This window comes from Bacillus sp. MHSD_36 (genome assembly GCF_030757775.1).
Lineage (GTDB): Bacteria > Bacillota > Bacilli > Bacillales > Bacillaceae_G > Bacillus_A.
Genome location: NZ_JAVBIS010000004.1, coordinates 1 through 57,671 on the forward strand (window position 1 = coordinate 1; position 57,671 = coordinate 57,671).

General features: G+C 35.3%; 53 protein-coding genes and 4 tRNA genes (1 of these 57 running past the window's edge). 41 read left to right on the forward strand and 16 right to left on the reverse strand.

Going from position 1 to position 57,671, the window contains the following annotated elements; genetic code table 11:
* Nucleotides 1-140: 140 nt before the first annotated feature.
* The 6 genes from gyrA to dnaA form a co-directional block, all read right to left on the reverse strand.
* A complete protein-coding gene (gyrA, locus tag Q9B79_RS17240) occupies nucleotides 141-2,612 on the reverse strand; it encodes a DNA gyrase subunit A (RefSeq protein WP_098668525.1) in 2,472 nt (823 codons plus the stop codon).
* Between the two features lie 88 nt (nucleotides 2,613-2,700).
* Nucleotides 2,701-4,623, reverse strand: coding sequence for a DNA topoisomerase (ATP-hydrolyzing) subunit B (gene gyrB / locus Q9B79_RS17245; RefSeq protein WP_306186210.1), 1,923 nt, complete (start codon nucleotides 4,621-4,623; stop codon nucleotides 2,701-2,703).
* A 38-nt stretch (nucleotides 4,624-4,661) separates the two neighbouring features.
* Nucleotides 4,662-5,789: a DNA replication/repair protein RecF gene (recF, locus tag Q9B79_RS17250; protein ID WP_306186212.1), complete on the reverse strand. Its 1,128-nt coding sequence runs from the start codon at nucleotides 5,787-5,789 to the stop codon at nucleotides 4,662-4,664.
* A 12-nt stretch (nucleotides 5,790-5,801) separates the two neighbouring features.
* A complete protein-coding gene (gene yaaA, locus Q9B79_RS17255; RefSeq protein ID WP_000821367.1) occupies nucleotides 5,802-6,014 on the reverse strand; it encodes a S4 domain-containing protein YaaA in 213 nt (70 codons plus the stop codon).
* 127 nt (nucleotides 6,015-6,141) lie between these two features.
* Entirely contained in the window at nucleotides 6,142-7,281 is a 1,140-nt protein-coding gene (gene dnaN / locus Q9B79_RS17260) for a DNA polymerase III subunit beta (RefSeq protein WP_306186214.1), read from the reverse strand.
* Nucleotides 7,282-7,460: 179 nt separating this feature from the next.
* Nucleotides 7,461-8,801, reverse strand: a complete 1,341-nt coding sequence (dnaA, locus tag Q9B79_RS17265) for a chromosomal replication initiator protein DnaA (protein WP_000428025.1) — start codon at nucleotides 8,799-8,801, stop codon at nucleotides 7,461-7,463.
* Between the two features lie 565 nt (nucleotides 8,802-9,366).
* Here dnaA and rpmH point away from each other — a divergent pair.
* The 10 genes from rpmH to spo0J all read left to right on the forward strand — a co-directional run bounded on the left by rpmH (nucleotide 9,367) and on the right by spo0J (nucleotide 18,412).
* Nucleotides 9,367-9,501 (forward strand): 50S ribosomal protein L34, encoded by a 135-nt coding sequence (rpmH, locus tag Q9B79_RS17270; protein WP_000831901.1) that lies wholly within the window; start codon nucleotides 9,367-9,369, stop codon nucleotides 9,499-9,501.
* A gap of 76 nt (nucleotides 9,502-9,577) precedes the next feature.
* Nucleotides 9,578-9,925: a ribonuclease P protein component gene (gene rnpA / locus Q9B79_RS17275; RefSeq protein WP_306186216.1), complete on the forward strand. Its 348-nt coding sequence runs from the start codon at nucleotides 9,578-9,580 to the stop codon at nucleotides 9,923-9,925.
* 52 nt (nucleotides 9,926-9,977) lie between these two features.
* Nucleotides 9,978-10,745, forward strand: a complete 768-nt coding sequence (gene spoIIIJ / locus Q9B79_RS17280; protein WP_306186219.1) for a YidC family membrane integrase SpoIIIJ — start codon at nucleotides 9,978-9,980, stop codon at nucleotides 10,743-10,745.
* Nucleotides 10,742-11,359, forward strand: a complete 618-nt coding sequence (gene jag / locus Q9B79_RS17285) for an RNA-binding cell elongation regulator Jag/EloR (RefSeq protein ID WP_306186221.1) — start codon at nucleotides 10,742-10,744, stop codon at nucleotides 11,357-11,359. The genes spoIIIJ and jag overlap by 4 nt, the downstream gene beginning before the upstream one ends.
* Nucleotides 11,360-11,585: 226 nt before the next feature.
* Nucleotides 11,586-12,962: a tRNA uridine-5-carboxymethylaminomethyl(34) synthesis GTPase MnmE gene (gene mnmE, locus Q9B79_RS17290; RefSeq protein WP_306186223.1), complete on the forward strand. Its 1,377-nt coding sequence runs from the start codon at nucleotides 11,586-11,588 to the stop codon at nucleotides 12,960-12,962.
* Between the two features lie 46 nt (nucleotides 12,963-13,008).
* Nucleotides 13,009-14,898, forward strand: coding sequence for a tRNA uridine-5-carboxymethylaminomethyl(34) synthesis enzyme MnmG (gene mnmG, locus Q9B79_RS17295; RefSeq protein WP_263701526.1), 1,890 nt, complete (start codon nucleotides 13,009-13,011; stop codon nucleotides 14,896-14,898).
* Nucleotides 14,899-14,919: 21 nt separating this feature from the next.
* A complete protein-coding gene (gene rsmG / locus Q9B79_RS17300) occupies nucleotides 14,920-15,639 on the forward strand; it encodes a 16S rRNA (guanine(527)-N(7))-methyltransferase RsmG (RefSeq protein WP_001019622.1) in 720 nt (239 codons plus the stop codon).
* 105 nt (nucleotides 15,640-15,744) lie between these two features.
* A complete protein-coding gene (gene noc / locus Q9B79_RS17305) occupies nucleotides 15,745-16,617 on the forward strand; it encodes a nucleoid occlusion protein (protein WP_000799027.1) in 873 nt (290 codons plus the stop codon).
* A gap of 189 nt (nucleotides 16,618-16,806) precedes the next feature.
* Complete coding sequence (gene soj, locus Q9B79_RS17310; RefSeq protein ID WP_306186227.1) at nucleotides 16,807-17,568, forward strand: sporulation initiation inhibitor protein Soj; 762 nt, start codon at nucleotides 16,807-16,809, stop codon at nucleotides 17,566-17,568.
* Nucleotides 17,561-18,412: a stage 0 sporulation protein Spo0J gene (gene spo0J / locus Q9B79_RS17315; protein ID WP_306186229.1), complete on the forward strand. Its 852-nt coding sequence runs from the start codon at nucleotides 17,561-17,563 to the stop codon at nucleotides 18,410-18,412. The genes soj and spo0J overlap by 8 nt, the downstream gene beginning before the upstream one ends.
* Nucleotides 18,413-18,432: 20 nt before the next feature.
* Here the strand turns inward: spo0J and yyaC are convergent, their stop codons facing one another.
* Nucleotides 18,433-19,029, reverse strand: coding sequence for a spore protease YyaC (yyaC, locus tag Q9B79_RS17320; protein ID WP_306186231.1), 597 nt, complete (start codon nucleotides 19,027-19,029; stop codon nucleotides 18,433-18,435).
* 259 nt (nucleotides 19,030-19,288) lie between these two features.
* On the opposite strand from yyaC, the gene Q9B79_RS17325 reads away from it, so the two are divergent.
* From Q9B79_RS17325 to Q9B79_RS17440, 24 genes are all read left to right on the forward strand, one after another.
* Nucleotides 19,289-20,170 (forward strand): mechanosensitive ion channel family protein, encoded by an 882-nt coding sequence (locus Q9B79_RS17325; RefSeq protein WP_306186233.1) that lies wholly within the window; start codon nucleotides 19,289-19,291, stop codon nucleotides 20,168-20,170.
* A gap of 20 nt (nucleotides 20,171-20,190) precedes the next feature.
* Entirely contained in the window at nucleotides 20,191-20,388 is a 198-nt protein-coding gene (locus tag Q9B79_RS17330) for a DUF951 domain-containing protein (RefSeq protein ID WP_000436051.1), read from the forward strand.
* Nucleotides 20,389-20,503: 115 nt separating this feature from the next.
* Nucleotides 20,504-21,604 carry a redox-regulated ATPase YchF gene (gene ychF / locus Q9B79_RS17335; protein ID WP_087959073.1) on the forward strand — a complete coding sequence of 367 codons (1,101 nt, stop codon included), beginning with the start codon at nucleotides 20,504-20,506 and terminating at the stop codon, nucleotides 21,602-21,604.
* 191 nt (nucleotides 21,605-21,795) lie between these two features.
* A complete protein-coding gene (rpsF, locus tag Q9B79_RS17340) occupies nucleotides 21,796-22,086 on the forward strand; it encodes a 30S ribosomal protein S6 (RefSeq protein ID WP_001233778.1) in 291 nt (96 codons plus the stop codon).
* Between the two features lie 26 nt (nucleotides 22,087-22,112).
* Nucleotides 22,113-22,634 (forward strand): single-stranded DNA-binding protein, encoded by a 522-nt coding sequence (ssb, locus tag Q9B79_RS17345; protein ID WP_000981967.1) that lies wholly within the window; start codon nucleotides 22,113-22,115, stop codon nucleotides 22,632-22,634.
* 44 nt (nucleotides 22,635-22,678) lie between these two features.
* Nucleotides 22,679-22,912 (forward strand): 30S ribosomal protein S18, encoded by a 234-nt coding sequence (rpsR, locus tag Q9B79_RS17350; RefSeq protein ID WP_000918873.1) that lies wholly within the window; start codon nucleotides 22,679-22,681, stop codon nucleotides 22,910-22,912.
* Between the two features lie 80 nt (nucleotides 22,913-22,992).
* Complete coding sequence (locus Q9B79_RS17355; RefSeq protein WP_306186237.1) at nucleotides 22,993-23,928, forward strand: YybS family protein; 936 nt, start codon at nucleotides 22,993-22,995, stop codon at nucleotides 23,926-23,928.
* A gap of 78 nt (nucleotides 23,929-24,006) precedes the next feature.
* Entirely contained in the window at nucleotides 24,007-25,980 is a 1,974-nt protein-coding gene (locus tag Q9B79_RS17360; RefSeq protein ID WP_001113895.1) for a DHH family phosphoesterase, read from the forward strand.
* On the forward strand, nucleotides 25,977-26,423 hold the full coding sequence (gene rplI / locus Q9B79_RS17365) for a 50S ribosomal protein L9 (RefSeq protein WP_000864230.1): 447 nt from the start codon (nucleotides 25,977-25,979) through the stop codon (nucleotides 26,421-26,423). The genes Q9B79_RS17360 and rplI overlap by 4 nt, the downstream gene beginning before the upstream one ends.
* 27 nt (nucleotides 26,424-26,450) lie before the next feature.
* Nucleotides 26,451-27,812 carry a replicative DNA helicase gene (dnaB, locus tag Q9B79_RS17370; protein ID WP_001286244.1) on the forward strand — a complete coding sequence of 454 codons (1,362 nt, stop codon included), beginning with the start codon at nucleotides 26,451-26,453 and terminating at the stop codon, nucleotides 27,810-27,812.
* A gap of 215 nt (nucleotides 27,813-28,027) precedes the next feature.
* Nucleotides 28,028-29,317: an adenylosuccinate synthase gene (locus tag Q9B79_RS17375; protein WP_001977509.1), complete on the forward strand. Its 1,290-nt coding sequence runs from the start codon at nucleotides 28,028-28,030 to the stop codon at nucleotides 29,315-29,317.
* A 141-nt stretch (nucleotides 29,318-29,458) separates the two neighbouring features.
* Nucleotides 29,459-29,534, forward strand: a tRNA-Lys gene (locus Q9B79_RS17380).
* 13 nt (nucleotides 29,535-29,547) lie between these two features.
* A tRNA-Glu gene (locus tag Q9B79_RS17385) sits at nucleotides 29,548-29,619 on the forward strand.
* 21 nt (nucleotides 29,620-29,640) lie between these two features.
* A tRNA-Asp gene (locus Q9B79_RS17390) sits at nucleotides 29,641-29,716 on the forward strand.
* Nucleotides 29,717-29,757: 41 nt separating this feature from the next.
* Nucleotides 29,758-29,830: transfer RNA gene (locus Q9B79_RS17395), tRNA-Phe, on the forward strand.
* A 435-nt stretch (nucleotides 29,831-30,265) separates the two neighbouring features.
* Nucleotides 30,266-30,973 carry a cell wall metabolism DNA-binding response regulator WalR gene (walR, locus tag Q9B79_RS17400; protein WP_000971872.1) on the forward strand — a complete coding sequence of 236 codons (708 nt, stop codon included), beginning with the start codon at nucleotides 30,266-30,268 and terminating at the stop codon, nucleotides 30,971-30,973.
* A gap of 3 nt (nucleotides 30,974-30,976) precedes the next feature.
* Nucleotides 30,977-32,818, forward strand: coding sequence for a cell wall metabolism sensor histidine kinase WalK (gene walK, locus Q9B79_RS17405; RefSeq protein WP_306186239.1), 1,842 nt, complete (start codon nucleotides 30,977-30,979; stop codon nucleotides 32,816-32,818).
* Complete coding sequence (locus Q9B79_RS17410) at nucleotides 32,815-34,131, forward strand: YycH family regulatory protein (RefSeq protein WP_306186241.1); 1,317 nt, start codon at nucleotides 32,815-32,817, stop codon at nucleotides 34,129-34,131. The genes walK and Q9B79_RS17410 overlap by 4 nt, the downstream gene beginning before the upstream one ends.
* Nucleotides 34,112-34,954 (forward strand): two-component system regulatory protein YycI, encoded by an 843-nt coding sequence (locus Q9B79_RS17415; protein ID WP_306186242.1) that lies wholly within the window; start codon nucleotides 34,112-34,114, stop codon nucleotides 34,952-34,954. Before Q9B79_RS17410 ends, Q9B79_RS17415 begins: the two co-directional genes overlap by 20 nt.
* On the forward strand, nucleotides 34,938-35,732 hold the full coding sequence (locus Q9B79_RS17420; RefSeq protein ID WP_000522836.1) for an MBL fold metallo-hydrolase: 795 nt from the start codon (nucleotides 34,938-34,940) through the stop codon (nucleotides 35,730-35,732). Before Q9B79_RS17415 ends, Q9B79_RS17420 begins: the two co-directional genes overlap by 17 nt.
* Nucleotides 35,733-35,795: 63 nt before the next feature.
* On the forward strand, nucleotides 35,796-36,971 hold the full coding sequence (locus tag Q9B79_RS17425) for a S1C family serine protease (protein WP_306186243.1): 1,176 nt from the start codon (nucleotides 35,796-35,798) through the stop codon (nucleotides 36,969-36,971).
* A gap of 53 nt (nucleotides 36,972-37,024) precedes the next feature.
* Nucleotides 37,025-37,210 carry a CxxH/CxxC protein gene (locus tag Q9B79_RS17430; RefSeq protein WP_001052827.1) on the forward strand — a complete coding sequence of 62 codons (186 nt, stop codon included), beginning with the start codon at nucleotides 37,025-37,027 and terminating at the stop codon, nucleotides 37,208-37,210.
* Between the two features lie 59 nt (nucleotides 37,211-37,269).
* Complete coding sequence (gene rlmH, locus Q9B79_RS17435) at nucleotides 37,270-37,749, forward strand: 23S rRNA (pseudouridine(1915)-N(3))-methyltransferase RlmH (RefSeq protein ID WP_001027003.1); 480 nt, start codon at nucleotides 37,270-37,272, stop codon at nucleotides 37,747-37,749.
* Between the two features lie 137 nt (nucleotides 37,750-37,886).
* Complete coding sequence (locus Q9B79_RS17440) at nucleotides 37,887-38,765, forward strand: radical SAM/SPASM domain-containing protein (RefSeq protein WP_306186245.1); 879 nt, start codon at nucleotides 37,887-37,889, stop codon at nucleotides 38,763-38,765.
* A gap of 187 nt (nucleotides 38,766-38,952) precedes the next feature.
* On the opposite strand, the gene pepF is transcribed toward Q9B79_RS17440, so the two are convergent.
* Together pepF and guaC are read right to left on the reverse strand one after the other, a co-directional pair.
* Nucleotides 38,953-40,770, reverse strand: a complete 1,818-nt coding sequence (pepF, locus tag Q9B79_RS17445) for an oligoendopeptidase F (RefSeq protein ID WP_306186246.1) — start codon at nucleotides 40,768-40,770, stop codon at nucleotides 38,953-38,955.
* Between the two features lie 137 nt (nucleotides 40,771-40,907).
* Nucleotides 40,908-41,891, reverse strand: coding sequence for a GMP reductase (gene guaC, locus Q9B79_RS17450; RefSeq protein WP_306186248.1), 984 nt, complete (start codon nucleotides 41,889-41,891; stop codon nucleotides 40,908-40,910).
* Between the two features lie 472 nt (nucleotides 41,892-42,363).
* On the opposite strand from guaC, the gene Q9B79_RS17455 reads away from it, so the two are divergent.
* Entirely contained in the window at nucleotides 42,364-43,809 is a 1,446-nt protein-coding gene (locus Q9B79_RS17455) for a DEAD/DEAH box helicase (protein ID WP_306186249.1), read from the forward strand.
* 43 nt (nucleotides 43,810-43,852) lie between these two features.
* Here Q9B79_RS17455 and Q9B79_RS17460 read toward each other — a convergent pair whose 3' ends face one another.
* Entirely contained in the window at nucleotides 43,853-44,410 is a 558-nt protein-coding gene (locus Q9B79_RS17460) for a DUF1836 domain-containing protein (protein ID WP_306186250.1), read from the reverse strand.
* Between the two features lie 164 nt (nucleotides 44,411-44,574).
* Between Q9B79_RS17460 and trhA the strand changes: the two genes are divergently transcribed.
* On the forward strand, nucleotides 44,575-45,222 hold the full coding sequence (trhA, locus tag Q9B79_RS17465; protein WP_306186251.1) for a PAQR family membrane homeostasis protein TrhA: 648 nt from the start codon (nucleotides 44,575-44,577) through the stop codon (nucleotides 45,220-45,222).
* A 186-nt stretch (nucleotides 45,223-45,408) separates the two neighbouring features.
* A complete protein-coding gene (gene galE, locus Q9B79_RS17470; protein ID WP_046197944.1) occupies nucleotides 45,409-46,425 on the forward strand; it encodes a UDP-glucose 4-epimerase GalE in 1,017 nt (338 codons plus the stop codon).
* Nucleotides 46,426-46,475: 50 nt separating this feature from the next.
* On the opposite strand, the gene pelG is transcribed toward galE, so the two are convergent.
* The 5 genes from pelG to Q9B79_RS17495 are packed head-to-tail and all read right to left on the reverse strand — an operon-like array spanning nucleotide 46,476 to nucleotide 53,302.
* Nucleotides 46,476-47,930, reverse strand: a complete 1,455-nt coding sequence (pelG, locus tag Q9B79_RS17475) for an exopolysaccharide Pel transporter PelG (RefSeq protein WP_306186253.1) — start codon at nucleotides 47,928-47,930, stop codon at nucleotides 46,476-46,478.
* The gene (gene pelF / locus Q9B79_RS17480; protein ID WP_306186254.1) at nucleotides 47,918-49,339 is read right to left on the reverse strand and encodes a GT4 family glycosyltransferase PelF; all 1,422 of its coding nucleotides are present in this window, start codon (nucleotides 49,337-49,339) and stop codon (nucleotides 47,918-47,920) included. The genes pelG and pelF overlap by 13 nt, the downstream gene beginning before the upstream one ends.
* Before the next feature lie 3 nt (nucleotides 49,340-49,342).
* Nucleotides 49,343-51,175, reverse strand: a complete 1,833-nt coding sequence (locus Q9B79_RS17485) for a DUF2194 domain-containing protein (RefSeq protein ID WP_306186255.1) — start codon at nucleotides 51,173-51,175, stop codon at nucleotides 49,343-49,345.
* Nucleotides 51,159-52,079: a tetratricopeptide repeat protein gene (locus Q9B79_RS17490; protein WP_306186256.1), complete on the reverse strand. Its 921-nt coding sequence runs from the start codon at nucleotides 52,077-52,079 to the stop codon at nucleotides 51,159-51,161. Before Q9B79_RS17490 ends, Q9B79_RS17485 begins: the two co-directional genes overlap by 17 nt.
* Nucleotides 52,079-53,302: a GAF domain-containing protein gene (locus Q9B79_RS17495; protein WP_306186257.1), complete on the reverse strand. Its 1,224-nt coding sequence runs from the start codon at nucleotides 53,300-53,302 to the stop codon at nucleotides 52,079-52,081. The genes Q9B79_RS17490 and Q9B79_RS17495 overlap by 1 nt, the downstream gene beginning before the upstream one ends.
* A gap of 296 nt (nucleotides 53,303-53,598) precedes the next feature.
* Between Q9B79_RS17495 and Q9B79_RS17500 the strand changes: the two genes are divergently transcribed.
* The 3 genes from Q9B79_RS17500 to Q9B79_RS17510 all read left to right on the forward strand — a co-directional run bounded on the left by Q9B79_RS17500 (nucleotide 53,599) and on the right by Q9B79_RS17510 (nucleotide 56,430).
* Nucleotides 53,599-54,417 carry an endo alpha-1,4 polygalactosaminidase gene (locus Q9B79_RS17500; protein ID WP_306186258.1) on the forward strand — a complete coding sequence of 273 codons (819 nt, stop codon included), beginning with the start codon at nucleotides 53,599-53,601 and terminating at the stop codon, nucleotides 54,415-54,417.
* Between the two features lie 436 nt (nucleotides 54,418-54,853).
* A complete protein-coding gene (locus Q9B79_RS17505; RefSeq protein WP_000542569.1) occupies nucleotides 54,854-55,444 on the forward strand; it encodes an AmiS/UreI family transporter in 591 nt (196 codons plus the stop codon).
* A gap of 104 nt (nucleotides 55,445-55,548) precedes the next feature.
* Nucleotides 55,549-56,430, forward strand: coding sequence for an NAD-dependent epimerase/dehydratase family protein (locus Q9B79_RS17510; RefSeq protein WP_306186260.1), 882 nt, complete (start codon nucleotides 55,549-55,551; stop codon nucleotides 56,428-56,430).
* Nucleotides 56,431-56,518: 88 nt separating this feature from the next.
* Here Q9B79_RS17510 and sodA read toward each other — a convergent pair whose 3' ends face one another.
* On the reverse strand, nucleotides 56,519-57,145 hold the full coding sequence (gene sodA / locus Q9B79_RS17515; protein WP_306186261.1) for a superoxide dismutase [Mn]: 627 nt from the start codon (nucleotides 57,143-57,145) through the stop codon (nucleotides 56,519-56,521).
* A gap of 217 nt (nucleotides 57,146-57,362) precedes the next feature.
* On the opposite strand from sodA, the gene Q9B79_RS17520 reads away from it, so the two are divergent.
* Nucleotides 57,363-57,671, forward strand: the 5' end (the start) of a protein-coding gene (locus Q9B79_RS17520) for a nitric oxide synthase oxygenase (protein ID WP_306186263.1). 762 nt of this gene lie beyond the right edge of the window; 309 of the gene's 1,071 nt are visible here — the first part of the coding sequence; it begins with the start codon at nucleotides 57,363-57,365; its stop codon lies beyond the right edge, outside the window.

The window sequence follows — 57,671 nt, forward strand, 5'->3', positions numbered from 1 at the left end:
ATATCATAGTATATTATTTTGGTCAACAAGTTTTTTCAATAACTTGTATCTCTCATTTGCTGACTCTGCCTATTATATAGACTTTCTCTCCCCTATGCAAGTATTATTATAAAAAAATAAAGAGGGGAGATATCCCCCTCTTACTCTTCTGAAGAAACCTCTTCGCTCGTTTCTTCCTCATCATCTTTTTGTGCTTTCGCTACTGTCGCTACCTCTTGCTCATCCTCTAATCGAATTAGACGAACACCTTGCGTATTACGTCCCATTTGAGAGATTTGATCAACTGGCATACGAATAATAACACCTGCAGCTGTAATTAGCATGATATCTTCTTCACCTGTTACAGACTTAACAGCTACTAATTTACCGTTTTTATCTGTAATATTACAAGTCTTCAAACCTTTACCACCACGGCTTTGTAGACGGTATTCATCAATCGGTGTACGTTTTCCATAACCATTCTTAGTTACAATTAAAACATTTACATCCTCTTCGACAATTTCCATACCTACAACTTGATCTTCGTCACCTAATGTAATTGCTTTTACACCAGCCGCATTACGTCCCATAGAACGCACATCTTGCTCGTTAAAGCGAATTAACATACCATTGCTTGTTCCTACAATAATATCCTTATCACCAGATGTTAAACGTACAGATATTACTTCATCCTCTTCACGAAGAGAGATTGCAATTAAACCATTTGTGCGTATATTTGCAAATGATGAAAGTGGCGTTCTCTTAGAAATACCTTGTTTTGTTGTAAAGAATAAGAATTCATCGTCACCAAATTCACGAATCGGAATAATAGCGTTAATCCATTCTCCCTTATCTACACCTAATAGGTTAATAATAGGTATACCTTTTGCTGTACGGCTATACTCTGGAATTTCATATCCTTTCGTACGGTATACTTTACCCTTATTAGTGAAGAATAGAATATGATCATGCGTAGAAGTAGTTAATAAATGCTCTACGAAATCATCATCATTTGTTCCCATTCCTTGTACACCACGTCCACCACGGTTCTGTGTTTTGTACGTAGAAGCTGGCAACCTCTTAATATAACCATTATGAGTTAACGTAATAGCGATGTTTTGCTCTGGAATCAAGTCTTCATCTTCAATAGACTCCATACCACCAATTGTAATTTCTGTGCGTCTCTTATCATTGAAGCGCTCTTTTACTTCCGTTAATTCTTCACGAATAATCTCAAGAACCTTCTCTTCATCTGCTAAGATTGCTTTTAATTCTGCAATTAACTTCATTAATTCTTGATATTCTTGTTCGATTTTTTCGCGTTCTAATCCCGTTAAGCGTTGCAGGCGCATATCTAAAATAGCTTGCGCTTGTTTTTCACTTAAGCCGAAACGTTCCATTAAGCCTTGTTTTGCGATTTCCGCTGTTTTCGAACTACGAATTAATGTAATAACTTCATCAAGATGGTCTAAGGCAATTCGTAACCCTTCTAAAATATGAGCACGCGCTTCTGCTTTTTCTAGTTCATAAGCGGTACGCCTACGAATTACTACCTTTTGATGTTCCAAGTAGTGATATAAATTTTGTTTTAAGTTCAGTACTTGCGGCTCTCCATTTACAAGAGACAGCATGTTAATACCGAAACTTGTTTGAAGTGCTGTATGTTTATATAAATTATTTAATAATACATTGGCATTGGCATCACGACGTACTTCCATAACAATACGCATACCATTTCGATCTGATTCATCGCGTAAATCTGTAATACCTTCTATTTTCTTATCGCGAACTAATTCTGCAATTTTTTCAATTAATCGCGCCTTATTCACTTGATAAGGTAGTTCCGTTACGATAATAGATTGTTTACCATTTGACTTCTCTTCAATTTCAACTTTAGCACGAAGGATGATAGATCCGCGTCCTGTTTCATAAGCTCTACGAATACCACTTCTTCCTAAAATTAAACCTGCTGTTGGGAAGTCCGGACCTGGAATGAACTCCATTAATTCTGCAATAGTAATATCAGGATTATGACTTAATGCCAATACACCATCAATTACTTCGCCAAGTTGATGCGGCGGAATATTCGTTGCCATACCAACTGCAATACCTGTCGTACCATTTACTAGTAAGTTAGGAAAACGTGCTGGCAATACAATCGGTTCTCTTTCAGAACCATCATAGTTATCTTGATAATCAATTGTATTTTTTGAAATATCACGTATTAATTCCATAGATATTTTAGACATTTTTGCTTCTGTATAACGCATTGCTGCCGCTGAATCTCCATCGACAGACCCAAAGTTACCATGCCCATCAACAAGCATATAACGTTGACTGAAGTCTTGGGCCATACGTACCATCGTTTCATAAACAGCTGAATCACCGTGCGGGTGATACTTACCAATTACTTCACCAACAATACGTGCTGATTTCTTATACGCCTTATCAGCCGTAATTCCTAAATCATTCATTGCATATAAAACCCTACGGTGCACAGGTTTTAATCCATCACGAACATCTGGTAATGCACGAGATACGATAACACTCATTGCGTAATCTAAAAATGAGGTACGCATTTCATGGCTAATATTAATTTCTCGAATTCGTGCTTGTTGTTGATTGTCTGACATCAACGAGCACCTCCTCTTACATTTCCGTTACACATACATTGATTTATATGTAGAAGACAGGAATACTCAGATTCCTGTCATTACTCATTTAAATATCAAGGTTTTTCACGTATTTTGCATTTTCTTGGATAAAGTTACGACGTGGCTCTACTTTATCCCCCATTAAAATTTCAAATGTTTCATCTGCTTCAATTGCATCTTGAAGGGAAACTTGAAGTAATGAACGAACTTCCGGGTCCATTGTTGTCTCCCAAAGCTGAGTTGGATTCATTTCTCCTAGACCTTTGTAACGCTGGATTCCAGGTTTAGGTTGTGCTGGTAATTCAGCTAAAATCTTTTCAAGCTCTTTCTCATTATAAGCATATTGAATTTTTTTGCCTTGTTGTACTTTAAACAAAGGTGGCTGTGCGATATATATATATCCACACTCAATTATTTGACGCATATAACGATAGAAGAACGTTAATAATAGGGTACGAATATGTGCACCATCAACATCGGCATCGGTCATAATAATAACTTTATGATAGCGTGCTTTTTCAATATCGAAGTCTCCGCCGATATTTGTACCAATCGCCGTAATAATTGTACGAACTTCATCATTTGATAAAATTTTATCTAAGCGGGCCTTTTCGACATTAATAATTTTACCCTTCAGCGGTAAAATTGCTTGGAAATGACGATCGCGCCCTTGTTTTGCAGATCCACCCGCAGAGTCACCCTCTACAATATAAATTTCACTAATTGCGGGATCTTTAGAAGAACAGTCTGCCAATTTCCCTGGTAAACTTGAAACTTCTAAAGCGCTCTTTCGGCGAGTTAACTCACGGGCCTTTTTAGCTGCTACACGTGCACGCGCTGCCATCGTCCCTTTATCTATAATTTTACGTGCAACATTGGGATTTTCCAGTAAGAACTTTTCAAATGCCTCTGAGAATACTGACTCTGTAATTGTTCTTGCTTCACTATTTCCAAGTTTCGTCTTCGTTTGTCCTTCAAATTGTGGATTCGGATGTTTAATTGACACAATTGCAGTTAAACCTTCACGAACATCCTCACCAGTTAGATTACTGTCTGCATCTTTTAAAATACTATTTTTACGACCATAATCGTTGATCACACGAGTTAATGCTGTTTTAAATCCTACTTCATGTGTTCCACCTTCATACGTATGAATGTTATTCGTAAATGAGTAAATATGATTTGTATATCCTTCGTTATATTGAAGCGCAACTTCAACCTGAATTCCATCTTTTGAACCTTCTACATATACAGGTTCTTCATGAATTGGTTGTTTTGAACGATTTAAATGTTCAACATATGATTTAATTCCACCTTCATAGTGAAACTCTTTCTTTTGCTTATATTCACGCTTATCTTCAATTGTTAATTTAATATTACGATTTAAAAATGCCAGCTCACGCATACGAGTCGCTAACGTATCAAATTCATATTCTGTCGTCTCTTTAAAAATCTCTGGGTCTGGCTTAAAGCGAGTTATTGTTCCAGTTTTATCCGTATCACCGATGACTTTTAAATCCGCAACTGGAATACCTCTTTCATACTTTTGATAATGGATTTTCCCATCACGATGTACAAATACCTCTAGTTCTGTTGATAAGGCATTTACAACAGATGCACCAACACCGTGCAAACCACCAGAAACTTTATAACCGCCACCGCCAAACTTACCACCGGCATGAAGAACGGTCATAATAACTTCTACAGCAGGACGTCCCATTTTTTCTTGTATACCAACTGGAATACCACGTCCATTATCCGTTACAAGGATACTATTATCTTCTTCGATACTAACATTAATTTCATCACAGTACCCTGCAAGTGCTTCATCAATACTATTATCGACGATTTCCCACACAAGGTGGTGAAGTCCTTTTCCACTTGTAGATCCAATATACATACCAGGGCGCTTTCGAACTGCTTCTAGTCCTTCAAGTACCTGTATCTGGCTTTCATCATATGAATTTTCTTGCATTTGCTTTTGTTCCATTGACACAAAGATCACCTACTTTTCCATTTAAACAGGGATTATGCCCTATCTATTTCACAATCTACCGTGCCGTTCGTTACATGAATTGTTTTCGCTTCTTTTAATGTTTCGTGTTCAATTCCGTCGACACTCGTCGTTGTCACAAATGTTTGCACTTTTCCTTGAATTGTATTTAACAGATGTGATTGACGATAATCATCTAATTCTGATAATACATCATCCAATAAAAGGATCGGATATTCCTTAACTTCTGAGTAAATCAATTCAATTTCAGCTAATTTTAGGGACAGTGCGGTCGTTCGTTGTTGTCCTTGTGAACCAAAGACTTGAACATTTTTACTATTAACGAAGAATTGTAAATCATCACGATGAGGACCAAGTAAAGTCGTACCACGGAAAATTTCACGTTGTTTCACAGATTGAAAACTTTCATAGTATACTTCTTTTATTTTCGACAAATCCATTGATTCTGATACATCTACACTTGGTTTATAGACAATTTCTAATTCTTCTAATCCACGACTTATACCGCGATGAATTGGAGCTGCCCATTCTTGTAGTAAATGCAAAAATTCAAAACGCTTTTGTAATATCTTTGCACCATGCTCAATAAGTTGAAGTGTAAATACATCCAACATCGTTTCCTCATTCTTACTATTCCCTTGCATCTTTTTCAGCAAGTGATTTCGTTGTGTGAGCACCTTTTGATATTGACTCAATTCATACAAATAGACCGGAGCTATTTGGCCTAATTCCATATCTAAAAAGCGTCTTCTTACTTGAGGGCTTCCTTTTACAAGATTTAAATCTTCTGGGGCAAACATGACAACATTCATCACGCCAATATATTGACTCAATTTTTGTTGTTCAAGTTGATTTAATTTTGCCTTTTTACCTTTTTTCGAGATATTTAATTCCAAAGACAAAGAACTATTTCTCTTTTGTAACCTTCCCTTAATTTGACCGAAATCTTCATCCCAACGGATAAGCTCGCGATCATTAGAGGTTCTATGAGATTTCGCCATCGCTAAAACATAAATAGCTTCCATCAAATTCGTTTTCCCTTGCGCATTCTCGCCGATAATTACATTTACCTTATCTTCAAAGGAAAGCTCTAACTTTTCATAATTGCGATAGTTTTTTAATTGTATTTCTGAAATAAACAAAGGGCTCCCCCTTTATGACTGAACTTGGAAACTTCCGCTTCCTGGAATTTCAATAATATCGTTCGCATATAGTTTGCGACCTCTTCTATTTTCAAGTTCTTGATTCACGTACACTTCATATTCTTGTAAAAACCATTTTACAGCGCCACCTGTATCAATTACATCGGCTAACTTTAAAAATTGTCCTAGTGTAATATACTCTGTTGAAATTTTAATACGTTTCATAAAATCGCTCACTTTCTGAAAGTGTTCATTCTTTCATTGTACTAAATAAACTAGCATTAGGAAAGTAATACCCAAAAATCAAATAAGGGCTACTAGCATCTGAAAACTAGCAACCCTTATTTCTTACTTAGTAAGTACGAACCGGTAAAATTAATTGAATAATGGATTCATCATTTACCGTACGAATTAAGAATGGTCTCATTGCTCCAGTAAAGCTAATCTTAATCTCAGTACTATCTAATGCCTTTAGTGCATCCATCATATATTTTGCACTAAAAGATATTTTTAACTCTTCCCCATTTACTTTTTCACATTGAACTTCTTCTACTACTTTTCCGATTTCTGGTGAATTCGAAGAAATTTCTAGCATTGCCTGCTCTAAAGTTGATAATTTTACAACATTATTACGACCATCCCTAGCTAGCAGAGATGCACGATCAATTGCTTGTAAAAATTCTTTCGTATTTACAAAAATATCTGTTTTACTCTCCGCTGGAATTAAGCGAGTTGTATCAGGGTAATTTCCTTCTAACAATCTTGAGAAGAATAATAAATGTTTTGTACGGAATAATACTTGATACTCCGTAATAACGATATCTACCATTTCTTCAGACTCATCTAGAATTTTGCTTAATTCATTTAAGCTTTTCCCCGGAATAACAACATTTGCTTGGAATTCATCTGCAATGCCTTCGATTTTTGCTTTTCGAAGAGCTAGCCTGTGACTATCTGTAGCAATGCAAGTTAGTTCACTGTTATATACCTTCCAGTTTACACCTGTCAAGATCGGTCTTGTTTCAGAAGTGGAAACTGCAAATACAGTTTGTCTGATCATATGTTTAAGTAAATCCGTTGGAATCTTAAAAACATGATGTTCTTCAATTTGTGGTAACAACGGATATTCTGCAGAATCTAAACCATTTAAATTAAACTCCGATTTTCCAGAAGTTATTTTTGTCATCAAATGATTTTCCACAGAGATTTCTACAGTTTCTTTAGGTAATTTTTTTACAATTTCACTAAAATATTTCGCCTGTAAAACAATACTTCCTGATTGTTTTACTTCTACGATCTCTTTTCCATCCTCTTCAACTGGGATAAAAGATTCAATCGAAATATCAGCATCACTTCCTGTTAATGTAACTCCTTCTTCCGTAGCTACAACTTTAATTCCTGTAAGGATCGGAATTGTTGTACGAGAAGAAACAGCCTTCATTACATCTTGTACACTTCTTACAAGATAGTCTTTTTGTATTGTAAAACGCATAAAGAAAAACCTCCGGTAAGTATAAGATTTTATTTAATTAATAAAGATAAAAAAATAGTAGTAATAGTAATAGGGCTTGTGGATATGTGGATAACCCCGTTAAAGGATGTAAAAACAGTCTATCTACATGTGGATAGACTGTGCGTAAAACAAGGGAAGTTATTCACACTATTCAGCTACTACTTTAAAATATCGTTAATTTCTTCAACTTGCTTTTGTAATTGCGTATCCGTTTTAAGCAGCTTAGAAATTTTTTCATGAGCATGGATAACGGTTGTATGATCACGTCCACCGAATTCTTCACCTATTTTAGGTAAGGAAGAGTCTGTCAGTTCACGTGATAAATACATTGCAATTTGGCGAGGAAAGGCAACTGATTTTGTACGCTTTTTCGCCTTGAAATCTTCCAATTTTACTTGATAAACATCTCCTACAGCCTTTTGAATATCATAAATAGAGATAATCTTTGGTTTAGAATTTGGAATAATATCTTTAAGTGCCTCAGCTGCTAAATCAGCATTAATATCTTTGTTAATTAAAGATGAATAAGCTACAACTCGAATGAGTGCACCTTCTAGTTCACGAATGTTTGAATCAATTTGATTTGCAATATAAAGCATGACTTCATTTGGTATATCAAGTCCTTCAGCCTTTGCTTTTTTACGTAAAATTGCAATTCGTGTTTCTAAATCTGGCGGCGTAATATCCGTAATGAGCCCCCATTCAAAGCGAGAACGAAGACGATCTTCTAAAGTTGGAATTTCTTTTGGTGGCCGATCACTGGAAATTACAATTTGTTTACTTTCTTCGTGTAATGCATTGAATGTATGGAAAAACTCTTCTTGAGTTTGTTCTTTCCCTGCTAAAAATTGAATATCATCTATCAATAAGACATCTACATTACGGTATTTATTACGGAAATCGACCGCCTTATTATCACGAATGGAATTAATGAATTCATTTGTGAATTTTTCTGATGATAAATATACAACTTTCGCATTTGGGTTATGTTCAATTACATAATGACCAATTGCATGCATTAAATGGGTCTTTCCAAGTCCAACGCCCCCATAAATAAAGAGGGGATTATATGCTTTAGCTGGCGCTTCGGCTACGGCCAATGAAGCAGCGTGAGCAAAGCGGTTACCAGAGCCAATAACAAATGTATCAAACGTATATTTCGGGTTTAGCATACTCTGTGGTAAATGATTGGAATCATCTTGTGCTGAATTTGGTTTAGAAGGAGGAAGATCAATCTCCTCTTCAGCTTGACTTTGGGGAATAATAAAGCGAATGGCTAATTTTGCCCCTGTTAAATCATAAAGTGTTTCCGAAATTAGCTCTGAATAATGAGATTCTAACCAATCACGAGCGAATTCATTTGGAGCCGTAATTGTTAATACGTCTTTCTTTAAATTATGTGCGGTTGTTGATTTCAACCACGTTTCATAACTTGGTTTACTGACCTTTTTTTCTAGTTCTTTTAAGGCACTGTTCCATAAATCAGAGATGTTTTCCAAAGGTGTCCCTCCTTTACTAAGTTGGTAAAAGAATAAGGCTGCGCAACAAATGTACAACCTAAATAAATATAAAATGTATATTTATACGAAACGTATTTTAAAACCTAAAAACGTCGTTTGTATATGAGATAGGGTTTTCGACAAAAAAAGTAAATGTGGATAATAATTTACCCACATGTGATTAAAACTGTCCACATGTTATACACAATTTGTGGATAAAATAGAGATGTGGAAAACTTATTCAAAGTGAAAACACAACTATAATATCAAAAAAAAGTAGCTATAGCAATGAATTTAAGAAAGTTATCCACAAAATCAATACCTTGTGGAATAAACTTGTCCACAACACGATATACTGTGTAAAAGTACGAAAAGAGTTTGTGGATATAAAAAACAAGAAAAAACATTTATCCACAAGGAAATATAGGATCTGTGAAAAAGTATGTGAATAGGTTCAAAATGAATATTTAATGAAAATTTCTAGAACCATTGACATTTTCCTAGTTGATTAACTATAATTTATAAGACTGTCTTTAACAGATATTCCTCAGGGAGGTGTCATATAATGAAAAGAACTTACCAACCAAATAAACGTAAGCGCAGCAAAGTACATGGTTTCCGCAGCCGTATGAGCACAGCGAACGGACGTAAAGTGCTAGCAGCTCGTCGTCGTAAAGGAAGAAAAGTATTATCTGCGTAGACCACTGATCGTTCAGTGGTCTTTTTTTCTAATAATAGTGAATTTCCGCTGATGAACTACAGGAGTGTCAATTGATATGAAGAAAAAACATCGTATAAAAAAGAATGATGAATTCCAGACTGTTTTTCAAAAAGGAAAATCGAATGCGAATCGTCAATTTGTTGTGTATCAACTAGATAAAGCAGAACAGCCAAACTTTCGTATTGGCCTATCTGTCAGCAAAAAAATAGGAAATGCAGTAGTGCGTAATCGAATTAAACGTATGATTCGCCAGTCGATCACAGAATTAAAAGATGAGATAGATTCTGGAAAAGATTTTGTTATAATAGCAAGGAAGCCTTGTGCAGAGATGACGTATGAAGAAGTAAAGAAAAGCTTAATTCATGTCTTTAAACGCTCTGGTATGAAAAGAATAAAAAAGTAGCGTAAGGAAATGAATTACACTATATACATACCGAAACAAGGAGGAGCAGGCTTTGAAAAAGAAAATAGGTTTACTAGCCATGGTTATTGTACTAATGGCAATTGCTACTGGTTGTAGTGAAACGGGTCAGCCGATTACACCGAAAAGTACTGGAATTTGGAATGAATATTTCGTATACCCGCTTTCTCAGTTAATTACGTATTTTGCCAACTTATTTGGTAGTAATTACGGTTTAGCAATTGTTGTTACAACTCTTATTATTCGTTTTGCATTATTACCATTAATGATTAAACAAACGAAGAGTACGAAAGCAATGCAATCATTACAACCAGAAATGGTGAAGTTAAAAGAGAAATATAGCTCTAAAGATCAAGCAACACAGCAAAAACTACAACAAGAAATGATGCAGTTGTATCAAAAAAATGGTGTAAATCCATTAGCAGGATGTTTACCAATCTTCATTCAAATGCCAATTCTATTCGCTTTTTATCATGCGATTATGAGAACGGCTGAAATTAAGCAGCATAGTTTCTTATGGTTTGATTTAGGACATGCAGATCCGTACTATATCTTACCGATTGTTGCGGCAATTACGACATTTATTCAGCAAAAGCTTGCAATGGCAGGAACTGCTGGCCAAAACCCGCAAATGGCAATGATGATTTGGCTTATGCCGATTATGATTTTAATCTTTGCAATTAACTTCCCAGCTGCATTATCACTTTACTGGGTTGTTGGTAATATCTTTGGTATCGCTCAAATGTATTTTATCAAAGGGCCAGAAATTAAGGCTAGTAAGGCTGAGGGATCAGGCAAGTGAGTGTAATCACTGCTAAGGGTCAAACAGTTGAGCTGGCAGTAGAGGATGCTTTAAGGCAATTAAATGCTTCAAAGGACCGAGTGGATATAAATATTATCGATGAGGGTAAGAGAGGGTTCCTAGGTTTATTTGGGAACCGACCTGCAGTAGTAGAAGTTGTATTGAAGAAAGACCCAATTCAAGAATGTGAAGAATATTTGAAAAATATTATTCACGATATGGGTGTGGAAGCTGAGATTAGTAAAATTGTAAAAGGACGCGAAGTTGAATTTGCAATTTCTGGTAAAAACGTAGGTGTTTTGATTGGGAAAAGAGGAAACACCTTGAATTCTTTACAGTATTTAACAAATCTTGTGGCGAATCGTAATACGAAGCAGTATATTGGTATCACACTAGACGCTGAAAAGTATCGTAGTAAGAGAAAAGCTACATTAGAAGCACTTTCTTATCGATTAGCAAAACAAGTAGTGAGTACGAAAAAAAGAGTTGTGTTGGAGCCTATGCCATCTTTTGAACGAAAGATTATCCACCAAGCATTATCTAATCATCAAAATATAATTACAACTTCTGAAGGAAAAGAACCACATCGACATGTTGTAATTTCTTCCAAGTGACCGGTTACTCAATTGAGTGCCGGTTTTTTTGAGGGGAAAATAGATGTGGATAACTAAAAAACACTAAACTTATCCACTGTGAATAAGTTTAGTGTTTTTTACATGAGGACATAATAAAATGAGTTATTATTCTTTTGTAGATAGGTTCGTTATGGTATTCTAATAATTTAGTGAAGAAAATAATCATGTTGAAATAGAGATAAATAAGCAAGTGAGGTGAAAGGACATGGAATTTGATACAATTGCTGCGATTTCCACAGCGCTTGGAGAGGGTGCAATTGCCATTGTTCGAGTAAGTGGGGATGATGCGGTTGAAAAAGTTAATCGTATTTTTAAAGGGAAGAACCTAACAGAGGTTCCTTCTCACACAATTCATTATGGTCATATCGTTGATTTAGATACAAATCAGGTTATTGAAGAAGTGATGGTATCTATTATGCGTGCACCAAGGACTTTTACACGTGAAAATATAGTAGAAATTAACTGTCACGGCGGACTTGTTTCGGTAAATAAAGTATTGCAGCTTATTTTAGCGCAGGGAGTACGATTGGCGGAGCCTGGTGAATTTACAAAACGTGCTTTTTTAAATGGCCGTATTGATTTATCACAAGCAGAAGCTGTTATGGATTTAATTCGTGCAAAAACAGATCGTGCAATGAACGTAGCAATTAATCAAATGGAAGGACGATTATCTAAATTAATCGGCCGTCTGCGTCAGGACATATTAGAGACATTAGCTCATGTTGAGGTAAATATAGATTACCCGGAATATGATGATGTGGAAGAAATGACACATAATATTTTAATTGAGAAAGCTACACACGTTCGTGCTGAAATCGCAAAAATATTAGAAACATCGAAGCAAGGAAAGATTTTACGTGAAGGAATTGCTACTGCAATCATTGGTAGACCTAACGTTGGGAAATCATCGCTATTAAATAGTCTCGTTCAGGAGAAAAAGGCAATTGTAACTGATATTGCAGGAACAACTCGTGATGTTATTGAAGAGTACGTTAATGTGCGTGGTGTACCACTTAAACTTATAGATACGGCCGGAATTCGTGAAACAGAAGATGTTGTTGAACGAATTGGTGTAGAGCGTTCAAAAGAAATGATGAGTCAAGCTGATTTAGTGTTAGTTGTCGTTAATTATAGCGAGGCTTTAACGAATGAGGATGAAGATCTATTCAGAGCGGTACAAGGAAAAGACTTCATTGTTATTGTAAATAAGACAGATTTATCGCAAGCAATCGATATGGAACGTGTTACAGAATTGGCAGCGGGAAATCGTGTTATTACAACATCGTTAATTGAGGAACAAGGAATAGATGAGCTTGAAAGCGCGATAGCAGATTTATTCTTTGAAGGAACAATTGATTCTGCAGATGTAACATATGTTTCTAACGCGAGACATATTGGATTATTAACACAAGCAGGAAAAACAATTGGAGATGCAATTGAGGCGATAGAAAATGGTGTTCCGATTGATATGGTACAAATCGATCTAACAAGAACGTGGGAAATACTTGGTGAAATTACTGGTGATACCGTTCATGAAAGCCTAATCGACCAGTTGTTCTCTCAATTTTGTTTAGGAAAATAATATAGTGATGTTTCAGAAAGATAGAGATTATTAGGAGGAATAAACAATGGGATACAATGCCGGTTCATACGATGTCATAGTAATCGGTGCAGGTCATGCAGGATGTGAAGCTGGTCTTGCGGCAGCACGAATGGGCTCCAAAACATTAATGTTAACGATTAATTTAGATATGGTAGCGTTTATGCCATGTAACCCTTCTGTTGGTGGACCAGCAAAAGGGATTGTTGTTCGTGAAATTGATGCCTTAGGCGGAGAAATGGGACGTAACATTGATAAAACGCATATTCAAATGCGTATGTTAAATACGGGTAAAGGGCCAGCTGTACGCGCACTTCGAGCACAAGCAGATAAGTTCTCTTACCAGCATGAATTAAAGAAAACAATTGAAGAAACACCAAACTTAACGTTGTTCCAAGGAATGGTAGAGCGTTTAATCGTTGAAGATGGCGAATGTAAGGGAGTAGTTACGCAAGCTGGAGCTGAATATACAGCAAAAACAGTTGTAATTACGACTGGTACGTTTTTACGCGGCGAGATTATTATGGGAGAGTTAAAATATTCGAGCGGTCCGAATAATCAACAACCATCTATTACCTTATCGGAACATTTAGAGGAGCTTGGGTTTGATCTTGTTAGATTTAAAACAGGTACACCTCCGCGTGTAAATAGTAATACGATTGATTATAGTAAAACAGAAATTCAGCCAGGTGATGATAAACCAAGATCTTTCTCTTTTGAAACGACAAAATTTATTATGGATCAAATTCCATGTTGGTTAACGTATACAAGTACGGAAACACACCGTTTAATAGATGAAAACTTACATCGCTCAGCTATGTATTCTGGTATGATTAAGGGAACGGGGCCTAGATATTGTCCGTCAATTGAAGACAAAGTAGTAAGATTTAATGATAAACCACGTCATCAAATTTTCTTAGAGCCAGAAGGACGTAATACACAAGAAGTGTACGTACAAGGTTTGTCTACAAGCTTACCAGAAGACGTACAGCGTGATATGCTTAGAACAATCCCTGGTCTAGAAAATGTTGAAATGATGCGTACAGGTTATGCAATTGAATATGATGCAATTGTGCCAACGCAACTATGGCCAACACTTGAAACGAAAAAAATTAAAAATTTATATACAGCAGGACAAATTAACGGAACTTCTGGTTACGAAGAGGCAGCGGGACAAGGACTTATGGCCGGAATTAATGCAGCATGTCGTTCTTTAGGTAAAAAAGAGGTTATTTTAGGTCGTGAAGATGCTTATATCGGTGTTTTAATTGATGATCTTGTAACGAAAGGAACGAATGAACCGTATCGTTTACTAACATCTCGTGCAGAATATCGCCTATTATTACGCCACGATAATGCGGATCTTCGTTTAACCGAAATTGGTCATGAAATTGGATTAATTAAGGAAGATCGCTATGAGCGATTTACAAATAAAAAATTACAAATTGAACAAGAAAAGGAACGTTTAAGCAGCATTATTATTAAACCACGTCCTGAAGTTCAAGAATTAATTCGCAGTATTGGTGGAAGTGAATTGAAAGATGGAATACGTGCAAGTGACTTATTACGTCGTCCGGAGATGACATATGAGCATATTCATCTTTTAGTACCAAGTGAAGTAGAATTAAGTGATGAAGTTACAGAACAAGTTGAAATTCAGATTAAGTACGAAGGCTATATCGAAAAATCTTTACAGCAAGTAGAGCGTATGAAGAAAATGGAAAACAAAAAAATCCCTGAGGATATTGATTATGATGCAATTTCTAGTCTTGCCTCTGAAGCTAGACAGAAATTGAAAGATGTTCGTCCGCTATCAATGGGGCAGGCTTCACGTATTTCTGGTGTAAATCCAGCGGATATTTCCATTTTACTTGTGTATATCGAACAAGGAAAAATTGCGCGAGTATCGAACCAATAAATAGTAAGGAGATATTGTTAGATGAACATAGAACAATTTCAATCTATGCTAGAAGAGAAGGGTATTACCCTCTCTTCTAGACAGTTAGAGCAGTTCGAAATCTACTTCGAAACATTAGTAGAGTGGAATGAAAAAATGAACTTAACGGCTATTACGGAGAAAGAGGAAGTATATTTAAAACACTTTTTTGATTCCATTACAGCTGCTTTTTACTATGATTTTTCAAAACCATTCTCAATTTGTGATGTTGGTGCAGGAGCTGGATTCCCAAGTATACCTTTAAAAATCTGTTTCCCGCACTTAAAGGTTACAATTGTAGACTCATTGCAAAAACGTATTAATTTCTTAAATCATTTAGCACAAAAGTTGGAATTAAGTGATGTTGCATTCTGTCACGATCGTGCTGAAACATTTGGCAAAAAAGAAGGTGTACGTGAATCATACGATATTGTAATGGCACGTGCAGTTGCACGTCTTTCAGTATTAAGCGAGCTATGTTTACCACTTGTAAAAGTTGGGGGAACATTTATTGCAATGAAAGGTGCCGCAGCAAACGAAGAAATTGAAAATGGCAAGTATGCTTTAGAGGTGCTAGGCGGGGATTTAAAAGAAATGTCTACGTTCCAATTACCGTTTGAAGAAAGTGAACGTAATATTTTATTAATCGAGAAAAAACGCAAGACACCAAAGAAATATCCACGCAAACCGGGGACACCCAATAAATTACCTATTGAAAAATAAATCTTATTAGACGTAAGATTAAATTATATAAATGAAAACGTAAATGTTTCATAGGAAACATTTTATGGAGAATAGTCAATAGGCCTAAAAGGTGGTGGAATATGTATGAAAAATACGTTTTCTCGTTTATTTGGCTTTGGAGATAAAGAGAGCGAATTCGAATTACAAGACGAAAGCCATGAAGAAATAGATAAAAAGGTATATGAAGAAATACAAGAAATTCCGATAGTAAATATTACCCCTAACCGTTATCAACCACGAACAGTTTTTGATGATGCGCGTATTGAGGAACTAGCATTAACGATTCGTACACACGGACTTATTCAGCCAATTGTTGTGAGGCAATATGAGGATGATAAGTACGAAATTATTGCTGGAGAAAGACGTTTCCGTGCGGCAACAAAGTTAGGTTGGGAAAAGGTTCCTGCAATTATAAAGAACTTAAATGATACAGAAACAGCATCTGTAGCTTTAATTGAAAACTTGCAACGTGAGGAACTAACAGCAATCGAGGAAGCTGTGGCATATCAAAAGCTAATTGAGTTACATAATTTAACACAAGAAGCATTGGCACAACGACTTGGAAAAGGACAATCCACAATCGCAAATAAGTTGCGATTGTTAAAGTTGCCTGAAGAAATAAAAAGCGCGTTATTAGAAAAAAGCATTACAGAACGCCATGCCCGCGCGCTCATTCCTTTAAAGAATGAGGAATTACAACTGAAAGTTTTACAGGAAATTGTGGAGAAACAACTGAATGTAAAGCAAACAGAGGAACGAATTGCAAAGTTACTAGAGGAAGCAAAACCGAAGCGTAAGGCAAAGCAAAAAGCAGTAAGTCGAGATACAAGAATTGCCATGAATACAATTAGGCAATCATTACAAATGGTTGCTGACAGTGGTTTAAATGTTAATTCTGAGGAAGAAGAATTTGATGAATACTATCAAATTACAATTCAAATCCCGAAGAAAAAATAATAATGGCCTGTTAGAGACCTGATCCTATTGGATAGGTCTCTTTTACTATATTTTCTTGTTAGAGGAAGAAGGAGTTTACAAATAAATTTTGAAGTTTAATAAGGACGTAAAAGAAAAACTTTTATTTCATGTTACAATAAACGTAATTGTTACTAGAATAAGATAGAAAGGTTGAAAGTAGGTGACATCATGGGAAAAATCATTGCTATTGCCAATCAAAAAGGTGGCGTTGGGAAAACAACAACATCTGTTAATTTAGGGGCTGGATTGGCACGAGTAGGTAAAAAGGTCCTTCTTGTAGATATTGATGCTCAAGGAAATGCAACGACTGGTGTGGGAATAGAAAAATCCGAATTAGATCAATGTATTTACAACGTTCTTGTGGAAGATGCAGATGTTCAAGGGGTTATACGGAAAACCGCAACTGAAAACTTAGATGTTCTACCCGCTACAATTCAATTAGCAGGTGCTGAAATTGAATTGGTACCGACTATTTCCCGGGAAGTACGTTTGCAAAGGGCATTACAGCCAGTTCGTGATGAATACGATTATATTATTATTGACTGTCCCCCATCCTTAGGGTTATTAACGATTAATGCATTAACAGCAGCAGACTCTGTTATTATTCCTGTTCAATGCGAATATTATGCACTAGAAGGGTTAAGTCAGCTATTAAATACAGTTCGACTTGTGCAAAAGCACTTAAATAAAAATCTAGCAATCCAAGGTGTATTGCTAACAATGTTGGATGCCCGTACAAATTTAGGGATTCAAGTTATAGATGAAGTGAAAAAATATTTCAGGGACAAAGTATACCGTTCAATTATCCCTCGTAATGTTCGTTTGAGTGAAGCACCAAGTCATGGGAAACCAATTATGCAGTATGACGCTAAATCAAGAGGGGCAGAAGTATATATAGATTTAGCAGAGGAAGTGATTGCAGGTGGCTAAAGGATTAGGAAGAGGAATCAATGTGTTTTTTCCTGATTTAGATGTGAAAGAAGAAGAGACAATTCAGGAGATTGAGATAACTGAATTAAGACCGAATCCATATCAACCACGTAAACACTTTAATAAAGAAGCGATTCAAGAATTATCGGCTTCTATTAAAGAGCATGGCATATTACAACCGTTAATTGCTAGAAAGAGTATTAAAGGATATGAAATTGTCGCAGGTGAAAGAAGGTATCGTGCTGCTAAAGAGGCTGGGCTCGAAAAGGTGCCTGCCGTTGTAAGACAATTAAATGAGCAGCAAATGATGGAGTTTGCATTGCTTGAAAACTTACAACGAGAAGATTTAAACCCAATGGAAGAAGCAATGGCATACCAAATGTTAATGAATGAGCTAAATGTAACGCAAGAACAATTAGCAAAACGCCTTGGTAAAAGCAGACCTTACATTGCAAACTATACGCGATTATTAAGCCTCCCTTCTTTTGTGCAAGATATGATTGCAAACGGTCAACTTTCAATGGCTCATGGGAGAACTTTACTTACGATAAAAGATGAAGAACAGTTGAAATCTTTACTGAAACGAATTGAAAAAGAAGGATTAAATGTTCGTCAATTAGAGAAAATTGTTCAGGAGATTAATCAACGCGTTTCACGTGAAACAAAACAAGTAAAAAAAGAGAGAAACATATTTTTCGTAGAACGCGAAACATTCTTAAGAGAAAAGTTTGGCACAGATGTAAAAATTAAAGAAACAAAAAAAGAAAAAGGTAAAATCGAAATTGAATTTTTCAATAAAGAAGATTTAAATCGTATTTTAGAATTACTAGCGCAGCAAAACTAAAAAGCAAACCATCTTATTATTTATAGATGGTTTGCCTTTTTTAATACAGATAATTTTTGATCTGTTTCTTTTATACTTTGTGCAATTACATCAGCCATTTTCATGACTAAACTTAATCTTGTGTTTTGCAGGACGAAAAACTCCATAAAACCGTTCAGATTTACGATGCCATGAATATGTAAATCACCAACTGCCGGTAATTTCTTATTCATCGCAGCTCCGGGTTTACTAGGTCCCATTCCAGTAGTGATGGAACCGATATTTTGAGATTTTCCTAAACAGGCATCAACCGCAATTATAAATGAAGTAGGATTATCTTTCTGTATATTCTGAATCTTTTCTTCTAAATTTAGCGCATGTACTGGTTCATCTAGTGTGCCGAACACTTGGAAGTTTGTAATTCCTACTTGTTCTAGTTTCGTACCGACTAATGGCCCGAGTGCATCGCCTGTAGAACGATCTGTTCCGATACAAACGAGAATAATTGGTATATGGTTTTTAATAGGGATATGGGAAAGTAAGAAGTTACTAATTGTCTCGGAGGCTTCTAAATCTTGGTGCATAACGTTTTGAGTTTCTTTTTCGAAAAAAGGTAAGCGAAAACTTCCAATATTCATGAAGCACCCATCCTTTTAATAAATTTTCAAAATATGTTATATGTTGAGTGAAATGGAAAACTATAAGTGCATATGCGCTGTAAAACTTAAATGAAAACGGAAATAATAGTACTAGTATATATATATTCGTTCCATTTTATACCTGCATGGAAGTTAATAAATAGAATTAAAGTCATAAAATTTTTTCAGCAATTAGGAGACTTCTGATACAATAAGAAGGATAATTAAAAAGAAATTTTGGTTGGAGAGGTAGAGGTACATGGATTTATTAACGAAGTGGTTTAATTCTACGAAACAGTATTTATTAGATGCTGATCGTTGGGCTGATATTGGAATTGCGACATTAAAAATATGTATCATTTTAACAATTGGTGCAATTGTAGTGCGAATTGCAAGAGCGCTTGTACGAAATGCATTTCGTATGGGAAGTCGTTCTCCAATTCAAATTTCAGAACGTCGTACAGTTACAGTAGCGAAGTTACTTGAAAATATTGTGGCATACGTTGTTATGTTTATTATGTTAATTGCGATTTTAGGTGTGTTTAATATTAATGCATCAGGTTTATTAGCCGGTGCTGGGGTAATTGGTTTAGCTGTCGGATTTGGTGCTCAAAGTTTAGTGAAAGATGTTATTACAGGATTATTTATCTTACTAGAAGATCAATTTTCAGTAGGTGACTATGTAAAAATTGGTCAATTTGAAGGTGTCGTTTTAGAAATTGGACTTCGTACAACAAAAGTAAAAAGTTGGACGGGTGAAATTCATACTTTACCAAACGGAAGTATTATTCAAGTTACGAACTACTCAGTAAGTAATAGTGTAGCATTTGTTGATGTATCTATTTCGTATGAGGCGGATATAGCAAAAGCAGAACAAGTCATTGAAGATTTATTAGAGGAACTACCTGCAAAATACGAACAGATGGTAACAAAGCCTCAATTGTTAGGTGTACAAACATTAGCTGCTTCAGAAGTTATATTACGTGTTATTGCTGAAGTAGAGCCGATGCAACATGCAGTTATTGCAAGGGCACTTCGTAAAGAAATTAAAAATCGTCTAGATCTACATGGTATTGAAATTCCATATCCACGTATGGTTTTATATAATCGTGAAGAATTAGTGAGTGGAAAAGCAATTTAGTATGGAGAGGGGTTTGGAGAATGGAGCAAAAGCAGTATAACTTGTACGATGTTGTGGAAATGAAGAAAGCCCACCCATGTGGTGAGAATCGTTGGAAGATTATTCGTATGGGAATGGATATCCGCATTAAGTGCGAGGGATGTGACCATTCAGTAATGATTCCTCGGAGAGAGTTTGATCGTAAGGTGAAAAAAATACTTGTGAAGCACGAAGAATAGAGAGAAAGTAACAGTTACGGTGGGTAGCTGTTACTTTTTTTCGTTTGGAGGAAACTTGTCATTTTTTTCGTTACTATCTATAATGATGAAAGATTGAGACATAGGAGTGAAAAATATGGGATTAACGGCTGGGATTGTTGGATTACCTAACGTAGGGAAGTCCACTTTATTTAATGCAATTACACAAGCAGGGGCAGAATCTGCAAACTATCCATTCTGTACAATTGATCCAAACGTAGGAATTGTAGAAGTACCGGATGAGCGTTTAAATAAATTAACGGAATTAGTAGAACCGAAAAAAACTGTTCCGACTGTATTTGAGTTTACTGATATTGCAGGTATCGTAAAAGGTGCTAGTAAAGGTGAAGGGTTAGGAAATAAATTCTTATCTCACATTCGCCAAGTAGATGCAATTTGCCAAGTTGTTCGTTGTTTTGAAGACGAAAATATTACGCACGTTTCAGGGAAAGTAGATCCAATCGACGATATTGAAACAATCAACTTAGAGCTAATCTTAGCAGATTTAGAATCTGTTGATAAACGTATCGAACGTGTTGCGAAATTAGCAAGACAAAAAGATAAAGAAGCAGTATATGAGCATGAAATTTTAGTGCGTTTAAAAGAAGCTTTTGAAGAGGGAAAACCGGCTCGTACTGTTGAATTTACAGAAGAGCAAATGAAGATTGTTAAAGGTCTCCATTTACTGACAACGAAAGAAATGCTATACGTAGCAAACGTAAGCGAAGATGATATTATGGATCCTTCTGAAAACAAATACGTGCAAATGGTAAAAGAATTTGCTGCAAATGAAAATTCTCAAGTAATCGTTGTATGTGCAAAAATCGAAGAGGAAATCGCTGAACTAGACGAGGAAGAGAAAAAAGTATTCCTTGAAGAACTAGGCATTGAAGAATCTGGTTTAGATCAATTAATCCGTGCTGCATACAATTTATTAGGACTTGCTACTTACTTCACAGCTGGTGTACAAGAGGTGCGTGCATGGACGTTCAAACAAGGTATGAAAGCACCACAATGTGCGGGCGTAATTCATACAGACTTCGAGCGTGGATTTATTCGTGCGGAAACAGTTTCTTACGAAGACTTAATGACAAACGGTTCTATGACAGCTGCAAAAGAAGCTGGTAAAGTTCGTTTAGAAGGAAAAGAATATATCGTAAAAGACGGAGACGTTATGCATTTCCGTTTCAACGTTTAATTTAATATTTCCTAGGAAAAATAAAGATATGAACTTGGCAAATATATTATGTGTTTGCCAAGTTTTTTATGTATGGGTGAGTTGATTCATCTAACTTACTATGATATAATCTAAACTCGTGAGTAATTACTATAAATTAATTGCTCCTTGCCCATTACGGGCCGTTTAGACCAAAAGGAGGTGAAAGTGTAATGAGAAAGTACGAAATTATGTACATCATTCGTCCTGGCGTTGAAGAAGAAGCTCAAAAAGCTTTAGTTGAACGTTTTGCAGGTGTTTTAACAAACAATGGTGCAGAAATCATTAACACGAAAGAGTGGGGTAAGCGTCGTTTAGCTTACGAAATCAACGACTTACGTGAAGGTTTCTACATGATCTTAAACGTGAAATCTAACGCAGAAGCGATTAACGAATTCGACCGTTTAGCTAAGATCAACGAAGACATCCTTCGTCATATCGTTGTTAAAGAAGAAGAAAAATAATTGATATATAAGGGAGAGTGGTTCGATTGATGAATCGTGTTATCCTCGTTGGTCGTTTAACTAAGGACCCTGACTTACGTTACACGCCCAATGGTGTTGCAGTAGCTACTTTTACGTTAGCTGTGAATCGCGCATTTGCGAATCAACAAGGTGAGCGTGAAGCTGACTTTATTAATTGTGTAATATGGCGTAAACAAGCAGAAAACGTAGCAAATTATTTGAAAAAAGGTAGCTTAGCAGGCGTAGATGGGCGTCTTCAAACTCGTAATTACGAGGGACAAGATGGTAAACGTGTATATGTAACAGAAGTTCTTGCGGAAAGCGTGCAATTTTTAGAGCCGCGTAATGGCGGTGGGGAGCAACGTGGTTCATTTAATCAGCAACCATCAGGAGCTGGTTTCGGTAACCAAAGCTCTAACCCATTTGGTCAATCTAGTAATTCAGGCAACCAAGGTAACCAAGGAAACTCTGGATTTACGAAGAATGACGATCCATTTTCAAATGTAGGTCAACCGATCGACATTTCTGACGACGATTTACCGTTCTAATACAGTAAATTTGTTAGTTTTAACAAAGAATGGAGGGAATAGACATGGCAGGACGCAAAGGTGGACGTGCGAAACGTCGTAAGGTGTGTTTCTTCACAGCTAACGGCATCACTCGCATCGATTATAAAGATGTTGATTTATTAAAACGTTTCGTTTCTGAGCGTGGTAAAATTTTACCTCGTCGTGTAACAGGAACAAGCGCAAAATACCAACGCAAACTTACAGTTGCAATTAAACGTGCTCGTCAAATGGCACTTTTACCATATGTTGGTGAATAATAGCGTATGAAATGCACAGTAGAGTCGGACTCTACTGTGCATTTTGCTATGCTTTTCTTTTTTGAAAGAGAGGTTAGATGATGAAAAATACGAAATTTATTACTGAGGGTGCAGCGTTGTTAGCGATATATGCAATGTTATTGCTTATATCTATGTATGTTCCGATTTTAGGCACAGTTGTAACATTTGCCTTGCCGTTACCATTTATATTGCTAACGATAAGGTATAAAATATCTAATGCTTTTGTAATTTTTACGGCAGCGCTTTTTATTACTGTTATTATTAGTCAACCGATGAACCTAGTAAAGACAACTATGTTTGGATTAATAGGTATCGTTTTAGGACATATGTATAAAAAACAAAAGAAGCCAGTAGAAATTTTGATGGCGGGGACGCTTGCGTACTTAATTGGTATTATGCTCATTTATGTTGCGAGTATAAAATTTTTTAACATAGATTTAATGAAGCAAATACAAAATATGTTTAATGAAAGTATGGCGCAAAGTGAAAAGATAGTTACTGCTGCGGGCATGCCTATTAGTAAAGAGCAAAAAGAGTTATTTGCACAATTTAATGATGTGTTACAAACGTTATTCCCAAGTTTACTTGTCATGGTATCAGTATGTTTCTCTTGGATTACAGTTATGATATCCAGTAGTGTTTTAAGAAAGTTAAAACATGACGTTATATATTGGCCTAAGTTTAAAGATATACAGTTACCAAAGAGTATTGTTTGGTATTACGTTATATTTATTTTGCTATCAACTTTTATAAAAGTAGAACCGACATCATATTTACATATGGTATTTTCTAACCTATATGTCATATTTGCGTTACTACTAGTACTGCAAGGGCTGACATTTATTGCTTTTCTAGCGCATAGTAAAGGTTTTACGAAAGGGGTTCCTATTATTAGTTTTATTGCTTGCATGTTTATCCCGATGTTGTTTCCTCTTGTGACAATCTTAGGTATAATTGATTTAGGGATTTCATTGCGTTCTAAAATAGGAGGATAAAATAATATTCCTTATACTATTTTAATCTGTATTACTAACTGGAAGGTGAGTTAGTTTTACTTTATAGGAGTTGTATACATGCCTGAATTTTATAAGAAACAGTGGTTTTTATATCCTGTTTACGTATTGGCATTTTTTGTGTTTGTGCTCATTTCAATCCTCTGTTATTTTCATTTAATAATGGGGATAGTCTCCTTCTTTATTTTTTGTATCGTCCTTTTTCTTGTTGTACGATTTGAACTAACCTTTCAAAAGAATTTCGAGAAACATACGACAGATATGATTACAAGGGTAAAGAAAGTAAGTAATGAAGCATTTAACCAGATGCCGATTGGTATTTTGTTATACAATAAGGATTATGGGATTGATTGGGCGAATCCTTATTTATCTTCGTGTCTCGGGCAGCATGCATTAGCTGGATGGCACCTTTATGATGTATCAGAAACGTTACTTCTTTTTATTAAGGGAGAAACTTCCGATGATATAGTCTCTTTAAATAATCGAAAGTTTCGTGTCTTTGTAAGGAAAGAAGAAAAGTTAATTTATTTCTTTGATGTAACGGAACAAACAGAGATTGAAAAGATGTACGAGGATCAACGTACTGTTTTGGCTGTCATTTATTTAGATAATTATGATGAAGTTACACAAGGATTAGATGATCAATTACGTACGAATATAACAAGTCTTGTAACATCAAGACTAAATGAATGGGCCGTTAAGTATGGTGCATATTTAAAACGTGCATCTTCAGAAAGATTCTTCGTTGTGTTAAATGAAAGTATTTTAGCACAGATGGAGAAAGGGAAATTTAGCATTTTAGATCAAGTGCGTGAAGAAACATCTAAAAGGAATATACCACTCACCTTAAGTGTAGGTGTCGGTTCAGGTGATTTACCTTTATCAGAGCTTGGGGCAATGGCTCAGTCCGGCTTAGACCTTGCGCTTGGCCGCGGTGGAGATCAAGTAGCTATTAAGCAAGCAACAGGTAAAGTTAAGTTTTATGGTGGTAAGACAAATCCGGTAGAAAAACGTACTCGTGTACGTGCTAGAGTTATTTCGCACGCATTAAAAGATTTAGTATTAGAAAGTAGTAACGTCATTATAATGGGGCATAGGGCTCCTGATATGGACGCAATTGGCGCTGCGATTGGTATTTTAAAAGTAGCGCAATTAAATGAGCGCAAAGGATATATTGTGCTAGATGAAAATGATTCTGATAAGGGAATTAAGCGTTTAATGGATAAAGTGAAACAAAACGAAGAGTTATGGTCTCACTTTATTACACCAGAACAAGCGATGGAATTTGCAAATGATGATTCATTACTTGTTGTTGTTGATACGCATAAACCTTCAATGGTAATGGAAGAAAAGCTGTTACGCAAGATTGAAAATGTAGTTGTTATTGATCATCATCGCCGAGGAGAAGATTTTATTGAAGATCCATTGCTTGTTTACATGGAGCCTTACGCTTCTTCCACGGCAGAGCTTGTTACAGAATTACTTGAATACCAACCGAAAAATTTAAAAATGACAATGCTAGAAGCAACGGCATTGTTAGCAGGTATTATTGTTGATACGAAAAGCTTTACATTCCGTACGGGTGCTCGTACGTTTGATGCCGCTTCTTATTTACGTTCTCATGGTGCAGATACCGTACTTGTACAAGAGCTTTTAAAAGAAGATATGGATCAGTATTTACGGGTTGCAAAAGCTATTAAAAATGCGTACATTTATACAAATGGAATTGCGATTGCAAAAGTTGATAGTGATGATTACTACGATCAAGTGCTTATTGCGCAATCAGCGGACACATTATTAACAATGACAGGAATTACTGCATCATTTGTTATTGCAAAACGTGGTGAGAATTTCATTGGAATTAGCGGCAGGTCTTTAGGTGAAGTGAATGTGCAGCTAATTATGGAAAACTTAGGTGGTGGTGGGCATTTAACGAATGCAGCCACACAAATGAAAAATGTTACAGTAGATGAAGCTGAGGAGAAGCTTCGATTTGTTATTGATGACTATTTACAGGGAGGCACACAATCATGAAAGTAATTTTTCTAAAAGACGTAAAAGGTAAAGGGAAAAAAGGAGAAGTAAAAAACGTACCAGATGGTTATGCAAATAACTTCTTACTAAAACAAGGATTAGCTGCTGAAGCGACAAATAGCAGTATGAAAACTTTAGAAGCTCAAAAGCGCAAAGAAGAAAAAGATGCAGCAGCAGAGCTTGAAAATGCAAAACAATTAAAAGAAACGTTAGAGAAACTAACTGTAGAATTAAAGGCTAAATCTGGAGAAGGTGGCCGTCTGTTCGGTTCAATCACAAGTAAACAAATCGTAGATGCAATGCAAAAATCACACAAAATTAAACTTGATAAGCGTAAATTTGAAATGGATGATGCAATTCGTGCATTAGGCTATACAAATGTTACTGTGAAATTGCATCCGCAAGTAACAGCAACAGTAAAAGTTCATGTTAGTGAACAATAAAACTAAGGTAAGCAAGGAGGATTGCGTATGAGTGATGTAATGGCTGATCGTACCCCTCCGCATAATATAGAAGCTGAGCAGGCAGTACTAGGTGCTATATTGATTGATCAGGATGCATTAACGTCAGCATCGGAACTATTGGTACCTGACTCATTTTATCGAACGAAACACCAAAAGATTTTCGAAGTCATGCTTGGTTTATCTGATAAGGGGGAGCCGATCGACTTAGTAATGATGACGTCAGCGATGGCTGATCAAGGGTTACTTGAAGAAGTTGGTGGTGTTTCTTACTTAGCAGAATTAGCAGAAGTTGTTCCAACTGCTGCTAACGTAGAGTATTATGCACGAATCATCGCTGAAAAAGCGCTGTTACGTCGTTTAATTCGAACAGCGACTCATATTGTGTCTGATGGATATGAGAGAGAAGATGATGTGGATGGCCTATTAAATGAGGCTGAGAAAAAAATATTAGAAGTATCACATCAAACGAATGCTAAGGCATTCCAAAATATTAAAGACGTTCTTGTAGATGCCTACGATAAAATCGAACTTTTGCATAACCAAAAAGGTGAAGTTACCGGGATACCAACTGGATTTACTGAATTAGATAAGATGACGGCAGGGTTCCAACGAAATGATTTAATCATCGTAGCAGCACGTCCATCGGTAGGGAAAACGGCATTTTCATTAAATATCGCACAAAACGTAGCGACGAAAACGGATGAAAATGTAGCGATTTTTAGTCTAGAGATGGGTGCTGATCAGCTAGTTATGCGTATGCTTTGTGCAGAAGGGAATATCGATGCACAAAGACTTCGTACAGGATCATTAACTTCTGATGATTGGGCAAAATTAACGATGGCGATGGGGAGCCTTTCTAATGCCGGTATTTATATTGATGATACGCCTGGAATTAAGGTGAATGAGATTCGAGCAAAATGTCGTAGATTAAAACAAGAACAGGGTCTTGGTATGATCTTGATTGACTACTTACAGCTTATTCAAGGAAGTGGGAAATCAGGAGAGAACCGTCAGCAGGAAGTATCTGAGATTTCTCGTACACTAAAAGGGATTGCACGTGAATTGCAAGTGCCTGTTATTGCCTTGTCGCAGTTATCTCGTGGTGTAGAATCTCGTCAAGATAAACGTCCGATGATGTCTGATATTCGTGAATCGGGAAGTATTGAGCAGGATGCTGATATTGTAGCCTTCTTATATCGTGAAGATTACTATGACCGAGAAACGGAAAACAAAAATACGATTGAAATTATTATTGCGAAGCAGCGTAACGGTCCAGTAGGCTCAGTAGAGCTTGCATTCGTTAAGGAGTTCAATAAGTTCGTTAACTTAGAACGTCGCTTCGAAGATGGACATGCGCCGCCGGCATAAAGATAGTATAAAAAAGAAACACATTTCTTATAATAAGATGTGTTTCTTTTTTTTTATATAAAAGATAAGGCTTTCATAATGTAAAAATATAATTCTTACGAACGAAAAAGTTTTTTTATAAAAAAATGTTCGCTTTTTGGTTGACTTCTTTTTCCGTTTTGGTACAATTATATTGTTTGAATAGATCGTTTGAAAATTGCGGAGGTGCTTTAATAATGTCTTCAGTAGTAGTTGTAGGAACACAATGGGGCGACGAAGGAAAAGGTAAAATCACTGATTTTCTTTCTGAGCATGCGGAAGTAGTTGCAAGATATCAAGGTGGAAATAACGCAGGACATACAATTGTATTCGGCGGGGTTAAATATAAATTACACTTAATTCCATCTGGTATTTTCTATAAAGAAAAAATTTGTGTAATCGGAAACGGCTTAGTAGTAGATCCGAAAGCGTTACTTGAAGAGTTAAAATACTTACACGATCGTGGTGTAAGTACTGATAATTTACGCGTAAGTAACCGTGCGCACGTTATTTTACCTTATCACTTAAAACAAGATGAGTTAGAAGAAGCAAGTAAAGGTGATGACAAAATCGGTACAACGAAAAAAGGTATCGGTCCTGCATATATGGACAAAGCTGCTCGTATCGGTATCCGTATGGCTGATCTTTTAGACCGTGAAGCATTTAAAGAGAAGCTTGAGCGCAATTTAGCACAAAAAAATCGTTTGTTTGAAAAAATGTACGATACAGAAGGTTTCAGTGTAGAAGAAATTTTCGAAGAGTACTTCGAGTACGGACAACAAATCGCACAATATGTGTGTGATACGTCTGTTGTATTAAATGATGCATTAGATAACAATCACCGTGTATTATTTGAAGGTGCACAAGGTGTTATGCTTGATATCGACCATGGTACGTACCCATTCGTTACATCTTCTAACCCGATTGCCGGTGGTGTAACAGTTGGAACTGGAGTTGGCCCTGCAAAAGTTACTCGCGTTGTAGGTGTATGTAAAGCATATACAAGCCGTGTTGGTGATGGTCCATTCCCTACTGAGCTTCATGATGAAATTGGTCATCAAATTCGTGAAGTTGGTCGTGAGTATGGAACGACAACTGGTCGTCCACGCCGCGTAGGTTGGTTCGATAGCGTTGTTGTAAGACATGCACGTCGTGTTAGTGGTTTAACAGATTTATCATTAAACTCTATCGACGTTCTAACTGGTATTCCAACTCTTAAAATTTGTGTCGCTTACAAATGCGATGGCGAAGTTATCGATGAAGTTCCAGCAAACTTAAACATTTTAGCGAAATGTGAGCCTGTATACGAAGAGCTTCCAGGTTGGACAGAAGATATTACTGGTGTAAGATCATTAGACGAGCTTCCTGAAAATGCACGAAAATACGTAGAACGTGTTTCTGAATTAACAGGAATTCAATTATCTATGTTCTCAGTTGGACCAGATCGTAACCAAACAAATATCGTTCGTAACGTATACGAAGCTTAATTGATATTTTTGAGAAAAAACTCATGTCCGCATGAGTTTTTTCTTATCTTTTATAAAAAAATAAAAAAAGGTATTGCAAAAGATAAAGAAAATATGTTATGATACATCTTGTCGTCACGAAAATATGACGTTGGTGAGTATGAGCCATTAGCTCAGTTGGTAGAGCATCTGACTTTTAATCAGAGGGTCGAAGGTTCGAGTCCTTCATGGCTCACCATTTTATTTTTCGTGGCCCGTTGGTCAAGTGGTTAAGACACCGCCCTTTCACGGCGGTAACACGGGTTCGAATCCCGTACGGGTCATGTTTTTTTATGTTCATTTTTGGTCCCGTGGTGTAGTGGTTAACATGCCTGCCTGTCACGCAGGAGATCGCCGGTTCGACCCCGGTCGGGACCGCCACTTTTGTTTATACCACCATTAGTGGTTTTATATATAGTTTTGGCTCGGTAGCTCAGTCGGTAGAGCAGAGGACTGAAAATCCTCGTGTCGGCGGTTCGATTCCGTCCCGAGCCACTCTCAGGATATTAAGTGGGCCCACTTAATATCCTTTTTATTTGTGTAATTTTACAAAATTGAGTAGTTATTTTAAAATAGAATGAGGAGCCTCTAGCAGTTGAAGCTAGAGGTTTTTCTATAGATCGTATAGGATTCCGTGTAAATGTGGATCATACATGAGTCTGTGAGAATAGAGGAAAAAGTACTTAAGCAAAAGATGCGGTCATATAGGGACATACTATGTAGACATCAATGTGTTTAAGGATATTGACCATATTTTTACCCCACTATTTACTGGGCAGTAAGCCCCCGCCTTAAAATTCAGCGAAAGCAAAGAAGTTAGGTGGGGAGCGGGCTGCCCGTAAAAGCCCAATTGGTGAGGGCTAATAATCAGTGGGTGATGAAGAAAACACCCACCAATTAAAGTTTCACTTTATAAGGAGGAAATAGACGATGATGGGAAAGAAAATTTTAGTAGTTGATGATGAAAAGCCGATTGCGGATATTTTGAAGTTCAACCTAGAAAAAGAAGGTTTTGAAATTGTAATGGCGCATGATGGTGATGAAGCGATTGAAAAAGCGACTGAAGAACAGCCAGATATGGTTTTATTAGATATTATGCTACCAGGTAAGGATGGCTTAGAGGTTTGTCGTGAAATACGTAAAAGCTCAGAAATGCCGATTATTATGCTTACAGCGAAGGACTCTGAAATCGATAAAGTATTAGGACTTGAGCTTGGAGCAGATGATTATGTAACAAAGCCATTTAGTACGAGGGAATTACTTGCTCGCGTGAAGGCGAATTTACGTCGCCATCAACAAGGTGGTGCTGCAGAAAAAGAAGAAAATACGGAAATGGTTATTGGACCAATTGTTATCAATCCGAATGCATATAGTGTAACGAAGCGTGAAGAAAATATTGAACTTACACATCGTGAATTTGAGCTACTACATTATTTAGCAAAACATTTAGGACAAGTTATGACGCGCGAACATTTATTGCAAACAGTTTGGGGTTATGACTACTTTGGAGATGTACGTACAGTGGATGTCACAGTTCGTCGTTTACGTGAAAAAATTGAAGATAATCCAAGTCATCCTACATTAATAGTCACTAGACGTGGAGTAGGGTATTACTTGCGTGACCCAGAGCAGGAATAGTATATGAAGAAAGTCGGTTTTTTTCAATCTATTCATTTAAAATTTGTACTCATATATATGCTATTAATATTGATAGCTATGCAAGTTATTGGGGTATATTTTGTAAGGGAGTTAGAAAAGAGTCTTGTACAAGGCTTTAGAGATTCTTTAACACAACAAACGAACTTATTATCATATAACTTGAAACAAGAGTTTAAAAAGAGTTATACAAAAGCAGAAACAGAGTCAACAGATGAAACGATTAAAACTTCCATTCGAAAATTTGCCTCTGATCGAAAGAAAGATATTCAAGAGGTAAGTGTATTTGATGCGAACAGAAAGCTGCTCGCTATTTCAGATGAGTCAAAGCAAAACAAGGTAAATAGAACATCAACTGATAGAGCTGTTCAGCGGGTATTGGTACAAAAAAAACCAGAAGTGAAAATTGAGAAGGATGGTCGTACAGGTCACCGTGTACAAGTTATGATTACTCCTATTATGGATGATAACAACAAAGATGCACTTGGTGCTATTTACGTTGTTGCATCTATGGAAGATGTTTATAAGCAGATGAAGGATATTAATCAAATTTTTGCGACCGGAACCGTTATTGCATTACTCGTAACAGCTGTACTTGGAATTTTGTTAGCTCAAACGATTACGAGACCAATCTCTGATATGCGAAGACAAGCGATTGAAATGGCGAAAGGAAACTATTCAAGAAAAGTAAAAGTGCATAGCCATGATGAAATTGGACAATTAGCATTATCTTTTAATAATTTATCAAAAAAATTACAACAAGCTCGTTCTTCAACGGAAAGTGAAAGACGTAAATTGTCATCCGTATTATCACATATGACAGATGGAGTAATTGCTACTGACCGAAAAGGGGACATTATTTTATTAAATGATCCTGCGGAAAAGATGCTAAATGTTTCGCGTGAAACGGCGCTCGATCAATCTGTTTTAGAAGTATTAGGGATACAGGAAGAATTTACGCTCGATCATTTATACGAAGAGCCTGATTCCGTTTTATTAGACTTTAGTACGAGAAATGAGCCATATATTTTACGTGCTAGTTTCTCTGTTATTCAAAAAGAGACAGGGAAAGCAAATGGTTTAATAGCCGTATTATATGACGTAACTGAACAAGAGCGTATAGAGAGGGAACGCCGCGAGTTTGTGGCAAACGTTTCCCATGAATTAAGAACGCCATTAACGACGATGCGCAGTTACTTAGAGGCTCTTACGGACGGCGCGTGGCAAGATCCGAATATTGCACCGCAATTTTTAACAGTTACACAAGAAGAAACAGAAAGAATGATTAGACTTGTAAATGCGTTATTGCAACTATCTAAACTCGATAGTACAGAACATCGTTTAATGAAAGAATGGGTCGACTTTACTGACTTCTTTAATAACATTATTGATCGTTTTGAAATGTCTAAAGAGCAAAACGTAAGTTTCAAACGATCTTTCTCTAAAAAATCTCGATTTATTGATATGGATACGGATAAAATTACGCAAGTATTGTATAACATTATTTCGAATGCATTAAAGTATTCACCAGAAGGTGGAACAGTAACATATCGTTTACGTGACCGTGGTGAGTTATTAGAGATTAGTGTAAGCGACCAAGGAATGGGTATTCCGAAAGAGAATGTTGATAAAATCTTTGAACGTTTTTACCGCGTAGATAAAGCACGTTCAAGACAAATGGGTGGTACAGGACTTGGATTAGCAATTGCGAAAGAAATGATTGAGGCACATGGTGGCTCGATTTGGGCGAAGAGTGAGGAAGGAAAAGGGACAACGATTTATTTCACATTGCCAATGGCAGCGGATGAAGAGGACGAATGGGAATGAGTATGGAAAATGTAAAAACAATAGTTTTAATTAACTTAGTTGTAATTAGTCTATTTCTTACTTTTAACTTATGGACGTATGTGCCAGATTCCACGTCTATGCAAAACGCAAAATTTGTACAGGGGAATGAGGGAACTACTCAAACTAAAATCGCTGATGTTGTCCGCCCTACTTCTATCATCGTGCATAAAGATAAAAATCATTACGGGAGCAAAAGAGAGGGAGATATAGAATCAATCTATAGACCTTTGGAAGCAGGGGAATTATATGATTTCAAAGAGATATCGATTGCTAAGGCTGGCTTCCTTTCTTATGTGCATGATGAAGGGAAAATTGAACTTATTTTCCCTACCAACATCCCATTTGATGCAGTTAAATCTATGTTTAGTATGAAAGAAAAAAGTATAGATAAGCCTAAACACTTTAATCGAATTATTCTTGACCCTTCTAGAAGTAGGGATCAAGAAATTAAAATTAATTTTGTTTCCGATGGTGATAACTCTAGAATATATGAAGCAAAATTAAGTGGAGTGTATTTAAAAGATATTGTAAATGCACAAAATCAATTTATAGTATCAGCAAAACCTTATTTTGACTATCAAATTAATGATATGAAAAAGCTATTTTTACCAGATGGAACGACAGAATTAAGTAATATAACATATATTTCATCTAATTTAGCGGTTGATACATTTAAGAATGCTCTTTTTAGTGACCCACGTTATTTAAGCCCTATTATCGAGAAATCGAAAGAAATATTTACAGATGGTATTAGGTCTATGGAGATTGAAAACGATCAGCATATGCTAAGGTATAAAAATTCTTCTGTTTTAAGTGAGAAAAAGCCAGATGATTTAATGCTTTTACAAAAAAGTTTTGATTTTGTAAATGGTCATAGTGGGAGTTTGGATTCATATCGTTTGGACTATATGAATAAAGGACAGACAGTATTCCGCTTACAGGAAGATGGATATCCCGTATTCAATACAGATGGATTAGCTGAATTGAGACAAGTATGGGGATCAGAAGAAGTGATGGAATATGAAAGACCGTTGTTGTCTTTAAATACGAAAGGTGTAGAGCAAAAGGTCACTCTTCCATCAGGTCACGTTGTGATAGCATCCTTAGAAAATAATGCCGCAGTAGATAAAAGATTCATTAAAGACATTGGTATTGGATACAAATTAGCACTAGACGGACAAGTAGCGCGACTACAGCCAATTTGGTATGTGAAGTTTGTTGAAGATGAAGCTGGCAAACAAAAAATATATGAGTGGAGTGAGGGAGGACTAAATGGATTGGGATCGGATTAAAACCATATTTATTGTGACCTTTTTTGTTTTGGACCTCTTTCTCATCTTTCAATTCATTCAAAAGCAAGATAGTAATCAATTGGAGCTTATTGCAGAAACAAAGATAGATCAAGAATTAAAAGCAAACAAAATTACGATGGGTAATTTCCCTAAAGAACCAAAAAAAGAGTCATTTATTAGGGCGGAAAACAAGGCATTTAAAGAAGAAGATGTACAGTCTTTAAAAAATCAAACGGCCCACATACAAAATATGTACAAAATAGAAAGTAAGCTAAAAGAGCCCTTTTTGAATACAAAATCATTATCTAAAGATAAGTATAGTGATTTTTTGAAGAACTATGTATTGGATGGGCAAAAGTATGAGTTTGGTGCGATGAAAGACTCTAAAATTTACTTCTTCCAAAAATATAAAGATAAGCCTATTTTTTATAACGATCAGGCGATGATTGTTGTGGAATTAAATGAAAAAAGTGAACTTGTGTCGTACACGCAAACGATGCTAACTGATTTAAAAGAAATGGGCGAAAGTGAAAAAACGAAACAGCAAGAAATTATTACTGCCCAAACGGCTTTAGAAAACCTATATTTAAAAAATAAAATTCATGGGAATACACATGTAAAAGAAGCGCAAATTGGTTATGCCAACCTTACCGCATCTACTTCTAATAACCAAGTACTCGCTCCAACATGGAATTTAAAAACGGAGCAGAAGCAGGACTTCTTTGTAAATGCAATTGAAGGACAAGTTATGGAGTTAGGTGAAAAGGAAAATCAAGTGGTTGATGAACATACTGGAGTGAGAAAGAATGGGGTTGCATTTTAGTGTACTTGCAAGTGGAAGTACAGGGAATATGCTATATGTAGGAACAGATGAAAAGAAATTACTCGTCGATGCAGGTTTAAGTGGTAAAGCAACAGAGGCTTTATTTAAACAGGCAGAACTAAATATAAATGATGTATCAGGTATTCTTGTAACACATGAACATAGTGATCATATTAAAGGATTAGGTGTATTGGCACGCAAATATGATTTGCCTGTTTATGCAAATGAGAAAACATGGAACGCAATGGAACACTTAATAGGAAATATCCCAACTGAGCAAAAGTTTATTTTCTCAGTTGGTGATGTGAAAACATTTGGTGATATTGAGGTCGAGTCATTTGGGGTGTCTCATGATGCGGCAGAGCCCATGTTCTATGCTTTTCATAACAATAATAGAAAGTTAGCCCTTATTACAGATACAGGATACGTGAGTGACCGTATGAAAGGTGTTATTAAGGGAGCTAATGCTTTCGTATTTGAAAGTAATCATGACGTAGAAATGCTTCGTATGGGACGTTATCCATGGAGTATTAAGCGACGTATTTTAAGTGATGTGGGTCACGTTTGTAATGAGGACGCTGCATTAGCGATGGCAGATGTAATTACAGATGAGACAAAACATATTTATTTAGCCCATTTAAGTTTAGATAATAACATGAAAGAACTAGCACGTATGTCAGTATCACAAGTATTAGAGGAAAAGGGATTTGGAGTGGGAGAAGCCTTTGAAATTCACGATACAGATCCAAAAATGCCGACAAAAATTCAATACGTATAATTCTTCATTTTAGTAAACAATAAAGGTGAATATAGTTGTTTTCAGGAAGATAGGTGAGCAAATATGTCCTTTATTGATGAAGAAAATTATCGTATGAAACGTGCAAGAAAAAAGAAGCATAAAGGTATTGTTATTTCTAGTATAGCAGGAACAATTGTAGGAGCTTCGTTATTTGCATTTGGAGCTCCTTTGTTTTCAAATGATGCAGGCGCGTTTCCACAAGCGGAAGCAAGTGGAAGTAATATGGCCCAAGCGCAAGGAATTAAACAGATTAGCTTTGTGGATGCTGTTGATCGTGCGTCTGAAGCTGTTGTTGGCGTTATTAATATTCAGCGAGATAATTTTTCAGAGGCAGATTCAGAAGCTGGTACAGGATCAGGTGTAATTTATAAAAAGACGGATGGCCAAGCTTACATTGTAACGAATAATCATGTTGTTGCTGGGGCGAATCGTATTGAAGTGAGTTTAAGTGACGGTAAGAAAGTTCCAGGAAAAGTATTAGGAACGGATGTAGTCACAGATTTGGCTGTATTAGAAATAGATGCAAAGCATGTGAAAAAAGTAATTGAAATTGGCGATTCTAATACTGTTCGTAGAGGAGAACCGGTCATTGCGATTGGAAATCCGCTAGGGCTACAATTTTCTGGAACTGTCACACAAGGCATTATTTCGGCTAATGAACGTATTGTCCCTGTAGATTTAGATCAAGATGGACATTATGATTGGCAAGTAGAAGTATTGCAAACAGACGCAGCAATTAATCCAGGTAATAGTGGTGGTGCGCTTGTAAACGCAGCAGGTCAATTAATTGGTATTAACTCAATGAAAATTGCTGCAAAAGAAGTAGAAGGAATTGGACTAGCCATTCCTGTTACTAGAGCTGTTCCTATTATGAATGAATTAGAGAAGTATGGAAAAGTAAGAAGACCATATGTTGGAATTGAACTTAGATCGTTAAATGAGATTCCGAATTATTATTGGTCAAAAACATTACATCTACCAGGCAATGTAACAGAGGGAGTTTGCATTTTAGATGTGAAAAGTCCTTCACCAGGTGCAGATGCTGGTTTACGAGAACATGATGTGATTGTAGCAGTAGATGGAAAACCAGTTCGCGATATTATCGGATTCCGTACGGCCTTATATGATAAAAAAATTAATGATAAAATGACTCTTACATTTTATCGTGGTACAAAACGAGCAACAACAACGGTTAAACTAGGCATTCAAAAGTATTAAAAACAGGAGGGCCTACCTCCTGTTTTCTATTGTAGAAAAGTGAGGTGAAGAATATGAATTTACCTTGTTGTTTAGAACATGTTGAATTAGCTTTAGATATTATTGTGGATGAGTGTGAAGTTGCGCCGGTTATCAACAATGTGGATAACTCGGAAAAAGAGAAAAAAACATGTGAATTTTGTCAAAATGAGGCGACATATGTTGTATCGAACACAGATTCCCACACAATATGTGGGTAACATTTGTGGATATGTGGATAAGTCATGTGGATAACATGTTTGTAAGGTGGGGAATACGTGTGAATATCTCGATTATTTCAATTGGGAAATTAAAAGAAAAATATTTAAAACAAGGTATAGCAGAATACTTAAAACGATTATCGGCATACGCAAAAGTAGAAGTAATTGAATTGCCAGATGAAAAGGCACCAGAAAATTTAAGTGAAGCAGAAATGTTAATTGTAAAAGAAAAAGAAGGCATACGTATACTGGATAAAATTTCTGATGATACGCATGTCATTGCGTTAGCAATAGAAGGAAAACAAAAATCATCAGAAGAATTTGCAGTAAGCTTAGATCGTCTTGCTACATATGGAAAGAGTAAAGTTGCCTTTGTAATTGGTGGATCACTTGGACTAAGTTCAGAAGTAATGAAGCGTTCAAACGAATCTCTTTCTTTTTCAAAGATGACATTACCACACCAATTAATGCGATTAGTATTGCTTGAGCAAGTGTATAGAGCCTTTCGTATTAATCGTGGGGAACCGTATCATAAATAGTAATAGTACCATTCAAACGGCTACAGATGTGGCCGTTTTCTATATTTCCTAAAATAAGTATGTTTCTATTTCTAAAAAAGTATGCTGTAATATGAAGAGGAAAAAGTATAAGTAGTCATAGAAGTGAGGAGTTAAAGGTGAAGAAGTTTAAGAAATTTTACTTGGAGATTACGAGTGTATGTAATCTTGCGTGCAGCTTTTGTCCGCCGACGGAAAGGCAGAAGCAATTCATTTCTGTGGAGGATTTTGCGAAAAGATTAGACCAAATTAAACCACACACAGACTACATTTATTTGCACGTGAAGGGTGAGCCGTTGCTTCATCCGAAAATAGATCAATTGTTAGATTTAAGCCATGAAAAAGGGTTTAAAGTTAATATTACAACGAACGGAACGTTAATTAATAAGAGAAGGCATAGACTGTTAAATAAGCCTGCTTTAAGACAAATGAATTTTTCACTGCATAGTTTTGATGGACACCCAGGTTCACAAGATAAAGAGGGCTATGTAAGAAGTATACTTTCCTTCATTAGAGAGGCAACAAGTCAATCAGATTTAATTGTTTCACTAAGATTATGGAATTTAACGCAGGATAATAAAACGAATGCTGAAATCCAGAAAAATAGAGAGTTATTATCCATCATTGAAAATGAGTTTGGTTTATCTTATCAAATCGAAGAGAAGCTTACACCAGGAAAAGGTATAAAAATTGCGGAACGTGTCTTTATTAATCAAGACTATGAATTCCAGTGGCCAGCATTACATGAAGAAGAGGATGATGGAAGAGGATTCTGTCACGGTCTTCGAAATCAAGCTGGTATTTTAGCGAATGGAACAGTTATTCCTTGTTGTCTAGATGGTGAGGGAATTATTAACCTTGGAAATATTAATACTGACTCATTTTCTAACATTATAGAAGGTGAAAGAGCAACAAACATTGTCGATGGATTTTCGAAAAGGGTTGCAGTTGAAGAGCTATGTAGAAAATGTGGATACCGTAAAAGGTTTGGAAAATAAATATGAAATAAGCCCTCATAAAGCGAGGGCTTATTTTTTATCCCGCATTAACGGGCAGTAAGATCCCCACCTCAAAATTCAGCGGAAGCAAAGAAGTTAGGTAGGGAATCAACTGCCCGTAAAAGCCCGATTGGTTCAACTAATAATCAGTGGGGGATGGACACTCCCCACTGATTAAAGTTTCACTTTATTCTTGATAAGAGCTCTCTAATTCATCAATTAAGGAACCGACGTAAGAAACAGCTTTGCGGATTGCATCTGGTTTTGACATATCTACCCCTGCATGTTTCATTAATTCAAGTGGTTTCATTGTACCACCAGCACGAAGTACATCTAACCAACGATCAACAGCAGGTTGCCCTTCCTCTTTAATCATTTGAGCTACCGCAGTAGATGCCGTAAGGCCTGCGGAATAGGTGTAAGAATATAAGCCCATATAATAATGAGGTTGGCGCATCCAAGTTAAGCCAGCACCTTCGTCAATTTCTACAGAATTCCCCCAGAATGTGGAAATTACATTTGTTTTTATTTCAGTTAAAGTTGTAGCTGTAAGTGCTTCTCCTTTTTCTGCTAGCGTGTATACCCTCCTTTGATATTCTCCCTCAAGTAAGTGAGTAACAAAGTTGTGATAATATGTGCCAAGTAGTTGCAGGATTACCCATCTGCGCATTCTCTTATCGTCATTCGTCGCTAATAAATGCTGGGCTAATAGTAATTCATTCATTGTAGATGGTGCTTCAACGAAGTACATAGATGGACGTACATTCATAATACGCTGGTTTTTATTTGCTAAATAAAAATGACCAGCATGCCCAAATTCATGAGCTAATGTAAAGCAGCCACGCATCGTATTTTGCCATGTAATTAAAATATATGGATGAGAACCATATGGACTTGAACAAAATGCCCCTGTTGATTTCCCTATGTTATCTGCAAGATCGACCCATCTTTCTTTGAATCCTTTTTCGATAATGGAACTATATTCATCCCCGAGTACTTGTAAAGAGTTTTGAATGAGTTTTCCTGCTTCTTCGTAAGTAATTGCTGGATTAAATTCGGGATCTAAAGGTGCGTGTAAGTCGCAGAACAGCATTTCATCGAGTCCTAATACTTTCTTTTTTAAATCTGCAAAACGTCGCATATGAGGCGCTAATTCCTTGTATATAATATCAAGTTGATTGTTATACATTTCAAGTGGAACTTTTTGAGGTTCTAAAAGCATATGAGTAACAGATTTAAATTTGCGTAAGCGAGAAAGTGTCACTTGTTTTTTTACTTCAGTCGCATATGTTGTTGCCACTGTATTCTTATATCGTTTCAAGGTGGAAACAAATGATGAGTATGCTTTCCTACGTATGTCTGCGCTTGGAGAAAACTCATATTTGCTTTCAAATAATGCAAACGATACAGGGAGTTCGTTTCCTTGTTCATCTTGTATGGAGTTAAAATCCATATCGGCTAATTTAGTCATACCGTAAATTTTGTACGGAGAACTATGTACTTCGCCAAGTGCAGCAAGAGCTTCTTCTGTTTCAGGAGAGAGCGTGTGCTGCCTTTTTTGTAGTATGTCTAGTAATGATTTACGGAAAGGTTCAAGTTTGATTTCTTCTGTTAAATATTTTTCAATCATTCCTTCGTCAAATAAGAGGATTTCATTACGGATAAAGGATAGTGCAGTATGTACTTTTGTCCATAAAGCTGCAATTTTGGAGGAGTTTGCTTGAACAACTGGATTTGTACGGTCGGTAGATTCTTTTAAATTTGCGTAGGAGTATAATTTTGTTAACTTCATTTGAAGCTCTTCTTCTAAAAGTAGGCAATGTAATAAAGTAGTGGGGCTAGTGTGTAATTGCCCTTTAAACACATCAAGTTTTTTTACATCGTCTGTTAATACACGTAATGCAGTTTCCCACTCTTTATCAGATTCGTATAAATCAGAGAGGTCCCATGTTAATTCAGTAGGAACTTCTGCGCGAATATGGCGTTTCTCAATTACATCTTTCATATTTTATATCCCCCTTATTATAAGTATATAAAAACATGATACTAGAAAATTCAGTAAAATGAAAATATTTTACATTTCTATATATGAAAAAGAAGGACAAGTATAAAACTGCTTGTCCTTCGAGTTAAATTTAAAAATTAATATACTTTATCACCGTTGAAAATAGAGTTTTTCACGACTACATAATCTACAGTACGAATTGAGTCTAATTTTGTTCCACCAGCGTAAGAGATAGAAGATTGAAGATCTTGTTCCATTTCGATTAAAGTGTCTTCTAAAGAACCTTTATGCTCAACGAACATTTTCTTACCTTCAACGTTTTTCTTTTCGCCTTTTTGGAATTCAGAAGCTGAACCAAAATACTCTTTATAAAGTTTGCCTTCTTTTTCGATTGTTTCCCCTGGAGACTCTTCATGACCAGCGAATAGAGAACCGATCATAACCATAGTCGCCCCAAATCGAATAGATTTAGCTACGTCACCGTGTGTACGAATACCACCGTCAGCGATAATTGGCTTACTTGCAGCTTTTGCACACCAGCGAAGTGCAGCTAGTTGCCAACCGCCAGTTCCAAAGCCTGTTTTAATTTTAGTAATACAAACTTTACCAGGTCCAATACCAACTTTTGTTGCGTCAGCACCAGCGTTTTCTAATTCTCTTACCGCTTCTGGAGTTCCAACGTTTCCAGCGATAACGAAGCTTTCTGGTAAATGTTTTTTAATATGTTGAATCATGTTGATCACAGCATTAGAATGTCCATGCGCAATATCAATCGTGATGTATTCAGGTGTAAGTTGTTCAGTAGCTAATTGCTGTACGAATTCATATTCGTCTTCTTTTACACCAACGCTAATAGAAGCGATTAATCCACGTGATTGCATATCTCTAATGAATGAGATTCGTTTCTCTGGTTGGAAACGATGCATGATATAGAAATAATTGTTTTCAGCTAAGTAAGTTGCGATTCTTTCATCAATAATCGTTTGCATATTTGCAGGTACGACAGGTAATTTAAATTTATGTTTACCTAAAGTGACAGTTGTATCACATTCAGAGCGGCTGTTCACAATACATTTTGCAGGAATTAATTGAATATCTTCATAGTCGAATACGTTTTCCATCATTTACACCCCTAAAATACGAATATTTTATTTTTATTAATAAAAAATGTTCGTCCATAGGATAATTTACATTATTTTCATTAAGAAGTCAAAGGATTTCTTAACATTTTTTAAAAAAGTAGATTTTATATCTGAAAAACAACGTTAAAAACGAATTTAAAATATTTTTTCATTTGTATTGTTCGTTTATAAAAAAGGTTGAATAATTAAGATAATTATACAAGGTTGTATTCTTTTTATTTTTTTGAGTGGATGTAGGATACTATGAAAAGGTTAATGCTAACAATACGAGTAAAAGACGTTATCAAGTAGTTGAACAATATATGAAATGATAAGATTTATTTCTATATAAAAAGATGAATCTGGCATGATTCACCTTTTTATGTGAGGTTTCAAGTATAATAAGTAGGGTGATAGTAACGTATACAAAAGATAAAAATGAAAATAATACAGAATAAAATGAGGTTAATATATGAGTAAAAAAAGTTTTTCTGATTATAAATTAAGTAAGGAAATTGTAAGGGCGCTTACTGGGTTAGGGTATGATCATCCAACAGAAGTACAAGGTGAGGTTATTCCAGTCGCATTACAAAAGAAGGATCTTGTTGTGAAGTCACAAACTGGAAGTGGAAAAACAGCTTCATTTGGTATTCCACTTTGTGAAATGGTGGAGTGGGAAGAGAATAAACCACAAGCATTAGTTTTAACACCAACGAGAGAGCTTGCGGTACAGGTAAAAGAAGATATTACAAATATAGGTCGATTCAAAAGAATCAAGGCTGCGGCAGTTTATGGGAAATCCCCATTTGCACGTCAAAAATTAGAATTAAAGCAAAAGACACATATTGTAGTTGGGACTCCTGGTCGTGTGTTGGATCATATTGAGAAGGGTACCCTTTCTTTAGAGTGTTTGAAGTATTTAGTTATTGATGAAGCAGATGAGATGCTAAATATGGGCTTTATCGATCAAGTAGAGGCAATTATTGATGAATTACCTACAAAAAGAATGACAATGTTATTTTCAGCAACACTCCCAGAAGATGTTGAGAAATTGTCTCGTACATATATGAATTCACCAACTCATATTGAAATTAAAGCGGCTGGTATTACGACGGATAAAATTGAACATACTCTTTTTGAGGTGATAGAAGACGAGAAGCTTTCACTACTTAAAGATGTAACAACGATTGAGAATCCGGATAGTTGTATTATTTTCTGCCGTACACAAGAAAATGTGGATCATGTATATAGACAATTAAACCGAGCTAACTATCCTTGTGACAAAATACATGGTGGTATGGTACAAGAAGATCGTTTTGAAGTCATGGATGATTTTAGAAAAGGAAAATTCCGTTATTTAGTAGCAACAGACGTGGCCGCGAGGGGAATTGATATTGATAATATTACACATGTTATTAATTATGATATTCCACTTGAAAAGGAAAGCTATGTACATCGTACTGGAAGAACGGGACGGGCTGGAAATAGTGGAAAAGCCATTACATTTATAACACCATATGAAAATAGATTTTTAGAAGAGATTGAGAAGTATATTGGCTTTAAAGTTCCAAAGGCAATTGGACCTTCAAAAGAAGAAGTTATGAAAGAGAAAGCTGCATTTGAAGAAAAGATACATGCTAAACCAATTATAAAGAAAGATAAAAATGCAGACATCAATAAAGGTATTATGAAGCTGTACTTTAATGGTGGGAAGAAAAAGAAAATTAGGGCGGTAGATTTCGTCGGTACAATTGCTAAAATTAAAGGTGTTACAGCAGAAGATATAGGCATTATTACGATACAAGATAATGTTTCTTACGTTGAAATATTAAATGGAAAAGGACCCCTTGTCTTGAAAGTCATGAAGACTACAACGATTAAAGGGAAACAACTAAAAGTTCATGAAGCAATTAAGTAAATAAAAAACTATCCACTTTAATAGGTGGATAGTTTTTTATTTATCATTCTTTTAAATCATCCACTAGTTGCTCCGCTAAACGTCTATACATATTACTCATAGTCACGAAGGACGTTAGTAGTAAAAATTTTTCTAGTTTTGTATCTTCTAAGGAAGAAATCTCATTTACTTCTGTAACACGGTTATTTACGTCTTGTTTAAAGCTTTCGATATTGCTTTCAGTAAGAGCAAGATAATTTTTGTATAACGTATTTAATTCGAATGAATCATCATTTAATAATGAGTCATTTATAGTTTCTAATGAACTTTTTATGTCATTAATGGAAAGAGCACCTTTTAATTGATAAATTAGGCTAATTAAAATCATATGCTCTTTTGAATACTTTTTATTTTTGATAGGGATGAATAGTTTCCCTTTTGCGTAATTATTAATCATCGTTTTTGTTAATACTTTTTCATCGTCAGTTCTCGTTGTATCTGCATAAGTATTCTCAAATAGTTGGACAACTTGATCTACATATAAGTCAACATTTGGAATATCCTCAAGTTTAATATTTTTTTCTAAATGCAATGTCTCAAGTAATTCATTTATATTTTCCACGTAGAATCCCTCACTTTTATAACTTAGTGGAACTTAATGTCTAATATATCTTTAAATATGGTATTACGAAACAAATGAATTGTAAATGTTGACCTCAAAAAGAAATATGTATATAATTACATGTAGTTATAGAAACTACATGTAATTATATAAGGGGTGTTATTATGAATACTTATGTAAGGGAACCAGTTAATGCATTTACTCACTTAGGTGGAGCAATATTATCATTTATTGCCTTATTAGCTATGCTTGTGAAAGTTTCTATCAAGATGCCATCATTTGCTGCAATTACAGCTGTTATTTTGTTTGGTATTGGAATGATGGTCCTTTATACGGCGTCAGCTGTATATCATAGTGTTGTGGCCAATGAACGTGTTATTTACTTCTTTAGGAAGCTAGATCATTCTATGATTTTTATATTAATTGCAGGTACATATGCACCCTTTTGCTTAATTACATTAAATTCAGCAAGTGGTTTACTATTATTTTGTTTAGTCTATGCAACTGCGATTTGTGGCATTGTGTTTAAAATGTTTTGGTTTAATTGTCCAAGATGGTTATCGACAGCAATTTATATTACGATGGGTTGGTTAATTGTTTTATTCTTTGCACCGTTAGCTGAGAATTTAAGTGCAGGAGGCATTGTTTTCTTAGTACTTGGGGGCATTTTTTATACAATTGGTGGATTTATTTATGGAACAAAGCCAAAATGGCTAGAGTTTAAATATATGGGACATCATGAAATTTTTCACGTTTTTGTATTATTAGGTAGTCTTGCACATTTTCTAAGTGTATATTGTTACGTAATTTAATAAGAAAAACGCCATATAATAAAAATTATGTGGCGTTTTTCTTATTACTTGCTTGGAATCGTATATGTTATAAAATTATTATGGGATAAAATGTAAGTTTATGTGTTCGCATATTAAACATAGGATAAGAAATATGTGATATACTTTGAGAAGTTTATAATGAATGAAATATGGAGGACTATAATTATGGCAATACTTGTAACAGGTGGAGCAGGATATATTGGTAGTCATACATGTGTAGAATTACTAAATAGTGGTTACGAAATTATAGTAGTTGATAATCTTTCGAATAGCTCGGTAGAATCTATAAATCGAGTGAAAGAAATAACAGGAAAACAATTTAAGTTTTATAAAGAAGATGTTTTAAATCAAGAAGCACTTGACGCAATTTTTGAAGAAAATGCAATCGAAGCAGTTATTCACTTTGCAGGATTTAAAGCTGTAGGGGAATCAGTAGCAATTCCATTAACATATTATCATAACAACATTACGAGCACGTTAGTGCTATGTGAAGTAATGCAGAAACATAATGTAAAGAAGATGATTTTTAGTTCATCTGCAACTGTATATGGTATCCCGGAAACGTCACCGATTACAGAGGAGTTTCCATTAAGTGCAACAAATCCGTATGGTCAAACGAAATTAATGATTGAGCAAATTATGCGTGATGTAGCATTTGCGGATACAGAATGGAGTATCGCGTTACTTCGCTATTTCAACCCATTTGGTGCACATGAAAGTGGACGTATTGGAGAGGATCCAAATGGAATTCCAAATAACTTAATGCCATATGTCACACAAGTGGCAGTAGGTAAGTTAAAAGAATTAAGTGTATTTGGAAATGACTACCCAACGAAAGATGGAACAGGCATCCGTGATTACATACATGTTGTAGACTTAGCAAAAGGTCACGTAAAAGCGCTAGAGAAAGTACTGAATACAACAGGAGTAGATGCTTATAATCTGGGCACAGGTACAGGGTATAGTGTACTAGAGATGGTTGAAGCTTTTGAAAGGGTTTCAGGAAAAAAAGTTCCTTATAAAATTACAGAGCGTCGTCCTGGTGATGTGGCAATATGTTTTGCAGATGCATCAAAAGCAAAACGTGAACTAGGATGGGAAGCAAAACGTGGATTAGAAGAAATGTGTGCAGATTCTTGGAGATGGCAATCAAATAATAAAAATGGCTATTTGGAAGTTTAATATGTAGATACAAAAAATGACCTTTGCATGAGCAAAGGTCATTTTTGTATTTATTTCCCGTTAAGTTTATTAGCTAATTTGGTAAAAAAGGTCCGCTGTTTTATAGGAATATTTGACTGGCAAAATGTATAATAATCAATATCTTTAATGTAAGTAAAGAGCCTAGAAATAGCATATAGGAATGTAATAGAGGATCCAACTGCAAAACTAATGCCGTAACCATTGAATCCAAATGGAAGCAGGATAAGGCTTAATAACAAGTTTGCAAAAAAGAAAATAGCTGATGTTCGAAATGCCCCTTTACGATCCTCAAAGTATAGGAGTAGCAATGTAATAACGAGCACCATTCCATTTGCATAAGCACCAACTATAGTTAGTTGCAGAATAGAGTAATTAAGTGTTGTGTTTCCAGATTGCGAACTAAACATCCATATTATAAAAATAATAAGTAAGGAAAAAATACCTTGATTACGAAGTATACGTTCCATTTCCTGCTTTAAGACAAAGTTCATGGAATCTTTCAATTGTAAAAGCGTATTTAATGTTCCGCCATTGTTTACCGAACCGAAGAACTTTTTATATCTTTCATAAAACCTGGTTTCAATAGATACTACAAAGAAAATATAGGTTGGGATAATACTTAAATACGCCCAGAAAACAGAAGTATCATAAATTTGATGATAAATAAATGTGTCTTCAATATTTCCACGACCGTCTCCAAACCAAATAACAAAATTACATACCCAAATACCCACATTGTAAAATAGGCTTGACCAAAATAACTCTGGATATTTATCTAAATAAGAAAGAAAGGTAAATTGTTCAGTAGCATCACTATTTGGAAACATTCGTACAATAACGATACTTAACCATACTAGTGTAATGAAAGTACCAATTGTAAAAGAAATTAAAAGCAATAGGGCAGATCCATGTTCTAACCCAAGTGTAGGGTGCCAGTAAGCTATTAGGATAATTCCTAATAGGGAAAAAATGGATCCGGTTAAAAATGCCAGTGCAATTGATTGATAATCTTTAGCTGCTGTTAAATAAATGGACTGAATCCAGATAATATTTAAAGCTAAAAATAAAAGCAGCATCACGATTTTATAATATAAAGCTAATGGTGTGAAAAATGCAAATAAAAGCCATAACATAATAGCTAAAAAAAGTGTGATCTTCGTCATTCCTAAAAATGAAGAAAATACTTTATCAGCTTTTTGTTCGTATAAAAGGTCAGCTACATATCTAGTTACAATGAGCTGCAATGCTCCGTAAATAATTTGAGAAAAAATAAAGCAATATGAAATTGAAATAGTGAAAAGGCGCTGTTCTTCAATTGAAATAGAATGAAATAAACTCAAAATGAATCGAATAGTTGTTACTGCTAAAATAACGACTAACCAAGGGCCAGCTGTAACAAATAACGAAAATCCATAAGCTTTTATCCTTGAAGAATAGTAGTCTTCCTGAAATAATTTTTGTAATCGAAATCCTATACCTGCCATGTTTTCACACCCCTTTCTAAATAAAGCTTACGATAACTATCAACAACACCTGATAATTGATAATATGCTTCAATACGATTACGCCCATTGTTTCCGAATTGCTGAATGGATTCAGGGTGGCGATAATACCATTCTAAGTGGGTGGCAACTTGTTCAGGAGATACAGGTGGTACAACAAAGCCACATTGGCCGTAAGGATCTTTATCTTGTCCATAAATTAACTCCTTACAAGAACCAACGTCTGTAACAACCCATGGTAATCCCGATGCCATTCCTTCTAACATAGCTAGTGGTTGTCCTTCAGATATGCTAGTTAATACGAGAATATCTGTTTGTTTTAAGTAATCTTTAATGTTTACTCTGCCAGTCATTATTACATGTTCTTTTAATCCAAGTTGCTGAATTAAATCACGACATTCTTGGGCGTACTCCGGTTCTTCTGTATCAGGACCTAATAAATAGAATATAAAAGGAATATCTTTTTCTAATAATAATTTAGCTGCATAAATCATTGTTTTTACGTCTTTAATTGGCACAACCCGTATAATAGCAGAAATAATGAGTTTATCTGAATTATGTTTTGGCTTACGTAGCCCTTTATAGTCAGATAAAGTAACACCATTTGGAATAATTTTCAGTTTATGGGCCGGAGCACCTAGTTCTTTTTGATATGCACTATTCCGACCGAATAACGTAATCACATCAGTAGCTTGTTCATATGCTTGGTGAGATAAATGATGGAAGAAAGAAACCCATCTTTTTTTGTATTCGATTGGTATCCAAGTTGATTGGAGTATTTCCTCTTCACGTTCCCGAGAATAAATACCATGCTCTGTTAGAATAAATGGTATGTCAGACTTGGCACCAATTGCAGCTCCAAGAAGCCCACCATATCCTGTAGATACAGAATGGATAATATCTAATTCAGGAAAATCAATTTGTAAAATTTGAATGATTGGTGTGAACATAGATCTCCACATCCAAAAGTAATTTAAGAAAGAACCACTACTTTCTTCATACAAATAGCTTTCTTTCACTATTTCATAAAATTCACGGCTTTCGAAGAAGGAATGTAGTGTTCCTAGCTTTTGCTTGTTCCCTAATATTTGTAATGCTTCTGTGTCGTTAGCTTGGAATGTAAACCATTTTTGAAGTATTTGTACTTCATCAGTAGTTAAATTGGTTTTTACATGTTTTGAGTCACTTTCTGATTGTAAGGGAATCATGATTATATCTTTTACATTATTAGGAATTTCATATTGATATTCCTCTTCTGTTTTCACTTGCGGTACGATCGCAAAAATGGTGAATTCATGTTCTTTAAATTGCTGGATAATCATTTGTACCCAGCTTGCTACTCCGCCACTGACAAAAGGATAACTTCCTTCAACGACTAAACCTATTCTCATCTGCTATGCCCCTTTAATTGGAATTGTAGCGTTAGCTTGTTTTAATATAACGCTATAAATTTGTGAATCTAGCTTTGTAACCGTGCCGTATGGGAATGAACCGGTTTTCAATTTTTTCCCTTCTTCCACACGTATAATCGTTGCAGTGTGGTTTGGTAATCCTTTATATGCAATGTGAACAGCATTATCTTCATAAGAAACAGCTAAATCACCAGTTTGATAAATTTTCATGGAAGTAGTTGCTTCGCTTTGTGTCATACTTTTTATATAAGGATATCTTTCACGTATTTCTTTAATTGTCGTTTTATAAGCTTTAAATAATTCTTCCCATGTTAGATTACCCGAGCGTTTTTCGTCAAGGATATCATCTGGATGGACGAAATGTGAGATAACCCCTAAATTTGCGGTAACATCAGCTAAAATAAATTGTTCTTCATCTGGGATAGCATAGCCACTCGTAATACGGGGGAAGTGATAAATGTTTTTGTTGTGTTCATCTGGTCCAAATTCTTGAATTAAACTGCCGTTACTTTTACTTCCCACATATAGAGAAGCAACTGTTTCCATAGTTGGAACTGCGTCGTTTAATGCACTTAATCCAGTTGTATTTATAATATTGGATGGTGGTACATAGGTTTTTAGTTTTTCGTTTGGAAAGAAGTTATACACGAGTTTTTGTAAAGCATCTAAGGAGCTCTCCATATCCTCTTTTGAATTCCATGGAACATACTCAAGTGCTTTATCTACTGGGTCTGGTGGTAATAATAAAGGTTGATGGTTATAGCCATGAATACCGATTTCTCCACCGTGACTTAATAATTCTCTACCAAATAATAAATAGGTATTTCTATTTTTACTTGTGAAATCTTCAAAAGGTGGTGTTACTTTATTTTGATATGTTCCAATTGCAACGCCCGTATATTTAATATCAAGCCCTTCAGAGATATCCTTCATATTTTTCCACCAATGTTTTTTATAAAATTCTTCAACAGAAATTTTTTCTGTTGTTAAGTTTTTTAGTTCTCCACTTGGAATTGGAGATGGGAAGTCATCGATATACATAATCTCCGCGCCAAGTTGTGCTGTAGCGAAAGTCGGAAAAATAGTACCCAGTGATTGAACGAACATACCTCTACCTAATTTATCGTTCAATGCTGTTGTATTCCAATATAAGACCTTTCCCTCACCGTAGTCATTGGTCCAAAGGATGGGGGTATCTTCTGCCGTAATCCAAGTGTTAGTTGTATTCTCATCTAGCGTAATATTCATTGAGCTATGAGTAAACAATGGAGAAGAACTTGAGAGATCGGGATAACCAGGGAATAAAACTTCTTCAAAGGTTAATCCTTTTACATCTTTGAAGCCTTCTTTTTTTGTAATACCAAATAATGTGTTCCAGGAAGGATCTGAATCAAGTCGGTTTGCGATAATAATCCTTCCGCCCATTTGCACAAAGTTTTGAATATCAGTTTGTGGAAGTTGCGCCATTATTTCACCTGTAATAATAATCCCTGTATAGGGAGAGGGAGTAAGTCCCTTAATTTCATTAGCTGTAATATCTTTATAGTGTAGGTGTGCGTAATCCATTGCTTTTTTCGTATTAAATTCGACTTGTTGCCCTAATGTATTATCCGTTTTTAAAACGTATAATTGCATTTTCTGTCCATTTTGAGCTACATCTTTTGCTTTGAGTGTTTTAACAGTATCTGTTTCTTTAGTTTTAGGAACAGAAAACTTTTGATAGAAATTTTCTGTTCGATATATAAGGATAGATATAATTAAGAGAAATAAAATGATACTAACAATTCCGATATATACATTAATCCCCTTTTTCAATGTGTGCGCCTCCAAACTGCCTTACAAATAATTGATATTTACGCGGTAGTATATGAACTCTTTTTGCAGCTGCTAGATTATTGATTAAGTCATAGAGCTCATCCCATAACTTTTGCTCATAATATATTTCAAGTAACCCAACGTAACCGTAATATGATTCAGGATAGAAATGAATAAGATTTAAAAATTGTTCTTCAGACTTTGCATATTGTTTTGTATGTAGAAACAGATTTCCAAGGTGGAAAGGGTAAAGAGGTTCGGTAGGGAATAGTTCTACAATTTGTGTAATAAAATTCATAAATTCAGCGATTATTTTTTCCTTTTGCTGATTAGAAAGAAGACCACTGTCTATATATCTTAAATAGTTAGAAACCAACTCTTTTGCAATTTCATTTTGTGGATTTTGTAGAAATTGCTTATTTAAGTACTCGATCTGTTTTTCGTACCGTTCATTTAGTAAATTAATAGTAGTTGCTGCGTAATGTACAGTTTCAGGATCTTTATGGTGAATGGCTTCTTTCAATAAGCCTCCTTCATTGGAAATAGAGGAGGAGCTTAACTGTACAATGAGTTGTTTATGTAATTCAGGCTTATCTAGTTCTAATCCAGAAGAAAATGAAATTAGGTCCATATCTTGTTTTGCAGCTGCCAAAATATCTTCATAATGATCAACTTGAAAGGAAACATACTCAGAGTATTGCTGTAACCACTCGGTTTTGGAGCGTCTTATATTCAGTAATAACATGATTGCTGATACAATAAGTCCGACAAGCGGGAAAAGGAGAGAGATAATCAAGCAAAATTCAATAATTCCTTTCTTATCTTCAGTAATCAAACCTTTCGTAAATCGAAATAAAAGAAAAACCAAAATAGCATAAATAAAGTAAAGAAGGAGTAAAATCATTAGAATATCACTCCTTTAGAAGAAAGAGCGTTTTGTATACGAGTTTGGACTGGTAATAAAAACTTTTCCTCAGTGCCAGGTAATAGAATCATAACTTTTTGTTTGGTCATGCTATAACCGAATATATCAATATCTCGTAAATGATCTTTTAAAATAGAATTTATCATTTCTAAGGAATCTTGTGGAACAGTAAATTCAAAATAGGAATATGGATAAGATAATGTTTCGTAACGTTTCTTTTCTATTTTTAGTAAATGTTCAAATTCATCTTCATAATAAATGCTCGTTTTAGGGAATGTACGATCCTTTTGACTTGATAGCCAAAGATTAGAAGCGTTTTGTAAACGATCGCCCATCCAGCGTAAATACCATGTGAAAAGTTCGAATTGCTCAGAAGTTACTTTTGAAAATTTAATTTCGTCTAATATAATGACGTATTGTACATCATCTTGGAATAGGACGGGACCAACTAAGAGTGGAGCGTCTTGAAAATCCTCTTCTGTACGGAAGAAAGGTCGATTATGCGCTAGAGCATTTTTGATGACTAGCGAAGCATTTTTAACAAAAATGGATTGAGGTAATGTATGTTTACCAGTTTCTGCTCTTAATTTAATACGAAGTGATTGTTTATTGTTATCGACGTGATAGATACCAATTTTTTTTGCTCCGAAATACATTTTTAATACATTTATTCCTTCATCGAGTACAATTTCAGGATGTGTATGATTTAAAGCTTTAAACATATGATACATTTTAGATAAGTGATTATTTGATTCAAGTACACGAGAACGTAGTGTAATACGTGTTTCATCCAATTGTTTCACAACATACTTTAATTCTTTATTTTCGGCTTTTAGCTCATTATTTATCATATGTACATCTTCATACCGTTCTTTTTGTGCAGTACTCATTAGTCCACAACATAAACTAATAACAAGTAAGAAAATCCAATTAATCCAGTAATCTAATGAATAAAAGTACAGTAATATATCATCTTCTTTATATATACCGCTTACAAAAATATAAATCATTGCTTCTAGAAAGGTGAAAAGGGCGATAGATATGCCATACCGGCTAGAAATAATTAATGTAATAAATAAGAGTAAGAAGTATTCATACGTTGGTGTTAGAAAATCAGTTAGTATTGAGAGAAAAAATAGAGCAATAAAGAGAATCGTAGGTTCAATCATTTTTTGTAATAAATTAGATTGTCTATAGTGCATAAAAAATCCCTTCTTTCGTTTGCAAATTTAATTTTGAGGAATAGTACACTGAAATAAAATACATAATTTAAAAGAATTATTTTAAAATATATAATATATGAAGCCCAAATCATTTTATCAACAGAGATGTAGTAAATTCAAGTGAAATAAATTCTAATTTTTGTTAATGTATTGTATTTATTGGAATTTTTATTAAAGATCGACTTTGAAAAAATGTAAAATGTTATTGTATTACTATACTTGTATTAACATTTAAAACGATAGAAAATTACAGTTTTATAGGGGGTAATATTATTATGGAGTGGAAACGTTCCATATGCTTTTTAGCTATATTTTCTTTTATTTTTTCCTCAAGTACATCCGCACAGGCAAATGTCGTGGAACCAGTTTTAAAAAATGTACGAAGTTATAAAATTTATTATGGCGAAGCAAATGAGCAAGTAATTGAGAGACTTTCAAAGTATGACATGGTTATTATAGAGCCATACGCATTTACGAAAGGGCAAGTTCAGCAATTAAAAAAATCAGGAACAGTAGTCCTTGGGTATGTTAGTGTTTTAGAATTAGAATCGTGGCATAAATCGCAAGTAGTTGAATCAGACTATTATTATCGAGACGGTAAGAAAATGAAGGTTGAGCAGTGGGATACATATATTATGAATTTAGCTGATGAACATTACCGTCGGATTGTTGTAAATAAGGTGAAACAGCAAGTTATTGGAAAAGGAATAGACGGAGTGTTTTTAGATACGGCTGGTGATATTGATGACTATTTTTATGATCAGCCAGTTACACAAGGGAAATTTCGCGAAGCATATGTAAATTTATTAAAAGAAATAAAAAGTGTTGATTCTGATTTGCTTCTTATACAGAATTGGGGATTCGACACAATCAAAAATACATCCTTGAATTTTATACATGGTGTATTGTGGGAAGACTTCAATAAACAAGTTATTACGAAAGATGAATGGAGTCAAAATTGGATGCGCTATTTTAAACAACAAAGTAATAAGATTGTAACGTTTACCGTTACTCCAAATACCGTATCTAAAAAATATAGTTCTATAAATGGATTTATTCCTACAATTAATCCGAATGATATTTATGATAAATAGTAATTATTAGGGATGAGGAACTATCAATATTGACTATGAAAGTTTAGGTCAGTAATAGGATTATCTTATAAAGATGAATGTATTACTGACTAGCTCATTCTATAATACTCCATGTGAGAAATTAGTAGGGTGAGATAGAAAAAATGCATTATCCTATTAATTTTTATAGAAATAAAAAACGTAATATCTAAAATAACATCAATACTTGTGTCATGGTTAGAGTACGTTTATAATCAAGGAATCCTATTAATGTTCTGATGGGGTTATTTATGATTGAAAGCGTTTTAAATTTGGTGTTCTTCAAGGTAGGAAGTCTGACTTATTTAGATTGAAAATTATGTATGTAGTTTTAAATAGGAAGAAAAATAATAAAGAATCACTTTATATTGTGGGGAGGTTAAAAGTGTGAAAGGGAAAGACTTTCACACGAATATATATGGGTTACGTAGGATTATTACTTTCGGGTGCAGCGTTATTTTTAAATAGTCTTGTTATATTAGGAAAAGCAGAGATGAAAAGTGCGGGTGTTTTTAATTTATTTGTGGGTGCACTACAAATTATTATTCCGTTCTATTTGATCATGATTTCTGACCAAAGCAATTGGACGGTATATTCATATGCAGCTACTTTCTTATTTGGATTAACCTATTTATATGTAGGTGTTACTTTTATAAAAGGAATGGATAGTAGCGGTCTAGGGTGGTTCTGTATTTGGGTAGCAATTATTGCTTTATTCTATATGGTTGTTTCATTTGTTCAATTCCATGATGTTGTGAATGCCTTAACGTGGTTTATGTGGGCATTACTTTGGTATTTATTTTTTGTATTAAATACACAAAAAAAGAATATCAATCAATATCTTGGAAGAATTGCTTTCGTACAATCATGGGTAACATTGACGTTACCTTCACTCTTTTATTTTATGGGAGTATGGGGCGAGGGGTTCGTATATGAATTATGGGTTTATGTATCTGTAATTTCTATTTTATACTTCTGTTATTGTATTTATAAATATCGAGTACGTTAATATATTTTTTGTAGAAAAGCATGGAATCGTTAAACGAATTCCATGCTTTTATATGTTAGCACTTATAATAGAGAGGTAGTATTTTACAATTTATTAAAATGGGGATGATGAAGTTGAAAAAAGTATTGGTGCTAGGGGGAACAAGATTTTTTGGTAAACATTTAGTAGAAGCGCTTTTGCAAGATGGGCACGATGTAACGATTGCGACGAGAGGAATTATGGAAGATTTCTTTGGAAGTAGAGTGAAAAGACTGATTGTAGATAGAGAAGATGAAAAACAACTAACAGAGCGTCTAGAAGATAAAAGTTATGATATTGTATACGATAATTTATGCTATAGCTCGAATGCGGCGAAGATAATATGTGAAGTGTTACGAGGGAAAACGAAGAAATATGTTATGACATCTTCAATGGCTGTTTACGAGCCAGCAATAGGCTTGTTAGAAGAGAACTTTAATCCGTATGAGTATGCCATTACGTATGGGAATAGGAAGGATTTTACTTATGGTGAAGGCAAGCGATTAGCTGAAGCTGCTGTATTTCAACAAGCAACATTTCCGGTTGTTGCAGTGCGTTTTCCAGTTGTTATTGGAGAAAATGATTATACGAAAAGGTTACAATTTTACGTTGAACATATTGTGTGGCAAGAGCCTATCACGGTGAAGCATTTAGATGGGGAGCTGTCATTTATACATGAGAAAGAAGCAGGGGAATTTTTAGCTTGGTGCGGGATGAAGGACATAGAAGGGCCAATTAATGCTTGTAGTAACGGAGTAGTTTCTACTAGAGAAATGATTCATTTCATAGAAGAAAATACGGGAATAAAGGCACTCGTTCAAGAGGTAGGAGATCATGTAGCGCCTTATAATGAAGTAATTAATTGTACATTACATAATGGAAAAGCTAGTGAATTAGGATTCCCGTTCCGGGAGTTGAAAATAGAGATAGAACAAGTATTAAGTTATTACATGCATGCAATGAAATAATCATAAATCCCCCGGTGGCAATCCGGGGGATCCTGGAGGATTTCGACAATACTAATTTTACATTACCAAACTTACCTTATACGCACGACTAATGCTTTTGTGATTGAATTGCTTGTAAATACTTTTCATTTACCTGGTCCCAGTTCACTGTATGCCACCAATTGGTAACAAATTCTGGACGCCGATTTTGATACTTTAAATAATAGGCGTGTTCCCATACATCGATGACGAGTAATGGAGTCTTCCCTTCTTGCAGAGGTGTATCTTGATTAGGTGTACTCATAACAGTAAGTTCTGCACCATCAAGGACAAGCCACCCATAGCCACTTCCAAAACGGCTAATTGCTGCTTTGGACAGTTGATCTTTTAAGTTGTCAAAGGTATTGAAATAATAATCAATTACTTTTGCAACGTCTCCATTAGGTTCGCCGCCACCTCGTGGGCTCATTACTTCCCAAAAAAAGCTATGACAATAATGTCCACCACCGTTATTTCTGACAGCTGTAACAATTTCCTTTGGTAAAGTTTCTAAATTACATAGTAACTCTTCTAAAGATTTATTATGTAATTCCGTATAGTTTTCTAAAGCGGCATTCAAGTTTTTTACGTATGTTGCATGGTGTTTTCCGTGATGGATAGAAAGTGTGTCGCTATCGATATATGGCTCTAGTTCATCATAGTCATATGAAAGCTTTGGCAATTGAAATGAAGACATGACATTCCCTCCTTTCTCACTAAAAAGTTGGTCTTGGTAAAAATAATTTACCTGAGTCAAAAATACACCTATTTTTTATACAAGTCAATAGTAATCTCTTTAATTTTCTGAAAAATATTACAATAAAAGTAACACTTCGACTTTCATTTGTGACTCTTATTCTTTTTGCTTATACTGTAAAGTAGTAACGTTTTGTTGAAATAGAAGGAGATCGTTTATGAGTAAAACGAAACAATTAATAGAGGAAGCGAGTCAATTTATTACGATTTGCTATAAAGAGCTTAATAAAGAACAATTCATAGAAGAGCGTGTGAAAGAAATTCAAGTTGAGATAGAGAAGACGGGGACGTATGAGCATACATTTGAAGAACTTGTTCATGGATCACGCATGGCATGGCGCAATAGTAATCGATGTATCGGAAGACTATTTTGGAGTAAGATGCACATATTAGATGCACGTGAAGTAAATGATGAGGAAGGCGTATATAATGCATTAATTCATCATATTAAATATGCAACGAACGAC

Bases quoted from the DNA above. Each gene is read 5' to 3' on its own strand.
- gyrA (WP_098668525.1), bottom strand. From the start codon at position 2,612: ATGTCAGACAATCAACAACAAGCACGAATTCGAGAAATTAATATTAGC.
- gyrB (WP_306186210.1), bottom strand. From the start codon at position 4,623: ATGGAACAAAAGCAAATGCAAGAAAATTCATATGATGAAAGCCAGATA.
- yaaA (WP_000821367.1), bottom strand. From the start codon at position 6,014: ATGAAACGTATTAAAATTTCAACAGAGTATATTACACTAGGACAATTT.
- dnaN (WP_306186214.1), bottom strand. From the start codon at position 7,281: ATGCGTTTTACAATACAAAAAGACTATCTTGTAAGAAGTGTACAAGAT.
- rpmH (WP_000831901.1), top strand. From the start codon at position 9,367: ATGAAAAGAACTTACCAACCAAATAAACGTAAGCGCAGCAAAGTACAT.
- rnpA (WP_306186216.1), top strand. From the start codon at position 9,578: ATGAAGAAAAAACATCGTATAAAAAAGAATGATGAATTCCAGACTGTT.
- mnmE (WP_306186223.1), top strand. From the start codon at position 11,586: ATGGAATTTGATACAATTGCTGCGATTTCCACAGCGCTTGGAGAGGGT.
- mnmG (WP_263701526.1), top strand. From the start codon at position 13,009: ATGGGATACAATGCCGGTTCATACGATGTCATAGTAATCGGTGCAGGT.
- rsmG (WP_001019622.1), top strand. From the start codon at position 14,920: ATGAACATAGAACAATTTCAATCTATGCTAGAAGAGAAGGGTATTACC.
- noc (WP_000799027.1), top strand. From the start codon at position 15,745: ATGAAAAATACGTTTTCTCGTTTATTTGGCTTTGGAGATAAAGAGAGC.
- soj (WP_306186227.1), top strand. From the start codon at position 16,807: ATGGGAAAAATCATTGCTATTGCCAATCAAAAAGGTGGCGTTGGGAAA.
- yyaC (WP_306186231.1), bottom strand. From the start codon at position 19,029: ATGAATATTGGAAGTTTTCGCTTACCTTTTTTCGAAAAAGAAACTCAA.
- Q9B79_RS17325 (WP_306186233.1), top strand. From the start codon at position 19,289: ATGGATTTATTAACGAAGTGGTTTAATTCTACGAAACAGTATTTATTA.
- Q9B79_RS17330 (WP_000436051.1), top strand. From the start codon at position 20,191: ATGGAGCAAAAGCAGTATAACTTGTACGATGTTGTGGAAATGAAGAAA.
- ychF (WP_087959073.1), top strand. From the start codon at position 20,504: ATGGGATTAACGGCTGGGATTGTTGGATTACCTAACGTAGGGAAGTCC.
- rpsF (WP_001233778.1), top strand. From the start codon at position 21,796: ATGAGAAAGTACGAAATTATGTACATCATTCGTCCTGGCGTTGAAGAA.
- rpsR (WP_000918873.1), top strand. From the start codon at position 22,679: ATGGCAGGACGCAAAGGTGGACGTGCGAAACGTCGTAAGGTGTGTTTC.
- Q9B79_RS17355 (WP_306186237.1), top strand. From the start codon at position 22,993: ATGAAAAATACGAAATTTATTACTGAGGGTGCAGCGTTGTTAGCGATA.
- Q9B79_RS17360 (WP_001113895.1), top strand. From the start codon at position 24,007: ATGCCTGAATTTTATAAGAAACAGTGGTTTTTATATCCTGTTTACGTA.
- rplI (WP_000864230.1), top strand. From the start codon at position 25,977: ATGAAAGTAATTTTTCTAAAAGACGTAAAAGGTAAAGGGAAAAAAGGA.
- dnaB (WP_001286244.1), top strand. From the start codon at position 26,451: ATGAGTGATGTAATGGCTGATCGTACCCCTCCGCATAATATAGAAGCT.
- Q9B79_RS17375 (WP_001977509.1), top strand. From the start codon at position 28,028: ATGTCTTCAGTAGTAGTTGTAGGAACACAATGGGGCGACGAAGGAAAA.
- walR (WP_000971872.1), top strand. From the start codon at position 30,266: ATGATGGGAAAGAAAATTTTAGTAGTTGATGATGAAAAGCCGATTGCG.
- walK (WP_306186239.1), top strand. From the start codon at position 30,977: ATGAAGAAAGTCGGTTTTTTTCAATCTATTCATTTAAAATTTGTACTC.
- Q9B79_RS17410 (WP_306186241.1), top strand. From the start codon at position 32,815: ATGAGTATGGAAAATGTAAAAACAATAGTTTTAATTAACTTAGTTGTA.
- Q9B79_RS17415 (WP_306186242.1), top strand. From the start codon at position 34,112: ATGGATTGGGATCGGATTAAAACCATATTTATTGTGACCTTTTTTGTT.
- Q9B79_RS17420 (WP_000522836.1), top strand. From the start codon at position 34,938: ATGGGGTTGCATTTTAGTGTACTTGCAAGTGGAAGTACAGGGAATATG.
- Q9B79_RS17425 (WP_306186243.1), top strand. From the start codon at position 35,796: ATGTCCTTTATTGATGAAGAAAATTATCGTATGAAACGTGCAAGAAAA.
- Q9B79_RS17430 (WP_001052827.1), top strand. From the start codon at position 37,025: ATGAATTTACCTTGTTGTTTAGAACATGTTGAATTAGCTTTAGATATT.
- pepF (WP_306186246.1), bottom strand. From the start codon at position 40,770: ATGAAAGATGTAATTGAGAAACGCCATATTCGCGCAGAAGTTCCTACT.
- guaC (WP_306186248.1), bottom strand. From the start codon at position 41,891: ATGGAAAACGTATTCGACTATGAAGATATTCAATTAATTCCTGCAAAA.
- Q9B79_RS17455 (WP_306186249.1), top strand. From the start codon at position 42,364: ATGAGTAAAAAAAGTTTTTCTGATTATAAATTAAGTAAGGAAATTGTA.
- trhA (WP_306186251.1), top strand. From the start codon at position 44,575: ATGAATACTTATGTAAGGGAACCAGTTAATGCATTTACTCACTTAGGT.
- galE (WP_046197944.1), top strand. From the start codon at position 45,409: ATGGCAATACTTGTAACAGGTGGAGCAGGATATATTGGTAGTCATACA.
- pelG (WP_306186253.1), bottom strand. From the start codon at position 47,930: ATGGCAGGTATAGGATTTCGATTACAAAAATTATTTCAGGAAGACTAC.
- pelF (WP_306186254.1), bottom strand. From the start codon at position 49,339: ATGAGAATAGGTTTAGTCGTTGAAGGAAGTTATCCTTTTGTCAGTGGC.
- Q9B79_RS17490 (WP_306186256.1), bottom strand. From the start codon at position 52,079: ATGATTTTACTCCTTCTTTACTTTATTTATGCTATTTTGGTTTTTCTT.
- Q9B79_RS17495 (WP_306186257.1), bottom strand. From the start codon at position 53,302: ATGCACTATAGACAATCTAATTTATTACAAAAAATGATTGAACCTACG.
- Q9B79_RS17500 (WP_306186258.1), top strand. From the start codon at position 53,599: ATGGAGTGGAAACGTTCCATATGCTTTTTAGCTATATTTTCTTTTATT.
- Q9B79_RS17505 (WP_000542569.1), top strand. From the start codon at position 54,854: ATGGGTTACGTAGGATTATTACTTTCGGGTGCAGCGTTATTTTTAAAT.
- Q9B79_RS17510 (WP_306186260.1), top strand. From the start codon at position 55,549: ATGATGAAGTTGAAAAAAGTATTGGTGCTAGGGGGAACAAGATTTTTT.
- sodA (WP_306186261.1), bottom strand. From the start codon at position 57,145: ATGTCTTCATTTCAATTGCCAAAGCTTTCATATGACTATGATGAACTA.